General features: G+C 74.7%; 42 protein-coding genes (2 of these 42 cut by a window edge). 16 read left to right on the plus strand and 26 right to left on the minus strand.

Features of this window, described 5'->3' with window-relative positions; translation table 11 throughout:
* Positions 1 to 839, minus strand: partial view of an NsdA family TPR-like regulatory protein gene (locus LG396_RS09905; RefSeq protein WP_225794426.1) — the 5' portion only. Its footprint begins 520 nt before the window's first position; 839 of the gene's 1,359 nt are visible here — the first part of the coding sequence; the start codon lies at positions 837 to 839; the stop codon falls past the left edge of the window.
* 301 nt (positions 840 to 1,140) lie between these two features.
* Between LG396_RS09905 and LG396_RS09910 the strand changes: the two genes are divergently transcribed.
* On the plus strand, positions 1,141 to 1,629 hold the full coding sequence (locus LG396_RS09910) for an ATP-binding protein (protein WP_225794427.1): 489 nt from the start codon (positions 1,141 to 1,143) through the stop codon (positions 1,627 to 1,629).
* Between the two features lie 110 nt (positions 1,630 to 1,739).
* Here LG396_RS09910 and pepN read toward each other — a convergent pair whose 3' ends face one another.
* From pepN to LG396_RS09925, 3 genes are all read right to left on the minus strand, one after another.
* Positions 1,740 to 4,322, minus strand: coding sequence for an aminopeptidase N (gene pepN / locus LG396_RS09915; protein ID WP_225794428.1), 2,583 nt, complete (start codon positions 4,320 to 4,322; stop codon positions 1,740 to 1,742).
* Positions 4,323 to 4,479: 157 nt separating this feature from the next.
* On the minus strand, positions 4,480 to 5,514 hold the full coding sequence (locus tag LG396_RS09920; RefSeq protein ID WP_225794429.1) for an aspartate-semialdehyde dehydrogenase: 1,035 nt from the start codon (positions 5,512 to 5,514) through the stop codon (positions 4,480 to 4,482).
* Between the two features lie 221 nt (positions 5,515 to 5,735).
* A complete protein-coding gene (locus LG396_RS09925) occupies positions 5,736 to 9,053 on the minus strand; it encodes a S8 family serine peptidase (protein WP_225794430.1) in 3,318 nt (1,105 codons plus the stop codon).
* A gap of 367 nt (positions 9,054 to 9,420) precedes the next feature.
* On the opposite strand from LG396_RS09925, the gene LG396_RS09930 reads away from it, so the two are divergent.
* Positions 9,421 to 11,193 (plus strand): TIGR03767 family metallophosphoesterase, encoded by a 1,773-nt coding sequence (locus tag LG396_RS09930; protein ID WP_225794431.1) that lies wholly within the window; start codon positions 9,421 to 9,423, stop codon positions 11,191 to 11,193.
* A gap of 106 nt (positions 11,194 to 11,299) precedes the next feature.
* On the opposite strand, the gene LG396_RS09935 is transcribed toward LG396_RS09930, so the two are convergent.
* Positions 11,300 to 12,082: an SDR family NAD(P)-dependent oxidoreductase gene (locus LG396_RS09935; RefSeq protein WP_225794432.1), complete on the minus strand. Its 783-nt coding sequence runs from the start codon at positions 12,080 to 12,082 to the stop codon at positions 11,300 to 11,302.
* A gap of 170 nt (positions 12,083 to 12,252) precedes the next feature.
* Complete coding sequence (locus LG396_RS09940) at positions 12,253 to 13,683, minus strand: RNA polymerase subunit sigma-70 (protein WP_225794433.1); 1,431 nt, start codon at positions 13,681 to 13,683, stop codon at positions 12,253 to 12,255.
* A gap of 136 nt (positions 13,684 to 13,819) precedes the next feature.
* Here LG396_RS09940 and LG396_RS09945 point away from each other — a divergent pair, with 136 nt between their 5' ends.
* Both LG396_RS09945 and LG396_RS09950 read left to right on the plus strand, forming a co-directional pair.
* Positions 13,820 to 14,347 carry a DUF1203 domain-containing protein gene (locus LG396_RS09945; protein WP_225794434.1) on the plus strand — a complete coding sequence of 176 codons (528 nt, stop codon included), beginning with the start codon at positions 13,820 to 13,822 and terminating at the stop codon, positions 14,345 to 14,347.
* Positions 14,348 to 14,438: 91 nt separating this feature from the next.
* Positions 14,439 to 15,236, plus strand: coding sequence for a VOC family protein (locus LG396_RS09950; protein ID WP_225794435.1), 798 nt, complete (start codon positions 14,439 to 14,441; stop codon positions 15,234 to 15,236).
* A gap of 139 nt (positions 15,237 to 15,375) precedes the next feature.
* Here LG396_RS09950 and LG396_RS09955 read toward each other — a convergent pair whose 3' ends face one another.
* The 11 genes from LG396_RS09955 to LG396_RS10005 all read right to left on the minus strand — a co-directional run bounded on the left by LG396_RS09955 (position 15,376) and on the right by LG396_RS10005 (position 30,707).
* The gene (locus LG396_RS09955; protein WP_018834246.1) at positions 15,376 to 15,600 is read right to left on the minus strand and encodes a hypothetical protein; all 225 of its coding nucleotides are present in this window, start codon (positions 15,598 to 15,600) and stop codon (positions 15,376 to 15,378) included.
* A gap of 47 nt (positions 15,601 to 15,647) precedes the next feature.
* Positions 15,648 to 17,324, minus strand: a complete 1,677-nt coding sequence (locus tag LG396_RS09960) for an alpha-L-fucosidase (protein ID WP_225794436.1) — start codon at positions 17,322 to 17,324, stop codon at positions 15,648 to 15,650.
* Entirely contained in the window at positions 17,317 to 19,518 is a 2,202-nt protein-coding gene (locus LG396_RS09965) for a 4-alpha-glucanotransferase (RefSeq protein WP_225794437.1), read from the minus strand. Before LG396_RS09965 ends, LG396_RS09960 begins: the two co-directional genes overlap by 8 nt.
* Before the next feature lie 136 nt (positions 19,519 to 19,654).
* Positions 19,655 to 19,876, minus strand: a complete 222-nt coding sequence (locus LG396_RS09970; RefSeq protein ID WP_037752677.1) for a hypothetical protein — start codon at positions 19,874 to 19,876, stop codon at positions 19,655 to 19,657.
* A 256-nt stretch (positions 19,877 to 20,132) separates the two neighbouring features.
* Complete coding sequence (locus tag LG396_RS09975; protein ID WP_225794438.1) at positions 20,133 to 22,085, minus strand: sialidase family protein; 1,953 nt, start codon at positions 22,083 to 22,085, stop codon at positions 20,133 to 20,135.
* A 10-nt stretch (positions 22,086 to 22,095) separates the two neighbouring features.
* A complete protein-coding gene (locus tag LG396_RS09980) occupies positions 22,096 to 23,667 on the minus strand; it encodes a sulfatase family protein (RefSeq protein ID WP_225794439.1) in 1,572 nt (523 codons plus the stop codon).
* On the minus strand, positions 23,664 to 24,599 hold the full coding sequence (locus tag LG396_RS09985; protein ID WP_225794440.1) for a dihydrodipicolinate synthase family protein: 936 nt from the start codon (positions 24,597 to 24,599) through the stop codon (positions 23,664 to 23,666). Before LG396_RS09985 ends, LG396_RS09980 begins: the two co-directional genes overlap by 4 nt.
* A 449-nt stretch (positions 24,600 to 25,048) precedes the next feature.
* Entirely contained in the window at positions 25,049 to 26,584 is a 1,536-nt protein-coding gene (locus tag LG396_RS09990) for an ABC transporter substrate-binding protein (RefSeq protein WP_225794441.1), read from the minus strand.
* 86 nt (positions 26,585 to 26,670) lie between these two features.
* Positions 26,671 to 27,618, minus strand: coding sequence for an ABC transporter permease (locus LG396_RS09995; protein WP_037752686.1), 948 nt, complete (start codon positions 27,616 to 27,618; stop codon positions 26,671 to 26,673).
* The gene (locus LG396_RS10000) at positions 27,619 to 28,521 is read right to left on the minus strand and encodes an ABC transporter permease (RefSeq protein ID WP_225794442.1); all 903 of its coding nucleotides are present in this window, start codon (positions 28,519 to 28,521) and stop codon (positions 27,619 to 27,621) included.
* Complete coding sequence (locus LG396_RS10005; RefSeq protein WP_308190082.1) at positions 28,518 to 30,707, minus strand: dipeptide ABC transporter ATP-binding protein; 2,190 nt, start codon at positions 30,705 to 30,707, stop codon at positions 28,518 to 28,520. The genes LG396_RS10000 and LG396_RS10005 overlap by 4 nt, the downstream gene beginning before the upstream one ends.
* Before the next feature lie 148 nt (positions 30,708 to 30,855).
* On the opposite strand from LG396_RS10005, the gene LG396_RS10010 reads away from it, so the two are divergent.
* A complete protein-coding gene (locus LG396_RS10010; protein ID WP_225794444.1) occupies positions 30,856 to 31,581 on the plus strand; it encodes a FadR/GntR family transcriptional regulator in 726 nt (241 codons plus the stop codon).
* Between the two features lie 293 nt (positions 31,582 to 31,874).
* A complete protein-coding gene (locus LG396_RS10015; protein ID WP_225794577.1) occupies positions 31,875 to 35,012 on the plus strand; it encodes a beta-N-acetylglucosaminidase domain-containing protein in 3,138 nt (1,045 codons plus the stop codon).
* Positions 35,013 to 35,063: 51 nt separating this feature from the next.
* Here the strand turns inward: LG396_RS10015 and LG396_RS10020 are convergent, their stop codons facing one another.
* The 7 genes from LG396_RS10020 to LG396_RS10050 form a co-directional block, all read right to left on the minus strand.
* Positions 35,064 to 36,140: an N-acetylglucosamine kinase gene (locus tag LG396_RS10020; protein WP_225794445.1), complete on the minus strand. Its 1,077-nt coding sequence runs from the start codon at positions 36,138 to 36,140 to the stop codon at positions 35,064 to 35,066.
* On the minus strand, positions 36,131 to 37,396 hold the full coding sequence (locus tag LG396_RS10025) for a 6-phospho-beta-glucosidase (RefSeq protein WP_225794446.1): 1,266 nt from the start codon (positions 37,394 to 37,396) through the stop codon (positions 36,131 to 36,133). The genes LG396_RS10020 and LG396_RS10025 overlap by 10 nt, the downstream gene beginning before the upstream one ends.
* Positions 37,393 to 38,316, minus strand: coding sequence for a carbohydrate ABC transporter permease (locus LG396_RS10030; RefSeq protein WP_225794447.1), 924 nt, complete (start codon positions 38,314 to 38,316; stop codon positions 37,393 to 37,395). Before LG396_RS10030 ends, LG396_RS10025 begins: the two co-directional genes overlap by 4 nt.
* Complete coding sequence (locus LG396_RS10035) at positions 38,316 to 39,263, minus strand: carbohydrate ABC transporter permease (RefSeq protein WP_018834230.1); 948 nt, start codon at positions 39,261 to 39,263, stop codon at positions 38,316 to 38,318. Before LG396_RS10035 ends, LG396_RS10030 begins: the two co-directional genes overlap by 1 nt.
* Positions 39,263 to 40,609, minus strand: a complete 1,347-nt coding sequence (locus tag LG396_RS10040) for an ABC transporter substrate-binding protein (RefSeq protein WP_225794448.1) — start codon at positions 40,607 to 40,609, stop codon at positions 39,263 to 39,265. The genes LG396_RS10035 and LG396_RS10040 overlap by 1 nt, the downstream gene beginning before the upstream one ends.
* A 156-nt stretch (positions 40,610 to 40,765) precedes the next feature.
* Positions 40,766 to 41,971 (minus strand): ROK family transcriptional regulator, encoded by a 1,206-nt coding sequence (locus LG396_RS10045; protein WP_225794449.1) that lies wholly within the window; start codon positions 41,969 to 41,971, stop codon positions 40,766 to 40,768.
* A gap of 163 nt (positions 41,972 to 42,134) precedes the next feature.
* The gene (locus LG396_RS10050; protein ID WP_225794450.1) at positions 42,135 to 43,145 is read right to left on the minus strand and encodes a mechanosensitive ion channel family protein; all 1,011 of its coding nucleotides are present in this window, start codon (positions 43,143 to 43,145) and stop codon (positions 42,135 to 42,137) included.
* 335 nt (positions 43,146 to 43,480) lie between these two features.
* Here LG396_RS10050 and LG396_RS10055 point away from each other — a divergent pair, with 335 nt between their 5' ends.
* The 4 genes from LG396_RS10055 to LG396_RS10070 all read left to right on the plus strand — a co-directional run bounded on the left by LG396_RS10055 (position 43,481) and on the right by LG396_RS10070 (position 48,279).
* Positions 43,481 to 44,017, plus strand: a complete 537-nt coding sequence (locus tag LG396_RS10055) for an HNH endonuclease (protein WP_018834226.1) — start codon at positions 43,481 to 43,483, stop codon at positions 44,015 to 44,017.
* Positions 44,018 to 44,362: 345 nt separating this feature from the next.
* Positions 44,363 to 45,868 (plus strand): GlnX family signal transduction membrane protein, encoded by a 1,506-nt coding sequence (locus LG396_RS10060; RefSeq protein ID WP_225794451.1) that lies wholly within the window; start codon positions 44,363 to 44,365, stop codon positions 45,866 to 45,868.
* A 20-nt stretch (positions 45,869 to 45,888) separates the two neighbouring features.
* Entirely contained in the window at positions 45,889 to 46,893 is a 1,005-nt protein-coding gene (locus LG396_RS10065; protein ID WP_504968076.1) for a glutamate ABC transporter substrate-binding protein, read from the plus strand.
* An 84-nt stretch (positions 46,894 to 46,977) separates the two neighbouring features.
* Positions 46,978 to 48,279: a hypothetical protein gene (locus LG396_RS10070; protein ID WP_018834223.1), complete on the plus strand. Its 1,302-nt coding sequence runs from the start codon at positions 46,978 to 46,980 to the stop codon at positions 48,277 to 48,279.
* Between the two features lie 48 nt (positions 48,280 to 48,327).
* Here LG396_RS10070 and LG396_RS40015 read toward each other — a convergent pair whose 3' ends face one another.
* A complete protein-coding gene (locus LG396_RS40015; RefSeq protein ID WP_443729175.1) occupies positions 48,328 to 48,639 on the minus strand; it encodes a hypothetical protein in 312 nt (103 codons plus the stop codon).
* A gap of 7 nt (positions 48,640 to 48,646) precedes the next feature.
* Here LG396_RS40015 and LG396_RS10075 point away from each other — a divergent pair, with 7 nt between their 5' ends.
* From LG396_RS10075 to LG396_RS10090, 4 genes are all read left to right on the plus strand, one after another.
* Positions 48,647 to 50,896: a serine/threonine-protein kinase gene (locus tag LG396_RS10075; protein WP_443729177.1), complete on the plus strand. Its 2,250-nt coding sequence runs from the start codon at positions 48,647 to 48,649 to the stop codon at positions 50,894 to 50,896.
* A gap of 11 nt (positions 50,897 to 50,907) precedes the next feature.
* Positions 50,908 to 52,287: a protein phosphatase 2C domain-containing protein gene (locus LG396_RS10080; RefSeq protein ID WP_225794454.1), complete on the plus strand. Its 1,380-nt coding sequence runs from the start codon at positions 50,908 to 50,910 to the stop codon at positions 52,285 to 52,287.
* 121 nt (positions 52,288 to 52,408) lie between these two features.
* A complete protein-coding gene (locus LG396_RS10085) occupies positions 52,409 to 53,764 on the plus strand; it encodes a vWA domain-containing protein (protein ID WP_225794455.1) in 1,356 nt (451 codons plus the stop codon).
* 28 nt (positions 53,765 to 53,792) lie between these two features.
* Positions 53,793 to 54,800, plus strand: a complete 1,008-nt coding sequence (locus tag LG396_RS10090) for an FHA domain-containing protein (protein ID WP_225794456.1) — start codon at positions 53,793 to 53,795, stop codon at positions 54,798 to 54,800.
* 171 nt (positions 54,801 to 54,971) lie between these two features.
* Here LG396_RS10090 and LG396_RS10095 read toward each other — a convergent pair whose 3' ends face one another.
* Complete coding sequence (locus tag LG396_RS10095) at positions 54,972 to 55,271, minus strand: trypco2 family protein (RefSeq protein WP_225794457.1); 300 nt, start codon at positions 55,269 to 55,271, stop codon at positions 54,972 to 54,974.
* 90 nt (positions 55,272 to 55,361) lie between these two features.
* Here LG396_RS10095 and LG396_RS10100 point away from each other — a divergent pair, with 90 nt between their 5' ends.
* Positions 55,362 to 56,714 carry a trypsin-like peptidase domain-containing protein gene (locus LG396_RS10100; protein WP_225794458.1) on the plus strand — a complete coding sequence of 451 codons (1,353 nt, stop codon included), beginning with the start codon at positions 55,362 to 55,364 and terminating at the stop codon, positions 56,712 to 56,714.
* Positions 56,711 to 57,671: the 5' portion of a tetratricopeptide repeat protein gene (locus tag LG396_RS10105; protein WP_225794459.1), read on the plus strand. 1,619 nt of this gene lie beyond the right edge of the window; only the first 961 of its 2,580 coding nucleotides appear in the window; the start codon lies at positions 56,711 to 56,713; its stop codon lies beyond the right edge, outside the window. Before LG396_RS10100 ends, LG396_RS10105 begins: the two co-directional genes overlap by 4 nt.

Genomic DNA, 57,671 nt, shown 5'->3' on the forward strand with positions numbered 1-57,671 from the left:
GGTGCTGCCGCCGCCGCGGCATCAGCCAGGCGGCGGGCCGCGGGACCGTGCCCCAGGTTCACGGCCTGAACCGACATTCCCCGGAGAATGTGGCAGTAGGTCTTGTGATCAGCGGCGGCACCCGCCAACTCCAGGCCTTTGACGTAGTACCGCTGGGCGAGCCCCTGAAGGCCCTCGTCAACCGCCATCCAGCCGGTCAGGTAGCACAGGAGGGATGAAGCGGAAAGCATGGCCTCGCGGACGTGGCTCGGGCCATCGGCCCGCAAGTAGGGGGCGACCGTGTTGGCGATGAAGGCCGCGGCCATTGGCCGCGCATAGCGCCCACCGAAGTGGTCGTCGAGATCTCCGAGACGGTCGGTCATCATCGTCACGGCTTCGACGTCCCCCATACCGATACGCCGTGCCTGACCGGTCTTGACGGCCTCCATGCGGCCCACGATGTCGGGCCACCCCGGAACGGTCAGAGCGACGGAGTAGAGTCCGGCGCTCAACACCCCTCGACGGGACGGGTCCATGTCGCTCCTCACGAGGTCTACCAGCTCTTCCACGGTACGCGGAAACGTTCGATTCTCCGGGGTGGTGCGGGCGGTGGCGAAGCCCAACTCGGCGGGGGTCACGGGGCGCCCCAGCCTCCGCGCCAGAACTTCCACGATGAACGGCCTCGCGACCTGACGCGGTGTCGTGCCCCCTAACCACTGACTGACCGAGGGTTGGTCATAGTGCAAGGTCACACCGGATTCAGCCGCCAGCCGGTTGACCGCGCGAATGAACTGGGTCTCGCTCAGCCCCGACTCCGCAAGGAGTCTGCCCAGTTGGACGTTCGGCCCACCCTTGCCCACACGTAACTCCGTCCCCGGGCTCTAATGACTCTCATGCTTCGGCCCTCACTCCACGCTACCGGCCGGTGCGCGCTCTGCGTTGTCATTCATGAGCACTCAGTGATGAGGGAGGACTGACCATGGCCGACTCAGAGCCCCGGGCCGGAGAGCTGGCGCGCGACGGTCGTACCGACGGCGTCGGCTTCTACGTGGGCCGGGAAGGGCCGGCCGTAGCGCCGCGCCGCACAGACGGGGAGACCGGGACCGATGGGGCCGAGGATCAGGACGGCAACTCGGCGACGACGGGGACGAGGCGGGATCCATGACCGTCCATACGCGCCAGTTCGTACGCAGCGCCCGTTCCGTCGGTCGGGCGCGCGACTTCGTCGCGGACCGCGTAGGCGATGCTGTCTGTGCCGACCGCGCCGACGACATCCGCCTGTGCGTCTCCGAGTTGGCGACCAACGCCCTGCTGCACGGCACCCCCCGGGGCCGTCAGTTCCGGGTGCACGTCACCATCGAGGACGATGCCGTGCGGATCGAGGTCCATGACGCCAGCGACGCCCCCCCGTACGTGCGCGACCCCGCCGACACCGACGACTACGGCCGCGGCCTGCGACTGGTCGCCGCCCTCGCCGACGAGTGGGGCACGTCCGACCGCACCGGTCCCGGCAAGGCCGTCTGGGCCTCGTTCAAGGCCACCGCCCCCGCGTTCTCCCGCCCGTTCACGACAACGGCGTACCGCGGCGAGGACGCCGGGGTTCCCCATGGCGAGGCGTACCGGCGCGTGTTCGGCGGCGCCGAGGCGTGAGGTGCGTGGGCTTCCGGGGAGCGGAGCGGGGTGCCGGGGGATCCGGCGTCCGTGGGCGGCCGGGCCGGGGCCCGCTCCGGCCGCGGGTGGGCGGCCGGAGCGGGGCCGGGTCAGGACCCGGCCGCTGCCGCGTCGGACTGCTGGGCTCGCAGGGCGCGTTCCACGCCGGCGCGGGATTCCGTCACCATGCGGCGCAGGGCCGGCGGCGGCTGGGCCTCCGCGAGCCAGGCGTCCGTGGCGTCCAGGGTGGCCTGCGAGACCTGGAGGGCCGGGTAGAGGCCGACGACGATCTGCTGGGCGATCTCGTGGCTGCGGGAGTCGAAGACGTCCTTGACCGCGTCGAAGTACTTCGACGTGAACGGAGCCAGCAGGTCGCGCTGGTCGGTCTGGACGAAGCCGCCGATGACCGCCTCCTGGACGGCGTTGGCGAGGTTGCCCTCCTCCACGACCTCCGTCCACGCGCGAGACTTCGCCGCCGCGGTCGGCCGGGCCGCCCGCGCCGAGGCCGCGTGGCGTTCGCCCGCCGCGGTCTTGTCGCGCTCCAGCTCCGCCGCGATGGCGTCGTCGCCGGCGCGGCCGGTGGCGGCCAGGCGGTGCAGCAGGGCCCAGCGCAGCTCGGTGTCGACCTCCAGGCCGTCGATCGTGCGGGAGCCGTCGAGGAGGCCCGCGAGCAGGTCGAGTTGGCCGTCGGTGCGGGCCGTGGCCGCGAAGGCGCGGGCCCAGGCGAGCTGGTGGTCGCCGCCGGGCTCGGCGGCGTGCAGCTGCGTCTCGGTCTCCGCCGACCAGCGGGCCAGGCCGGAATCGCGCCAGTCGGGCGCCGCGTAGAGGTCGAGGGCCAGCTTCACCTGGCGGTGCAGGGACTGCACCACGCCGATGTCGCTCTCCTTGCGGATGCCGGAGAGGACGAGGTCCAGGTAGTCGCGGGTGGCCAGCTCGCCGTCGCGGGTCATGTCCCAGGCCGACGCCCAGCACAGCGCCCGGGGCAGCGTGGTCTCGAAGTCGCCGAGGTGGCGGGTGACCACGTCCAGGGAGACGGGGTCGAGCCGGACCTTGGCGTAGGTGAGGTCGTCGTCGTTGAGCAGGACGACCGCGGGGCGGGGGCGGCCCGCGAGCTGCGGCACGTCGGTCAGCTCGCCGTCGATGTCCAGCTCCAGCCGGTCGGTGCGGACGAGCCGGCCGTCCTTCAGGTCGTACAGCCCGACCGCGACGCGGTGCGGGCGCAGCACCGCCTCGCCCTTGGCGCCGGCGGGCAGTGCGGGGGCCTCCTGGCGGATGGCGAACGACCGGACGACGCCGTCCGAGTCGGTCTCCAGCTCGGGCCGCAGCACGTTGATCCCGGCGGTCTCCAGCCAGGCCTTGGACCAGGCCGCCAGGTCGCGGCCGCTGGTCTCCTCCAGCGCGCCGAGCAGGTCGCTCAGCCGGGTGTTGCCGAAGGCGTGCCGCTTGAAGTACGCCTGCACGCCGCGGAAGAACTCGTCCTCGCCGACGTACGCCACGAGCTGCTTGAGCACCGAGGCGCCCTTGGCGTACGTGATGCCGTCGAAGTTGACCAGGACGTCGTCGAGGTCGGAGATCTCGGCCATGATCGGGTGCGTGGACGGCAGCTGGTCCTGGCGGTAGGCCCAGGTCTTCATCTGGTTCGCGAACGACGTCCACGCGTGCGGCCAGCGCGAGCCGGGCGCCTGGGCGAGGCAGGCGGTGGCGGAGTAGGTGGCGAACGACTCGTTCAGCCAGAGGTCGTTCCACCACTCCATGGTCACCAGGTCGCCGAACCACATGTGGGCCAGCTCGTGCAGGATCGTGTCGGCCCGCATCTCGTACGCCGCGTCGGTGACCTTGGAGCGGAACACGTACTGGTCGCGGAAGGTGACCGCGCCCGCGTTCTCCATCGCGCCGGCGTTGAACTCCGGGACGAAGAGCTGGTCGTACTTCTCGAACGGGTACGGGTAGTCGAAGCGCTTCTGGAACCAGTCGAAGCCCTGCCGCGTGACCTCGAAGATCGCCTCCGCGTCCAGGAACTCCGCGAGCGAGGGACGGCAGTACACGCCCAGCGGCACCGTCCGCCCGTCGCCCTCCCAGGTGCCGTGCACCGACGCGTACGGCCCGGCGATCAGCGCCGTGATGTACGTCGAGATGCGCGGGGTGGGCGCGAAGCGCCACACCCCGCCGGCCGGCTCCGGCGCGGGGGAGTTGGAGATGACCTGCCAGCCCTCCGGCGCGGTCACCGTGAAGGCGAACGTCGCCTTGAGGTCGGGCTGCTCGAAGCTGGCGAACACCCGGCGCGCGTCGGGCACCTCGAACTGCGTGTACAGATACGTCTCGCCGTCCACCGGGTCGACGAAGCGGTGCAGTCCTTCACCCGTATTGGTGTACGCGCAGTCGGCGACGACCCGCAGTTCGTTCTCCCCCGCGCGCAGCCCCGGCAGGGCGATCCGGGAGTCGGCGAAGACCTCGGCGGCGTCGAGCGCGGTGCCGTTCAGCACCACCTCGTGCACCTCGGGCGCGACGAGGTCGACGAAGGACTCCGCGCCCTCCTCGGCGGCCGAGAAGCGCACCGTCGTCACCGACCGGAAGGTGCCCCCCTCCTCTGCCTCCTTGGCGCCGGAGATGTCGAGGTCGATCTCGTACGCGTCCACCTTCAGCAGGCGCGCGCGCTCCCGCGCCTCTTCCCGGGTCAGATTCGTGCCAGGCACCTGGGCTTCTCCTTACCCCTACGACTGACCGCAATCCTCGCACGCGGGGCGCATGCGCGGAGCGGGCTGTGGATGACCGCGGCACCGGGGCCGCAGACCCCGGTGCCGCCTGTGGAAAACCCGGCCGGGCGGGGGCCCGGGCGCCGGTCGTCGCCGGTCAGCGCCGCTCCGCCGCCACCAGCTCCGCGATCTGCACCGCGTTCAGCGCCGCCCCCTTGCGCAGGTTGTCCCCCGAGAGGAACAGCGCCAGCCCGTTCTCCGCCGTCTCGTCCCGCCGGATGCGCCCCACGTACGACACGTCCCGCCCGGCCGCGCCCAGCGGCGTCGGCACGTCCGCGAGCGCCACGCCCTCCGCCCCGGCCAGCACCTCCGCGGCCCGCGCGGGGCTCAGCGGCTCGGCGAAGCGGGCGTTGACCTGGAGCGAGTGGCCCGTGAAGACGGGGACGCGGACGCAGGTGCCGGAGACCTTCAGCTCCGGGATCTCCAGGATCTTGCGCGACTCGTGGCGCAGCTTCTGCTCCTCGTCCGTCTCGTTCAGCCCGTCGTCGACGACGGAGCCGGCCATCGGCAGCACGTTGTACGCGATCGGGGCCACGTACTTCCGCGGCTCGGGGAAGTCGGCCCCGGCGCCGTCCCGGGTCAGCTTCGGCGCCTCCTCGCCGACGGCGCGGACCTGCTCGAACAGCTCCTCCACGCCCGCGAGGCCGGAGCCGGAGACCGCCTGGTAGGTCGCGACGACCATGGAGACCAGGCCCGCCTCGCTGTGCAGCGGCTTGAGCACCGGCATCGCGGCCATCGTGGTGCAGTTCGGGTTGGCGATGATGCCCTTGGGACGGTCGGCGACCGCATGCGGGTTGACCTCGGAGACCACGAGGGGCACCTGGGGGTCGCGGCGCCACGCCGAGGAGTTGTCGATCACGACCGGGCCCTGCGCCGCGACCTTCTCGGCGATCGCCTTGGCAGTGGCGCCGCCGGCGGAGAACAGCACGATGTCGAGCCCGGAGTAGTCGGCGGTGCCGGCGTCCTCCACCGTGACCGCACCGCCCGGAGCGTCCCGCCACGGCAGCGTGCGCCCCGCGGACCGGGCCGAGGCGAACAGGCGCAGCTGGTCCACCGGGAAGGACCGCTCGGCGAGGATGTCGCGCATCACTCCGCCGACCTGGCCGGTGGCTCCGACGATTCCGATCTTCATGGCTCTCCGTTCACGGGTGCGGGTCCGCCCACCATGATGCCGGGCGCCGGGCGGCTGGCTCCACTCGTTTCCCCTGCCCAGCCGCCCGCCCGGGGAGCGTCCGCGCCCCGGACTGAGACACACGCCACAGGGGCGGGACACCGGTGCTCCGGTATCCCGCCCCCGCGGGTTCCATCAGTACGTACGGGACGTGCCGGACGTACGGGACGTGTGCGCCGGTGCTACGGCACGACCGTCCCGATCCGCACGCTGCCCGCGCCCGCCACCGTGCCGCGGGCGTTCTGCAGCTGCACCTCGCCGAAGAACTCGCGTCCCTCGGGCCCGGGCGCCGCCACCGTGACCTCGGCCGCGACCTCGGCGCTCGCGCCGCTGTCCAGCTCCACCGGCTCGTCGCCGACGCTCACCTCGCCCAGCGCCGGGGAGAAGTACACGTCGCGGTAGTCGTACTCCGTCGTGCCCGCCGGTACGTCGTAGGCGAAGACCTCCACGGTGTACGTCCCGGGCTCCGGGTCCAGGAGGGTGACGCCCTCCTCCGAGTCGGCGTCCGCGGACTGCGCCACCGGCTCGCCGTCGCGCAGGACCGTCAGGTCCAGGTCCGCGTTGGCGTCGGAGGTGCCGCCGATCACCGCGTCGAGCCGGGTGACGCCCTCGGTGACCTCGATCGTCGTGGTGCTCGTGTCACCCGCCGCGATGCTCGGGCGCTCCGTGAGGCCGGAGCCCAGCGGCCCGCCGGCGAGCTTGCCGGCGACCGGGGCGAACCCGTTGGCCACCGTCCAGTCCACCGGGCTGGGCGTGCCGACCTTCGCCTCGTCGATCGTCTGCACCTCGGGGTCGAAGGCCGCGCCGAGCACGGTCGCCTCGACCGTGAAGGGGTTGTCCAGCTCCGGCGAGGTGCGCCGCGACTCGACCTCGATCTCCCACACGCCCGGCATCGGGTTGTCGTAGGAGCGCAGGTCGGGGCGGCAGGTGTTGGCCGGGTTGTCGTAGTTGTTGTAGCAGAAGGGCGTCGAGGAGTTGTCGGCCGGAATGCCCCACGGGTCGATCGCGATCCAGCGGGTCTGGCTCTTGCCCGCGAGGCCGCTCATCGCGACCTCCAGGGTCTTGGCGCCCTCGGGGACCTTCACGAAGTACGAACGGGTCGCGTTGCGCTGCGTCTCGTCCGACACCCGGTGCCCGTACGCGGGCGCCGCCAGCTCCTGCGAGGTGACCACCGTCGTCAGCACCCGGTGGTCGATGCCCTCGGTGCGCTTGCCGTCGACCAGCAGCGCGGCGCTGTGCAGCCCCGCCGAGCGCGGCTTGGCCTGCACCTTGACGGTCAGCGGCTGGCCGCGGCGCAGCGTGACGTCGTCGTCGCCGAGCAGCTTGAACGTGCCGTCGTTGCCCTGCCACTCCAGCTCGTGCGGCGTGCCGCCGGCAGGACCGGTGGTGCGGGTGAGGGTGATCTCGTACGTCTCGGACTCGCCGCGCGCCGGGCCGCTCTCGCGGTCGTACACGCCGGTGCCCACGCCCGGGGTGGCGAGGAAGCCGTCGAGCACGGTGTCGACGGGCGCCTTCACCTGGTACTCGTACGCCGTGGCGCCGTCCTCCAGGGAGTCCCAGGCGTCCACGATGTCGACCCGGCCAGCGCCCTCCGCGTAGGTCTGCACGCCGGGGATGTGGTCGGCGGTGGAGGTCAGCGCGGTGCGCAGGGCGTTCGGCGTGACGTCGACGCCCTCCCGCTCGGCGGCGGACAGCAGCAGCGCCGCGGCGCCCGCGGTCTGCGGCGAGGACATCGAGGTGCCCTGCAGCATGCCGTAGCCGGGCGGCAGTTCGTAGCCGGCCTCGGCGACGGGAGAGCCGGGCTGCCAGGTCGGGATGGTGTTGACCGACGCGCCGGGGGCGGTGATCGTCGGGGTGGCGCCGCCGTCCTCGCGCGGACCGCGGGAGGAGAACGGCATCATCGCGTACTTGGTCCTGACCTGGCTGCCGTAGTTCGACGCCCAGGTCTCGCGGGAGACGGCCGCGCCGACGCTGATGACCTTGTCGGCCAGGCCGGGGTCGCCGATGGTGTTGGCGCCGGGGCCGTCGTTGCCCGCGGAGATGATCAGCTGCACGCCGTAGGTGTCGATGAGCCGGTTGTACAGGGCGGCGCGGGCGTTGTTGCCGTCGTTGAGCGGCGGCAGGCCGCCGATCGACATGTTGACGACGTCGACGCCGCGGACGGCGACCAGGTCGATCATGCCCTCGGTGAGCGCGACCGCGGTGCAGCCGCCGCTCCAGGTGCAGGCCCGGGAGGAGACGAGCTTGGCGCCGGGCGCGGCGCCGTTCATCCTGCCGCCGAAGAGGCCGTTGGCGGCGGTGATGCCGGCGACGTGGGTGCCGTGCGCGCCCTCGACGACGCCGATGTTGACGAAGTCCTCCTTCTTGCCGACCCAGTCCCCGCCGTACGGGTCCATCGGGACGTCCTTGCGGATCTCCACGACGAAGGGGATCGCCTCGGCGATCGCCGTGGCCGGGTCGTCGGCGCCGAAGTAGGCGAACTTGTGGTCCTCGCCGTACGGGGCCATCGGCTTGTCGTTCGTGAAGTCGCCGTCGTCGCCGAGGTCGACGCGCACCGTGCCGGCCGCGGCGTCGTACAGCAGCGCCCAGGAGTCGGTGGTGTCGCCGTCGCGGTTCAGGTCGCCCTGCATCTCGCCGCCCAGCGTGGCGTTCTCGCTGAAGAGGCTGACGGAGTAGGCGCCGCGCGGCGCGGTGTACTCGCGCTCGTTGTACGTGAAGGACGGGCCGGAGACGTCGGTGACCATCGGGCGCCAGGTGCGGTCGCCGTCGACGATCGGGTCGGTGGCCGTCACCCAGTCGGTGATCTTGCGCTCGCCGGTGGTGGTCCTGCGCAGCGCCGGGTGGGCCAGGTCGACGCCGGAGTCGAGGATGCCGATGGTGACGCCGCGGCCGTCGGCCTTCGGGTTCTTCTTGACGAAGTCGACGGCGCCGGTCTCGTGGGCCGGCTGGTACGGGTTCTTGGCCGGGGTCGAGCGGTCCGGGGCCGGGTAGAGGCCCCGCGCGCCGCTGCCCTTGTCGCCCTCGGCCCGGTCGGCGCCGGGCCGCGGGTCCGGCAGTTCGATCTCCTCGTTCAGATCGATGCCCTGGACCGCGGACAGCTTCGCGGCCTTGTCGATGGCGGCGTCGGCGCGGCCGGTGGGCACCGTGGCGCGGACGTAGCCGAGTTTGTCGTGCGTACGGCCGACGGAGGCGCCGCGTACGCCGCGGAAGGTGTCGGCGACCCGGGCGGTCTCACCGGGCTCGACGGCGACCAGCAGCGTGACGTTCTTGTCGCCCCCGGCCTTCGCCTCGGCGAGCAGTTCGGCGTCCTTCGCGCCGAGTTTGTCCGCCGCGGCCTTGGGCCGGTCGGGCTCCGGTGCCCCCTCCGCCGCCTGGCCGGCTGCCGAGCCGGTCGCGGTGAGCGCGGCGGCCAGGCCGGCCGCGAGTGCTATCCGGGCGGCGGTGCGTGACCGGCCGCCCCCCGGTATGCGCCCGGGTGTGCGTCTGGGAGAGATCGTCATCTCTTGTTCAACCCCCACCTGTGTGGAAACCGGCATCCGGTGCCGACTGCCCGCATATCTATCAGCAAGGCACGCGCGCGCGGGGGGAGTTGAGTGTGGCGGATTGCGGCGTTGGCGCATAGCCGCCAAAGGGGCGTGCGCGGCGCGTTCCCGCCGCGATGAACCCACGGTGACCGTGGCCACTCGAACGGTCGAGGATCGCGTGTCCATTGCGCGGTGGTTTCGGCCGGTGAAGGTATTTGTGGGCTTCCCGGCCGCCGTCGTTCCGGTTGCGTTAAGTAGCAGGTCACCCGGCGTGCCAAGGCTCCGAGTGTACGGGTGACCCACCCGCGTCGAAGCCTCCCGCTCATCCCCCTCAGGAGCGCCGATGCACCGCGAAAGCACGTCCACCAGGCCCCCCGGCCCCGGCCGGCGCGCCGTCCTCCTGGGCGCCGCCGGGGCCGCGGGCGCGGCCGCCGGGCTCGGACCGGCCCTCGGCCCCGGCCAGCCGCAGGCGACCGCGCGGTCCGCCGGGCCGCCGGCGCTCGCCTCGCGGGCCGGTGCCCGGGGGCTGGCGCCCGGCGGCCCGCCCGCGCCGTCGTCGGCGGGCACCACGCTCCGTACGACGGCGACGGCCATGGGCTCCGGCGGCTACCGGCAGCTCGCGGAGGGCGCGGGCTGGCCCCGGGTCGTCCGCGCCGAACTGGGCGCCCCCGGCGCGCGCCGCCAGGACACGCGGACCGCGCTCGCCGCCTTCGTCCAGCTCACCGACCTGCACATCGTGGACGTCCAGACGCCGCTGCGCTCCGAGTACTTCCGCGAGCGCGAGGGCGACGGCTGGCGCCCGCAGGAGGCGCTGAGCGTGCCGGGCGCCGTCGCGCTCATCGAGCGCGTCAACTCGCTGACCGCGGGGCCCGCCACCGGCCTCGCGCTCGGCTGCGCCGTGACCACCGGCGACAACACGGACAACAACAACGGCCTGGAGCTGGAGTGGTACCTCACCGCGACGAGCGGCGGGCGGATCGTGCCCAACAGCGGTGACCCGAGGTCGTACGAGGGCGTGCAGAACAGCGGCGTCGACCGCTACTGGCACCCGGAGAGCCGGCTGCGCGACGCCGACAAGGCACTCGGCTTCCCGCTCGTGGACGGCTTCCTCGAAGCGGCGATCCGGGAGGTCGCCAGCCCCGGGCTGCACCTGCCCTGGTACTCCACCGTCGGCAACCACGACCTGCTGCCCGGCGGCTGCTACGCGGCCCGCCAGCCGTACTTCGCCGAGTACGCGGCCGGCGACCGGAAGCTGATGACGCTGCCGGAGTCCGTCGCCGGGCCGCTGTTCGACTCCCTGCGCGCGGGCACCGACCCGCGGGGCGAGGCGTTCGCCGAGATGCTGCGCACGCAGCGGCACCTGATGCGTACGGTCACGGCCGACGAGCGGCGCGTGCCGTTCACGTCGCAGGAGTACGTGGCCGCACACCTCCAGGAGCGGTTCACCGGGGCGGGGCCCGTGGGCCACGGCTACACGGACGCCCACCGCGCCTCCGGCGAGCTGCACTACGACTTCGTGCTCGGCGAGGCCGGCCCCGGCGTCGTCGGCATCAGCCTGGACACCACCGACCAGGGCGGCGACTACCGCGGCTCGCTGGGCACGGCGCAACTGCGCTGGCTGGAGCGGAAGCTGACGCAGCACGCGGGCTCGTACGTCGTCGTCTTCAGCCACCACACCAGCAAGTCGATGAACAACACGACGCCCGACCCCTTCCGGCCGGACGACGAGCGGCACACGGGGGCGGAGCTGCTGGAGGTGCTGCTCGCCCACCGCAACGTGGTCGCGTGGGTGAACGGGCACAGCCACCGCAACGAGATCACCCCGCACGGGGACACCGCGGGCGGGCTGTGGGAGATCACCACGGCCTCGCACGTGGACTTCCCCCAGCTGGCCCGCGTGGTGGAGCTGGCCGACAACGGCGACGGGACGCTGTCGCTGTTCACGACGCTGATCGAGTCGTCGGCCCCGTACCGCGCGGACGGCGCGGAACTGGACCAGGCGGGCCTGGCGTCGCTCTACCGCGAACTGGCCCTGAACGCCCCGCACTCCCCCCGCCGCCGCGCCCTGTCGGGCCTGGAGACGGACCGCAACACGGAGTTGCTCCGCACCCGTTGACCCCGGCCGCCCGCCCGCCGGGAGGCCCGGGGGCCCGGGGGCCGGTGGATGTGCCCCCGGCCCCGGGCCGCCGTCGCGGCTCCGCGCCGCGCTCCCGGCCGGCCGGTCAGCTGGGGAACATGGCCGTGGCGTTGACCCAGGTGCCGGTGATCGCGCCCGCCCGGTCGGAGGCGAGGAACGCGGCCAGGTCGGCGATCTCCTTCAGGCGCGGGGAGGCCGGGAGCATGCGGAGGTTGTCGAGGGTTTCGAGGATGCCGCTGAGCGCTTCCGGGGTGGCCATCGCGGGGTTGACCGCGCCGAGCTTCTGCGGGGTGAGGGTCTCCGGGACGCCGGCGGCCCACAGGCCGGCGGTGCGGACGCCGCGGGGGCCGAGCTCCTGGGCGAGGGAGCGGACGAGGGTGTCGATCGCCGCGTCCGCGGGGCAGGTGCCGCCCATCATCGGGCTGGTGTGGGACGAGCCGCTGTTGAGCGCCAGGATGACGCCGGAGCCCTGCTCCGCCATGCGCCTGCCCGCGGCGCGGGCGGTGAGGAAGTTGGTCGTCAGGCCGCGGGTGACGCAGGAGACGTAGTCCGCGGGGGACATGTCGATGAGCGGGGTGCCCTGGACGTCGTCGCGGGTGATCAGGTTGATGCTCACGTCGATGGAGCCCGCCTCCGCCGCCACCCGGGCCGCGTGCTCCTCCACGGCCTCCTCGTCCAGCGCGTCCACGACGGCGGCGTGGGCGGTGCCGCCGGACTCGGTGATGTCCCTCGCCACCAGCTCGACGTTCGCCGCGTGCCGGCCGGTGAGGTGGACGCGGGCGCCCTCGCGGGCGAAGGTGCGGGCGACCGCGGAGCCGATGGAGCCGCCGGCTCCGTAGACGATCGCGTTCTTGTTCTGCAGCAGCATGGTCTCTCCTGGCTGTCGTCATCGTGCGGTGTCGGCCATTGAGACGCACGCCGGCCGCGGCAGTCATCGCTCCCCGCCCGGCACCGGCCGGTGTTCCCCCGAATGCACCCCGGTGGTGGCAGGCGGACGCCCACGGCCCGCAGAGCGGCACTCCCTGCCGGACCCGGTGCTCAGAGCGTCATCGGCAGCCCGAACGCCGGCAGCAGGTGCGGCTCGAACGTCGTGATCTCGGCTATCCGCCCGGCTCCGGCGGTGCCCCCGGTCACCCGCAAAACCTCCAGCGTCTGCGCCCGGTACACCGTCGTCCCCGGACGGCGCACGTAACCGGCGACCGCCGGGCGGCCGTTGGCGCGCGTCCGCACATGCCGCCAGTCCCCGAAGAAGGCCGGCAGGGCCGGGTCGAGCGACTGGGAGACGAAGTCCACGATCGCCTGCCGCCCGACGAACCAGAACGGGTTCGGCGGCATCGTCAGCTTCGCGTCCTGGGTGAGCAGAGCCGCCATCGCCGCCATGTCGAGCCGCTCCGCCGCCTCCCGGTACCGCTCGACGGTCTCCAGCTCCGCGCGCGTCGGCGGCGTGACCGGGGCCCACTCGGCGCGCTCGCCGGCGGGCAGGTGCGCGCGGAGCGCGGGCCGGGCGCGCTGCAGGGCGCTGTTCACCGCGGCGGTGCTCAGGTCGAGGAGGCCGGCGGTCTGCGCGGCGGGCAGGCCGACGACGTCGCGGAGGACGAGCGCCGCCCGCTGGCGGGGCGGCAGGTGCTGGAGTGCGGCGAGGAAGACCAGGTCGACGGTCTCGCGGGCGACGGCCTGGGCCTCCGGGCCGGCGTCGGCCGCGGGCACGTCGGCCAGCAGCTCGTCGGGGTAGGGCTGGAGCCAGGTGATGCGGGTGGGCGGCTCGGCGTCGCCGTGGGCCATGCCGGGCAGGCGCTCGTAGCGGGCGGGGGTGCGGGAGTGGCGGCGGAGGTGGTCGAGGCAGGTGTTGGTGGCGATGCGGTACAGCCACGCGCGCAGGGCGGCGCGGCCCTCGTAGGTCTCGCGGCGGCGCCACGCCTTGAGGAACGTCTCCTGTACGAGGTCCTCCGACTCGTCGTACGAACCGGTCATCCGGTAGCAGTGGACCTGCAGCTCGCGGCGGTACGCCTCCAGCAGGCCGGCGAAGTCGGCCTCGTCCGCCTCGTCGGGGGCGACGGGGGCGGCGGGAGGCGGCTCCTCATTCGTCACGGGCCGCGGCGTGACGTTTTCCGCGGGGACGCCCTCCGCCGTAACGGCCCCCGGCGTGACGTTTTCCCGGGCGCCGTCCTCCGGGGTCCCCACCGCGTCCCGCGCCGTGCGGGCGATGCGCCGCAGCCGCCCCACCGACGACGACAGCTCCGTCACCTCCGCGTAGAACGCCTCCGGCGGCTGCGGCGAGAGCCGCCCGGCGCGCTCGGCGACGTCCGAGATCAGCTCGCGCACGGAGCCGGCCGCCTCGGGGGCGCGGCGTCCGCGGTACGCGCGCTGGCGGCAGGCGGCGGAGCAGTAGACGGTCGTGCGGCCCCGGCGGCCGGCGCGGGGCGGCAGGGGCCCGCCGCAGGCCGCGCACGTGTCGTCCCGTACGGACACGGTCCCTCCCCGGGTCGGCGCCGGCGTCGGCGTCACGCGGTGCGCGTGTGACGCAATTCTGCCAGCGGCCGCCGACACCGGACCTGACGTCGGATTCCCGCCAGCATCCGCGGCCCGCGGCGCACAGCCTTGGGGCATGACGACGACACCGGAAGCCCTCGCCGCCCACCCCGCCGCCCCCATCCCCCCGGCCGTCCTGGCCCGGCTCCGCGAAGCCGACGACGCCGGCCGGCCCGCGCGGCCGGTCACCGACGGCGAGGGCGGGGCCCCGCTGCGTTGCTGCCTGCGGCGCAGCCGGGCCGGGGAGCGGATCGCCCTCGTGTCGTACGCGCCGCTGCGGCGGTGGGCCGCCGGGGCCGGGGTGGATCCCGGGGCGTACGACGAGCAGGGGCCGGTCTTCGTGCACGCCGGGCCCTGCGGCGGCCCCGGGCCCGGCGGCGGGTACCCGTTCACCGAGACCGCCGGCCTGCGGGCGTTCCGGCGCTACGACGCCGAGGGCCGGATCAGCGGCGGCGCCGCGGTGCGGCTGCCGGCGGACCCGGCCCAGGCCCAGGCCGCGGTGGGGCAGGCGCTCGCGGAGGCGTTCGCGGACCCCGGGGTGGCGCTGGTGCACGTGCGGGCCGTGGAGTACGGCTGCTTCCTGTACGAGGTACGGCGCCCCTGAGCCGTCCGCGCGCGAGCGGCGCGCCGCGGGGCTAGCGTGAGAAGTGCACAAATCCACGCAATAACCCCCAGCCCAGAGGAGGCGACCGATCATGACCGTACGACCCGAAGGCGCACCCACGTGGGCGGACGCGACCTTCCCCGACCTCGAGGCCGCGAAGAGCTTCTACGCCGACGTCTTCGGCTGGACCTTCGAGGACGGCGGCGAGGCCTCCGGGCACTACACCCAGGCCAAGGCGGACAGCGGCGTGGCCGCCGGGCTCGCGCCGCCGATGCCGGGTGCGGAGAAGGCCCCGGCCGGCTGGACGCTGTACTTCGCCACCCCCGACGCCGAGGCCACCGCCGGGCACGTCGGCGAGCACGGCGGGCGGGTCGTCACGGGCCCGATGGAGGTCGGCCCGTACGGCACGATGGCCATCGCCGAGGACCCGGACGGGATCCGGTTCGGGCTGTGGGAGCCGGGCAGCCACGAGGGCTTCGCCGCGATCGGCGAGCCCGGCACGTTCTGCTGGGCCGAGGTCGACACCAACAACCCCGAGCACGCCGACGCCTTCTTCCCCGAGGTCTTCGGCTACCGGGTGCGCAAGATGCAGGACGACAACATGGACTACGCCGTGTGGAGCGCCGGCGACGGCGACCCGCTCATCGGCCGGGCGGAGATGAGCAGCGACGTCTTCCCCGCCGGGACGCCTCCGCACGTGGGCGTCTGCTTCGCCGTGGACGACTGCGACCGGGCCGTGGAGACGACGCGGCGGCGCGGCGGCAGCGTGACGTTCGGGCCGCAGGACTCGCCGTTCGGGCGGATGGCGACCCTGGAGGACCCGCAGGGCGCGTCGTTCACCGTGATCGACGTCAACCGCACGGTCGGCGACATGCCGGACTTCGCCTGAGGCGGGCGGCGGAGACCGGGGCCCGGGTGCCGAGGCGCCCGGACCCGGCCCGCCGGGCTCCGTACCCCCGGCGCGCGCAAAAGCGCCCGCTCCGGGTACGGAGCAGGCGCCTGCGCGCGGCGCGGCGGACGCGCCGGCGTCAGCTCTTCTTCTTCTCCGCGGCGACCACCAGTCCGGCGATCACCGCGAAGGCGACCAGCGGGGTGAGCACGAAGAGACCGAGGGTCTCCGCGACGCTCAGCCCGGGGCCCGGGTCGTCGCCGTCGTCGCGGTTGAGCGCGGAGGCGGCGGGGGACGACATCAGCATGATCAGCGCCGTCCCGGCGGCGAGTGCACCGGCGCGCAGGGTCTTCTTCCTGTCCACGTGCAAACCGTAGCGAACACCGCCGCGGACCGCGCGCCCGGGGTCGCCTAACGTGCGGCGTCCGCCACGGGCGGCTCCCCGGCCGTGCTCAGATGCGCCGTCACCGCCAGCAGCCGCGGCGTGCCGCGCGCCTCGTCCACCCGTACCCGCAGCTTGTCCGCCGTCACCGGCTCGGCCAGCGGCAGGATGCGGTACGCGCCGATCGTGGTGCCGTCCGCTACCTGCGTCCACTCCCCCGTCGCCGGGTCCCGCGCCTCCACCGCGAAGCGCTCGACGCGCTGGCCGTGCCGGATGTCCTCCGCCACCCGGACCCGGTCGAACGCCTGCGGTCCGCGCCGGTCCAGCACGTCCCCGCCGTAGACCGCGCGCACCCGGTCCCCGAAGGCCCGCAGCTCGCGTACGTCCTCGGGGGCGATCCGGCCGTCGCGCGCGGGCGGCACGTTGAGCAGCAGCGGGGCGTTGCGGCCCACGCTCTGCTCGTACAGCGCGAACAGCTCGTCGGCGGTCTTCGGCCGCTCGCCGGGGTGGTGGAACCAGCCGGGGCGGTTGGAGACGTCCGCCTCCGCCGGGTACCACTGGAGGTACCGCACGCCGTCGGCGAGGAGCCTGGCGCGCGAGCCGATGTCGGGGTCGGTGGAGTCGTTGGGCAGCGCGCCGTGGGTGGACCAGGGGTCGACGGTGTGCGGGGTGACACTCCACTCCGTCTCGCGGGCGGTGCCGCGCTCGTTGCCGACCCAGCGGACGCCCTGCGGGCCCTGGAAGACGACGGTGTCCGGGGAGAGCGCGTGGATCAGCTCGTACCACTGCCGGAAGTCGTACTCCTGCGTGATGCCCGCGTCCCGCCACGGGTTGGCGCCGTCGAGCCACAGCTCGTCGATGGGGCCGTACTCGGTGAACAGCTCGTAGACCTGGTTCAGGTAGAACGCGTCGTAGTCGTTCGCGCGCACCGTGAACGTGGGCAGCCGCCCGGCCGCGACGTCGTCGGCGCGGTCGTCGCCGTCGGTGAGGGTGGGGATGGTGTGGGTGCGCACGGGGCTGCCGTTGCCGTAGCGGCCGTGGCCCGAGGGCGGGCCGCCGTCCGCGAGCGCGGTGCGCTCGACGCCGGTCAGCGGCTCGCCCGCCTCCTGCTTCTCCCGCAGCCGCTCCAGCCAGCCGGCGTGCCAGGCGTGCGGCAGTTCGGCGCCGTCGGACGGGGAGAGGTAGACGCCGACGCCGAGGCCCGCCTTGCGGGCTTCCCTGACATACGTGCCGAGGAGGTCGCGGCTGTGCGGGCTCGCGGCCACGGAGTGGTCGGAGTAGCGCGTCGGGTAGAGGTTGAAGCCGTCGTGGTGCTTGGCGGTGAGCATGGCCATCTCGGCGCCCATCGCCCGGTACGTGCGCATCCACTGCGCGACGTCGACGCGCCCCGGGTCGAAGAGCGCCGGGTCCTCCGCGCCCGAACCCCACTCGCGGTCGGTGAGGGTGTTCATGCCGAAGTGGGTGAAGGCGGTCACCTCGCGGCCCTGCCAGGCGAGTTGGCCGCGGGTCGGCACGATGTGGGCGGCCTTGGCGAGGATGCGCTCGGGGGTGTCGCAGTCCTCGACCGTCATCTGGGAGGCGGGCTCGATCGGCCGGGTGCACTCGTCGGCCGCGGCGGCCTGCTCGCGGGTCGCCGGCAGCAGCGCGGTCGCCGTGAGGGCGACGGCCGCGGCTCCGGTGCCGACGGACCGGGCGGCTCTATGCACGGGGCTCCACCTCGTTCGTACGCCCGCACTCCGCGCCGGCCCCTCCGCCGGAGTCCGCACCGGCCTCCGCACCGGATTCCCCGCCGGGCCCTTGTCCGGGCTCCTCGCCCGGGTCCGCGCCGTTCCCGCCGCCGAGTTCGCGCACCACCTCCGCCAGCAGCCGGTGCGTCCGCGGCGCGTCCGCCAGTTCCTCCAGGAGCAGCGTGCGGCCGTCCGGGTCGGCCACCGGCAGCCGCCAGTCCGGGTACTCCCCGGCCGCGCCCGGCACGTGCTGCGGGCGGCGGTCGCCGGCCGCGTCGGGCAGCCAGACGGCGACGAGCCGCGCGGGGGTGCGGGCGAGCAGGCGGTACAGGCCGGTGATGACGGACGCCTCGTCGGCCCGGCCGCCGGGCAGCAGCCGGAGCCGGTCGAGCAGGTCGAGCCACGTGCCGACCTCGACGGCGTCGGCGGCGCGGGCCGCGGGCAGCGGGGCGTCGACCAGGCCCAGTTCGTGGCGGAGCGCCAGGTGCGCGCCGCTGAGCCGGGCGGCGGTGGGCGGCAGGTCGTGGCCGGTGACGGTGGCGAGCGCGTCGGCCCGCCAGCGCTCCGGGGGCAGCGGGCACGGTATGCCCGCGGCGGTCTCCGGCGCCGGCTCGCGCTGGGTCCACAGCACGGACGTGCCCAGCACGCCGCGGGCCGCCAGCGCGTCCCGTACGCCGTCGTCCGCGGGGCCGCCCTGGTCCTCGGCGATCACCGGCGTACCCGCCCGGTGCGCCTCCAGCGCCAGCACGCCGAGCATCGCCGCCGCGTCGTACGAGACGTACGTACCCTCCGCCGGCGGCCGGCCCGCCGGCACCCACCACTGCCGGAACAGCCCGCCCGCGTCCCCGACGCGCAGCGCCCCCGCCCGCCGCAGCGCGGCGCGCAGCACCGAGCGGTACGGGCCGTAGCCCGCGGCGGCCAGCCGGTCGGGCCGCCACACCGGCACGCCGCGGTCGGTGCCGCGGGCGTCGGGGGCGTCCGGCGGGGCGCCCGCCGTGCAGCCGGCGGCCATGACGGACTGCTCCGCCCAGGCGTCGGCGCCCGAGGGGTGCACGCCGGCCGCGAGGTCGTGGACGACGCCGACGGCCATGCCCGCGTCGCGGGCGATGCGCTGGGCGCGCCAGAGCTGGTTGTCGGTGAGCCAGGCCAGCCGGCAGTGGAAGTCGATGCGGTGCAGCAGGTCGTGCCGGGCGCGGGTGGTGGCGGTGGAGCGCGGGTCGGCGAGCCCGCCGGGCCAGGAGCGCCAGTGGGGGCCGTGGATCTCGGCCAGCGCGCACCAGGCGGCGTAGTCGTCGAGGGGCTGGCCCTGCTCGGCGAGGAAGTGGTGGTACGCGACGCGCCGGCCGGGCGTCAGCTCGACGCGCAGCAGCAGTTCCAGCGCGGCGCGCTTGAGCCGCCACACCTCGTCGCGGTCGATGAGCCCGCCCTTGGCGCGTACCGACTCGCGCAGCGCGGCGGCGCGGCCGGCCAGTTCCGCGGCCTGCGCGCGGTCGTCGGGGGCGAGGTAGCGGTACTCGGGTATGTCCTCGATCCGCAGGTGCACGGGGTCGGCGAAGCGCCGGGACGAGGGCCGGTACGGGGACGGGTCCGCGGGCCGGTCCGCGGCGCCGGGCACGGCGGCGTGCAGCGGGCCGAGTTGGACGAAGTCCATGCCGTGGGTGCGCGCCGACCAGGCGGCCAGCTCGGCGAGGTCGCCGAGGTCGCCCATGCCCCAGGAGCGGGCGGACAGCAGCGCGGGCAGCCGGAGCGCGAGCCCGGCGCCGCGCCGGCGCGGCTGCGGCAGGCGCGCGGGGGCGGCGATGACGGTGGCGGTGGCGGTGCGCCCGTCGGGGGCGGTGGCGGCGAGGGTGTGCACGCCGAGGGGGATCGGGGCGCGCGGGTCGAGTGCGGCGCCGTCCTCGCCGGCCAGGGCGGTCTCGGTGCCGGGCGGCAGCGGCCCGGGGTCGAGGCGGGTGCCGGGCGGGGGCGTGAGGGTCGCGGGCAGGAGGCGGTCCCGCTCGGCCTTCTCGTACGCCGCGAGCGCCGCGGCGACGGCGGCGGGCCCGGAGGCGTCCACGCCGAGCGCGGCGAGGACCGCGACGAGGGTCTCCTCGGGCACCTTCAGGGCACGGCCCGGGGTGCGTTCATACGAGACCGCGACTCCGTGCAGCGCAGCTAACCGCGCCAGAGACATGCCACCCCCAGGTGGTATGCGACGTCATCGGCTCCGGACTCACCCGCAAAAACCGGTCGGGGGCCCCGGAGGGTCGCCGCCGGGGTGAGCCGGCAGGCTGATCGTACTGCGGCGGCCGCGCGCCGTCAGCAGGCCGTCACGTGAAGTGAACGGGCGGCAGCGGCTCGCTGATGAGGTTGTCGTCGGCGGCGAGCGGCGGCTCGCTGGTGAGCGGGGTGCCCGCGGCCAGCGGGGGTTCGCTGGTCAGCGGCAGCTCGGCGCAGGAGCAGGCGCCGGCCAGGCCGTAGTCGGGGTCGGCGCCCTCGACGGGTTTGAGGTGATGGTCGTGGCTGACTTCGTACGGAGCGGGAGCGGCCACCGCGGGTCCTCCTCGATCGACGGCTGGTCACGTCCGCCGCTACCCGATCAAGGGCCCGGCAGTCGTGGCGACACGCGTTCGTGCCATACGTCACAGTACCCGGAACGGGCGATTTCACTGTAACGGGCCCCACAGAACGCAAGAGCTGGGGCACGTGCGCCCCCGGGACCCGACTTTTTCCGCCGGCACCGGGAGGACGGAAGACGGGTGCCGCGGCCGGCCGCGGCACCCGTCCCGCGCGGGTAGGGCACAGGCCCTAGCCGCGGCGGACCTGCTCCAGCGGCAGGTGCAGCACCGTCCCGCCGCGGGGGGCGCGGTTGTCGGCGGCGAGCCGCGCGACCTGCCCGGCGTCGAGGGCACGGTCCAGCAGCCACACCTCGTCCACGGCGCCGACGAGCGGGTTGTTGATCCCGCCCGTGCGGGCACCTGCCCGGATGCCGGTACGGGCGTTCGCGGAGACCGAGCCCGCGACCGGCCCCGAGGCGGCGGCGGGGGCCCCGTCCACGTAGAGGGTGACTCCCGCCTCGTCGCGGGTGAGCGCGACGTGGTGCCACCGGCCGTCGGCGAAGTCGCCGGGGGCGGAGACGAAGGTGTTCTCGGATCCGGTGTTCACGTGGCCCCGGATGCGGTTCTGGTCCGGCTCCAGCCGGATCCACCACTTGGCGTCCGCGCCCTCCTCGGAGTGCGCCCAGAGCACGGCCTGCTGCTGCTCCCCCTCCGTGCTGCGGAACCAGGCGGCGGCGGTGAACGGGCCGGTGCCGAACGCCAGCTCGTCGGCCGCCGGCGTCTCGACGTAGTCGCCGGCCAGCCCCAGGCCGCGGCCGAAGGGCCCGCCGACGCGCTCGGGGGTGCCGCTGACGACGGCGTCGCGGCGGTGGCCGGAGGCGTCGGGCGTGGTGGCGGGCCGCGGCGGCGGGGTGTTCAGCAGCGGGGCGGGCACGTGCGCGTACGTGATCCGCCGGTGGTACGGCTGCAGGCCGTCGCCGACGGGCGTGCGGTCGCCGTTCTCGTAGAGCACGCCGACGCCGTCGGCGGCCGGTACGAGGTCGGAGTAGCCGGCCGGGCCGTCGTGGACCTGCGGTCCTTCCCGCCAGGTGGCGCCTTCGTCGCGGCTGGTGCGCAGGGTGAGGTTCTCGCGCGCGGTGGCGTGCCGGGGCGCGGAGAACACCAGCCGCCGGGCCGGGTCGGAGGCGGCCGGGAGCGTGGCAACGGCGCCCTGGACGACGGGCGCGAGGAGGTCGGGCACCTCGCGGTACGGGGTGTCGAAGGTGGCGCCGCCGTCGCTGCTGAGGGTGGCGGCGCGGGACCCGGGGCTGCTGCCGTGCTGGTCGCGGGTGTTGAAGTAGACGGTGCCGTCGGACAGTTCGGTGGCGGAGGTCTCGTTGGGGATGACGGTGCCGTCGGTCACCTCGTCGACACCGCCGAGGTGCCAGGTGGCCCCGCCGTCGTCGCTGTAGAGGGCGTGGCCGCCGAAGAGGTGCTTGTCGGGGCAGGCGCCGCCGGGCTCGGGGGCGCGGGAGTGGTTGCCGGGGATGACGAGCCGCCCGGCGTGCGCCCCGCGGGTGAGCTGGGTGCCGTGGCCCGGGCCGCCGACGAAGTGCCGCCACTCCGGCCGCTTGACGTCGGCGGTGATCTCCCGCGGCTCTGACCAGGTGGCGCCGTTGTCGTCGCTGTGCTGCACGAAGGAGCGCCGGGTCTCCTCGGCCGTCGCCCGGCCGCAGATGACGTCCTCGCCGGAGACGCCGCCGCCGGTGCGGGTGGTGTTGAGCAGGACGCGGCCGGTGGCGCGGTCCACGACCGGCACGGGGTTGCCGAACTTGTTGCCGCCGTCGTCGGCGACGACGGACAGCCCGCCCCAGGTGCGGCCGCCGTCCCGGGACCGCTTGAGCACGAGGTCGATGTCGCCGTCGTCGCCCGGACCGTCCACCCGGCCCTCGGCGAACGCGAGGAGCGTGCCGTCGGCGGCCTCGGCGACGGCGGGGATGCGGAAGGAGTGGTAGCCGTCCTCGCCGCGCTCGAAGACGGTGGCGTAGGCGATGCGCGGACCGGGCCCCGGCGCGGCCGGCCTGTCCGGCGCCGCGGCCGCGGGCGCGGCGGCGGCCGGTACCGCGCCGGCCAGCAGCAGCCCGCAGGCGGCGAGGCCGGCGGCTCTCAACGGCCCTCTGCGGCGGGCGGACGGGCGGGTGGACGGGGGAACGGGTGCGGACATGGTGCTCCCTTCAGGGATGGGTGTCACCGGAGGAGGTCCAGGCGGCGGGGCCGCCGGCATCGAGGGCGCGGCGGACGGCCGCCGCGTCGTGCGCGCGGGGGGCGGCGCGCGGATCGCCGCCGGGAGCCGCGGCGGCGGGGCCGCGGCCGGGGACGCGCGGGGCGTTCTCGTCGAGGCGCGGCGGCACCGGGGTGTCGAAGACCGCCCACCGCCACAGCGCCCCGCGCAGCTCCGCGGTGGCGTCCGCGCAGGCGGGGTCGGCGAGCCGGTCGGTCAGCTCGTACGGGTCGGACGCCAGGTCGTACAGGGCGTCCTCGGCCGGGTCCGCGGCAAGCAGCAGCTTGTGCGTACGGGAGCGGGCCATGAGCACCCGGCCGCGCCGGCGGTCCTCGGCGAAGACGTACCGGTCCCCGGCGGCCGGCCCCGCGAGGTCGCGCCCCGGCAGTGCGCCGGACGCGGCGGCGCCGCAGGCGGCGAGCACCGTGGGGGCCACGTCGACCAGCGAGGCCGGGATGTCGCTCACCTCCCCGCGGCGGTCGCCGCCGCGGGCCCCGGCCGGGTACTTGACCAGCAGCGGCACCCGCACCAGCGGGTCGTACATCGGGCCGTCCTTGAGCAGCAGGTGGTGGAAGCCCAGGTACTCGCCGTGGTCGGAGGTGAACAGCACGAGGGTGTCGTCGTAGAGCCCGCGCCCGCGCAGCGCGTCCAGCAGCCGGCCGACGTGGTGGTCGAGCTGGGCGATGGAGCCGTAGTAGTGGGCGAGGACGGTGCGCAGCACCGGCTCGGTCAGCGGACCGTAGTCGAAGTACGCGCGGGCGTACGGCAGGTCGGCGTCGGGGATGGCGGGCGTCCAGCCCGGCGGGAGCGCGAGCGCGGCCGGGTCGTGGAGCGCGTCCCAGGGGGCGGGCGGATCGAAGGGGTGGTGGGGTTTGACGAACGAGACGTGCAGGAGCTGCCCGCCGCCGCCGTCCCACGCGTCCAGCTCCCGCAGGGCGCGCTCGGCGATCCAGGTGGTGGAGTGCCACTCCTCGGGCAGGTCGGAGCGGCCGGTGCCGTACGTGTCCCGGTAGCCCGGCGGCGCCTGGGGGCGCAGGGCGAGTTCCTGGTCGAGCAGGTCGACGACGTCGGCGAGGCCGGCGGCGCGCAGTTCGCGGTGGTAGTCGTCGTCGTACCGGCCGGGGCCGTGCTGTTCGGCGAGCTGGAGGCGGTCGTAGCCGACGTCCAGGTAGGTCGGGGTGAAGTGCATCTTGCCGACGGCGGCGGTCCGGTAGCCGGCGCGGCGCAGGGCGCGGGGGAAGGTGTCGAGGGCGGGGTCGAGGGTGCTGTGGTTCGTCCAGCCGCCGTGCTGGTGGGCGTAGAGGCCGCTGAGCATGGCGTAGCGGGAGGGGGTGCAGACGGGGTACGGGCAGTACGCCTCGGTGTGCCGGACCCCGTCGGCGGCGAGCCGGTCGAGGGCGGGGGTGCGGACGTCGGGGTGGCCGGCGGCGCCGAGGCAGTCCCAGCGGTACTGGTCCGCCTGGATGACCAGCACGTTGGGGCGGGCGCGGGACGGGCCCGGCGGCGCGGGGTGCGGCCCGGTCACGCGGACGGCCCGTCCGGGAAGCCGATGCGGTCGAAGTCGGCGCTCAGGGCGGCGAGCTGGGCGTCGTCGAGCGTGCCCAGCGGCTCCCGGCACGGGCCGCAGTCCACGCCCGCGAGCCGGGTCGCGGCCTTGAAGCCGGGCAGCTCGCCGGCGTGCCGGGAGGCGGCGTCGATGGCGGCTTGGGCGAGGAGTTGGCAGGCACGCGCCCGGTCGGTCTCGCCGCGTTCGAGATGGCGGACGAGCCGCAGGTAGACGGGGGCGGCGAAGTTGTAGGCGGAGCCGATCGCGGCGCGCGCCCCGACCCCGGCGGCGGCGAGCAGCAGCCGGGCGCTGCCGAAGTACATCTCGTGGGTGTCCCCGGCCCGTTCCAGACATCGCTGGAAGTCGGCCAGGTCGTTGTCGGCGTACTTGATGCCGGCGAAGGTGGGGATGCGCCGGGCGGCCTCCGTGAGGAGTTCGCTGGCCGGCACCTGCACCCCGGTGACGGACGGTATGTGGTAGTAGATGAACGGCAGCCGGGGGGCCGCGGCGGCCAGCGGGGCGAGGAAGTCCGTGAGCGCGGCGGCGTCCCGGGGCCGGTGGAAGTAGGGCGGGACGGCGGAGACCGCGCGGGCGCCGCTCGCCTCGGCGTGGGCGGCGAGGGCCTGCGCCTCGGCGAGGCTGGTGTGGCCGACGTGCGCGATGACGTCCATCCGCCCCTCCGCCACCGCGCACCACCGCTCCAGCAGCGCCATCCGCTCGGCGACGGTGAGGGAGGCCCCCTCGCCGGCGGTGCCGCCGACGTACACCGCCGGGCAGCCCCAGGCCGCCACCGCGTCCGCCTGCTCGCCGACGGTCTCCAGATCGAGGCCGCCGTCGGGGCGGAAGGGGGTGAACACCGCGGTGAGCAGGCTCATCACCGGGCTGCCTGTGGCGTAGTCGAGCGCTTTCATACGAGACCTTTCTCGGAGGACGGGGGTGGCTGGGCACGGGCACGGCCGCGGGGGCCGGCGGGCGTCCCGGCGGTGGGCCGGGCGGACGGGCGGGTCAGGCGGAGGGGAGGACGGAGCGCGGCGGGCAGGCGGGTGGGCGGACGGACAGGACGGACGGCCGGACGCGCGAGGAGGACCGGCGAGGCGGACGGAGAGCGGACGGCCGTGACCGGACGTGCCGAGCGGCGGGCGGGCCGGGCGGCGGCGGGGCCGCGGGCAGCGAGGCGCCCGCCGGCGGCGCCCGGGCGAGGCGTCCCTCGCCCGGCGCCCCACCGCCGGCCGCCCGGCGACCAGCGTGCGACGGCGACCGCCGGCTGCCCGGCGGCCCTCACCACGGGGACCACCGCCCTACCACCGGGCCGACTACCGCCGCGCGATGCCCCCCCGGCGACCACCCCCGGCCGCCCCCGCTACGCGGTATCGGTGCGGGTGAGGTCGAGGAAGTCGCGCTTGTCGACGGCGTAGCCGCTGACGTTCCGCTCCAGCGCGGCCAGCGAGGGCCTGGTGGCGATGCCGACGGCCCACGCCTCGTCGACCAGGACCTCGTTCAGCTCCGCGTACGCCGTGGCCTGCGCGTCGGGCGTGAGCGCGGTGCGGCTCGCCTCGACGGCGGCGGCGTAGCGGGCGGGGACGCGGGCGCCCATCATCACGTTGTCCTCGGTGGGCAGCATCTGCCGCCCGCGGGAGATCAGCGACGGACTCTGCAGGTTGTTCGGCTGCGCCGCGATGCAGCAGTCCAGCTCGCCCGCGAACAGCGCGTCGAGGAACGCCGTCTCCTCCATCGGCTTGAGCGTCAGCTCGAAGCCGATCTTCTCGAAGTCCGCCTGGATCGCCTGCACGATGTCCTTGGCACCCGGCTCGGGACCGAACGCCGCGGTCGCCTTGCGCGGCCCGCCGGCGGCGTCGAGCATCTTCCTCGCCGCGTCGAGGTCGAAGCCGTGGGAGTCGAGGTAGCCGGCGTCGAAGGCCGGGGACTCCGGCATGAACGCGGTGTAGACGGGCTTGCCGAGCCCGAAGCGCACCTGGTCGATGATCCGTTCGCGGTCGATCGCGCGGGCGAGGGCCTGGCGCACCTTCTTGTCGGCGAACGGCGGCCGGGCGCCGTTCATGAAGAACAGGTCCATCCGGCCCGCGCCCTGGACCAGCTCGTAGCGGTCGCGCAGCCGGTCGGCGTTGCGCAGTGACAGGTACAGCGCGCCGTCGAGGTCGCCCGACTCCAGCGCGCTGACGAGGGACTCCTCGTCGCGGAAGAAGCGGAACTCGACCTCGTCGAGCCGCGGTTCGCCGCTCTTCCAGAAGTCGGGGTTCTTCTTCAGCCGCAGCAGCCGGTCCCGCCGGAAGTCCTCCATCAGGAACGGGCCGGAGCCCGCCGGCTCCTTCTCCAGCACGGCGACGTCGTTCCGCTTCGCCGGCACCAGTGGGAAGGCGAACATCCAGTCCAGGACCAGCTCGTCGGGCACCGCCTCGGCGAAGTCCAGCCGCACCGTGCGGTCGTCCTCGGCGGTGGCCCGGTCGATGAACGCGGTCGTCGCGGCCAGCGTGAACCCCGCCTCCGGGTCCTTGGCGCGCTCGACGCCCGCGACGACGTCGGCGGCGGTGACCGCCTGACCGGACTGGAACTCGCTCTTGCGGAGGGTCACGGTCACGGACTTCTTGTCGCCGGCGAACTCCCACTTCGAGGCGGCGGCGGGCGTGGCCGTGTAGTCGTCGGTGTAGTCGAGGAGGTAGGCGTAGAAGGTGTGGATGTGCAGGGCGGTGTTCGTCTGGTACGGGTCGAACTGCATGATCTGCGTGGTGCCGAGGGTCAGCCGGCCGGACGCGTCGCCGGACCGGCTGCCCTCGCCGCAGGCGGTCAGCAGCGGTACCCCGGCCAGCGAGCCGGCTCCGGTCAGACCGGCGGCCTTGAGCAGGGAACGCCGGCTGAGCCGTGGCGCGGGTCGTGCCATGACAGGACTCCTTTGACGTAGTGCGAGCGCGGGTGTCGGGGGGAGCAGGGTGCGGAGGAGTCGGTGCGGAGGAGTCGGTGCGGCGGTCAGGCGAGCCGGATCCGCGGGTCGAGGTAGGCGTAGAGGACGTCGACCAGCAGGTTGAGGCAGAGGAAGGCGGCCACGACGAAGAGCACGCCGCCCTGCACGACCGCGTAGTCGCGTTCGCCGATCGAGGTGTAGAGGAGCCGGCCGAGGCCCGGGTAGTTGAAGACGGCCTCGATGACGACGGTGCCGCCCAGGAAGCCGCCGAGCTGGATGCCGACGACGGTGACCGTCGGCAGCGCGGCGTTGCGCAGCGCGTGCCGGCGTACGACGTACCGCTCCGGCACACCCTTGGCGCGCGCGGTGCGGATGTAGTCCCGGCCCATCACCTCGTGCAGCGAGGCGGCCAGGAAGCGTGCGAGGACGCTGGAGGCGTGCACGGCGACCGCGAGCGCGGGCAGGATCGTGGCGCGTACCGCGCCCGCCGGGTCGCTGAACAGCGGCACGTAGTCGCTGGCCGCGGGGAGCGCGCCGAGCTGCACGGCGAAGACGATGATGAGCAGCAGGCCGAGCCAGAAGGCGGGGATCGCGAGCCCGGCGGTGAGGTACGCGTCGGCGGCGCGGCCGGCCCAGGAGCGGGGGCGCAGCGCGACGACGGTGCCGACGGGGATGCCGATGAGCAGGGTGAGCGCCATGGCGAAGGCGGCGAGCTGCCCGGTGGCGGGGACGGTGTCGAGGAGCGTGGAGCGGACGGTCTCGGCGGAGAAGTACGAGTCGCCGAGGTCGCCGGTGACGGCGTTGCCGAGCCAGGTGACGTACTGCTGGACCACCGAGTCGTCCAGGCCGAGCCGCTCGCGGGTGGCGGCCAGTTCGGCCGGGGCGGCGTCGGGGCCGGTGAGGACCGTCGCCGGGTCGCCGGGCAGCGCGAAGACGAACGCCCAGACCGCGAGGGAGCCGAGGAACAGCACGAGGGCGAACTGCAGCAGCCGCCGGATGACGTACGCGTACATTCAGATCGTCCCTTCCCGCGCCCCGCCGGCCACGGCCGTGCCGAAGGCGCGTTGCAGCCCGCGCCCCACCCGGTCGAGGCAGAAGACGGTGAACGCGAGGCAGAGCCCGGGGAAGACGCCGTACCAGGGGCTCTGGTGCAGGTACGAGCGGGCCTCCTGGAGCATCCCGCCCCAGGAGGGCGCCGGCGGCGGGGTGCCGAGGCCGAGCAGGCTGAGACCGGACTCGACGACGACCGCGAGCGAGGCGGTGACGACGAGCTGGACGAGGATGGGGCCGAGGACGTTCGGCAGCACCGTGCGCACCATGGTGTCGGCGGCCGGTGCGCCCATCCCGCGGGAGGCGACGACGAAGTCGCGCTCCCTGATGGAGAGCGTGGCCGCGCGGGTGAGCCGGGCGAACTCCGGTACGGCGCCGATGCCGATGGCGAGGACCAGGTTCAGCCGGCCGGGGCCGAGGACGGCGATGATGACGAGCGCGAGCAGGATGCCGGGCACGGCGAGCAGCAGGTCGGTCAGCCGCATGGCGACGGCGTCGGCCCAGCGGCCGACGTAGCCGGCGACGAGGCCTAGCGGCACGCCGACGAGCGCGCCGAGGGCGGCGGCACCGAAGCCGACGAGCAGCGAGGCGCGGGTGCCATGGATGACCCGGGAGGCGATGTCGCGGCCGAGTTCGTCGGTGCCGAGGAGGTGGGTGGCGGAGGGGCCGAGCAGGTTGTCGGCGCCCTGTTCGTTGGGGTCGAAGGGGGCCGCCCAGGGGGCGAGGAGGGCCAGGAGTACGAGCAGCAGCAGCCCGGCGGCGCCGACGAGCGCGGAGCGGGAGCGGGCGAAGCGGCGGGCGGCGGCGAACCGGGGCGCTCCCGCGGGCGGGCCGGCGGGGGTCTTGGCGAGGGCGGCGTCCGTCACGAGTGCACCTCGTCGCGTACGGGGCCGGCCGCGCGGGCGGCGGCACCGCGCAGCGTCTCGGCGAAGTGGCAGGCGGTCAGGCCGCCGTCGACGTCGCGCAGCACCGGCTCCTCGGCGGCGCAGCGCTCCTCCGCGAACGGGCAGCGGGTGCGGAACCGGCAGCCCGACGGCGGGTCGGCCGGGCTCGGCACGTCGCCCCCGAGCGGCGCCCGGCGGCGGGTCCCGCGGCCGGCGGGGTCGGGGGCGGGCACGGAGTCGAGCAGCGCGCGGGTGTACGGGTGGCGGGGGTTGCCGTAGATGCGCTCGGCGGGGCCGGCCTCGACGATCCGGCCGAGGTACATGACGGCGACCTCGTCGGCGACCTGCCGGACGACGGACAGGTCGTGGCTGACGAAGAGGTACGCCATGCCGGACTCGTGCTGGAGGTCGGCGAGGAGGTTGAGGACCTGCGCCTGGACGGAGACGTCGAGTGCGGAGACCGGTTCGTCCAGGAGCAGCAGCCGCGGCCGCAGCGCCAGGGCGCGGGCGATGGCGACGCGCTGGCGCTGCCCGCCGGAGAACTCGGCGGGGTAGCGGTCGGTGTGCTCGGGGCGCAGGCCGACGCGGTCGAAGAGGTCGAGCACGCGCGTGCGCCGCTGGGGGCGGCTGAAGCCGCCCGCGAGGCGCAGGGGTTCTGCGACGTTGTCGCCGACGCTGAGCCGGGGGTTCAGGGAGGCGAAGGGGTCCTGGTAGACCATCTGCACGCGCTGCCGGATGCGCCGCAGTTCGCCGCGGTTCGCGCGGACGAGGTCGTGCCCGGCGACGGTCAGTTCCCCGCCGCTGGGCTGGACGAGCCGCAGCAGCATCCGCGCCAGCGTCGACTTCCCGCACCCGGACTCCCCCACGAGCCCGAGCGTCCGCCCGGCGGGTATCCGCATGGACACCCCGTCGACGGCGTGCACGTACCCGGAGGTGCGGGCGAAGACCCCGGTACGGACGGGAAAGAGCTTGCGCGCGTCCCGCACGTCGAGGGCGACCCCGCCGTCCGGCGGTGCGCCACGCGGTGCGGCGGCGCCGGACCCGGCAGCCGACCGGCCGTCCGGGTCCGGCGCACGACTGCCGTCCGGCCGCGGGCCGGACTTCTCCGGCTCACCGTGCCGCGACGGAGTCATGCCCTGCACCCCGGCGCCGCCGTCCGCCGCGCCCGCGGCGGCCGCCGCGGCGTCCCGACCGGGTCCCGCCGCCCTCGGGGGCGGGCCGGCCTCGTCCGGGTAGTGGCACGCGCTCAGGCCCGCTCCGGTCACGACCGGCTCCGGGCGCTCCTGCGCGCACCGCGCGCGGTCGTGGCCCACCGGGCAGCGCGGGGCGAACGGGCAGCCCGGGACGGCCTCGATCAGGTCCGGGGGCCGGCCCGGTATGGGCGTGAGGCGGTCGGCGCGCACGTCGAGGCGCGGCAGCGACGCCAGCAGGGCCGCGGTGTACGGGTGCCGGGGCCGGGCGAAGACGTCGTACACCGTGCCCGACTCGACCACCCGCCCGCCGTACATCACGCACAGCCGGTCGGCGGTCTCCGCCACCACCCCCAGGTCGTGGGTGATCAGCACGGTCGCCGCCCCGGTCTCCCGCGCCGCCCGCCGCAGCACGTCGAGGATCTGCGCCTGGACGCTGACGTCGAGCGCCGTGGTCGGCTCGTCCGCGATCAGGACCCGCGGCCGGTTGGCCATCGCCATCGCGATGACCGCGCGCTGGCACATCCCGCCGGAGAACTGGTGGGGGTACGCGTCGTACCGCCCGGCGGGGTTCGGCACGCCGACCTCGTCGAGCAGCTCCACGGTCCGGGCCCGCGCGGCGGGCGCCGTCAGCGCCCGGTCGTGCACCCGCAGCGCCTCCGCGATCTGGTCGCCGACGCGCTGCACCGGGTTGAGGGCCGTGCCGGGGTCCTGGAAGATCATCGCCACGTCGCGGCCGAGCACCGCGCGCAGTTCGGCCGGCGGCAGCGCGAGCAGGTCCGTACCGCCCAGCAGCGCCTGCCCGGTCACCCGCCGCACGTTCCCGGCGGAGAGCAGCCCCAGCGCGGCCAGGGCCGTGACGCTCTTGCCGGAGCCGGTCTCGCCGACGACGCCGAGGGTCTCGCCGGCGGCGACGTCGTAGCTCACGCCGTCCGCCGCGCGCACCACGCCGGCCGGGGTGTCGAACTCAACGGTCAAGTCCCTGATGCTCAGGGCCGACCCTGTGTCTGGTGCCACCGGCTCCCCCTATGGGAACGTTCAGAGCCTGCAAGATATCCTACAAGTTCGGGACCGTAGGTTCACGGTGCGCCGCTGTCAAGAGCCGTGGTAGGACGGGGATTCGAGAGTGGACGAGAGAAGTCGGGAGTCGTCGGTGCAACCAGCGTTCAAGCGGGTGGGGACCGTACCCCCGCTGCACAAGACGGTGCAGGACGAGATCAGGCACTACATCATCAAGCGCGGGCTGCGGCCCGGCGACCCGCTCAAGCCGGAGGCCGAGCTGGCCCGGCTCTTCGGCGTCAGCCGCAACTCCGTCCGGGAGGCGGTGAAGGCCCTGGAGTCCACGGGCGTGCTCGAAACCCGCCGGGGCAGCGGCGTGTTCGTCCGCGACTTCTCCTTCACCCCCCTTCTCGACAACCTGCCGTACGGGCTGATGCAGGGCCCGCGTGCGCTGGGCGAGCTGGTCGCGCTGCGCAAGGCGCTGGAGTCCGGGATGATCGCCGACGCGATGCGGTCGCTGACGCCGCGGAGCGTGGACTCGCTGCGCGAGGTGCTGGCCGGCATGCGGGCGGCGGCGGACCGGCACGAGGAGATCGCCGAGCTGGACCGGGAGTTCCACCGGCTGCTCTTCGCCGACCTCGGCAACTCGATGCTGCTCCAGCTCTTCGACCTGTTCTGGGTCGCGTACCACCGGGCCGCGCCGACCGCCCCGCACCGCGACCCGGAGGTGATCCACGAGCTGCACGCCCGTATTCTCGACGCGGTGCTCAGCGGCGATCCCGAGCGGGCCAGGGAGGCCGTGCGGCAGCACTACGTCGGCATCGAGGAGCGGGTCGCCGGGTCCGCGCCCTGACGGCGCGGGCGGCCCGGCTCGCTCCCCCGGCAGATAGGGACCGACCGGCCGTTGACAGCGGCGGTGCCGCGGTGGTGGGCTCTCGGCCTGCGCCCCGCGTGGGGCGGGCGGCCCTGGCGTTCGCCGGTGTTGGTGTACGGCACACGTACGGGCATCCTTAACCGCGCCGAAACGCGCGGTCGATGAGCGGCCGACAGCGTCGGCGTATGGTCGAGGAGACGGCCGGGGGCCGGTGCACGGCACCGGAGACGGACGGAGGGCAGGCGGAGTTGGGCGGATCTGCCAGGCGGCGGGTGGCCACGGCGACGGCGCTGTCCGCCGCCGTGATCGGCGGGCTGCTCGGCGGCCGGGCGCCGGACGCCGCAGCGGAGCCCCGGCAGCCGGACACCGGCGGCGCGGGGTCGGCCGAGGCCCCGGCCGGCCAGGAGGCGCTGCGCGACGCGGTGTGGCCGCGCCCGCAGCAGCTGCGCGCCCGCGACGGCGAGGTGCACGCGGGCGGGCAGGCGGTGCTCGTCACCCCCGAGGGCGCGGACGCGCGGGCGCTCGCGGAGCTGCGCGAGGTGCTGCGGTCCTTCGGAGTGCGGGAGTTCACGCAGGTGCGCCCCGGCGCCGCGCTGCCCGCGACCGGTCTCGTGGTCCACGCCGACCAGGCGCCGGCCGGCACCGCGGGCGTCGCGGGCCCGCCGCCGCGCCGTTCCCCCGCCGACGCGGTGCTGCGCGCGCTGGGCGCCGGCGAGCAGGCCGACCTGCCGGCCGGGGGCTACCGGCTGGCCGCCGGGCAGTACGAGGGCCGCGACGTGGTCGCGCTGGCCGGCACCGACGCGGCCGGCCTCTTCCACGGCGTGCAGACGCTGCGCGAACTGGGCCGCGCGGCCCGTACGGAGAACACCCTGCCCGCCGTGTCCGTACGCGACTGGCCGGGCACCGCCGTCCGCGGCATCGCCGAGAACCACTACGGCCGCCCCTGGAGCCACGAACAGCGCCTGGCGCAGCTCGACTTCATGGGCCGCACGAAGCTCAACCGCTACCTCTACTCCCCCGGCGACGACCCGTACCGCCAGGCCGGCTGGCGCGAGGCGTACCCGGCGGAGCAGCGCGCCCGGTTCCGCGAGCTGGCCGAGCGGGCGCGCGCCAACCACGTGACGCTCGCCTGGGCGGTGGCGCCGGGCCAGAACTTCTGCTTCTCCTCGGGACGCGACCGCAAGGACCTGCTGGCCAAGGCGGACGCGATGTGGGCGCTGGGCGTACGGGCGTTCCAGCTCCAGTTCCAGGACGTCAGCTACAGCGAGTGGGCCTGCGGCGAGGACGCCGACGAGTACGGCTCGGGCCCGGAGGCCGCCGCCCGCGCGCAGGCCGAGACCGCCAACGCGCTGGCCGCGCACCTGTCCCGGCGGCACCCGGACGCGGCGCCGCTGTCGCTGCTGCCGACCGAGTACTACCAGGACGGCACCACCGACTACCGCTCCGCGCTCGCCGGGGAGCTGGACGAGCGGGTCGAGGTCGCCTGGTCGGGCGTCGGCGCGGTGCCCAAGGAGATCAGCGGCGCGCAACTGCGCGACGCGCAGGCCGCGTTCGGCGGCCACCCGCTGGTGACGCAGGACAACTACCCCGTCAACGACTACGCCCGCGACCGCATCTTCCTCGGCCCGTACGACGGCCGCGACCCGGCGGTGGCCGCCGGCTCCGCGGGTGTGCTGGCCGGCGCGATGGAGCAGCCCGCCGCCTCCCGCGTGCCGCTGTTCACCGTCGCCGACTACGCCTGGAACCCCCGCGCGTACGACCCGGACGCCGCCTGGCGGGCCGCCGTGCGCGACCTCGCCGCGGACGCCCCCGACCCCGAGAGCGCGGGCGCCGCGCTCGCCGCACTGGCCGGCAACTCGGCGTCGTCGGAGCTGGGTGCGCAGGAGTCCGCGTACCTGCGGCCGCTGATCGCGGACTTCTGGCGCGAGCGGGAGCGCGCGTCGGGCGGCCGGCGGGACGCCGAGAAGGCGGCGCAGCGGCTGCGGGACGCGTTCACCGTGATGCGCCGCGCGCCGGAGGAGCTGGCGCCGCTGGCGGACGGCACGTTCGACGACGAGGTGCGGCCGTGGCTCGCGCGGCTGTCGCGGTACGGCGCGGCCGGCGAGCGGGCGGTGGACATGGTCACCGCGCAGGCCGCGGGCCGCAACGAGGAGGCGTGGCAGGCGCGGCTGGAGCTGCAGCGCCTGGCCCGCGAGGCGGGCAGCGGCGGCGGGGTGGTGGGCGCGGGCGTGCTCGACGCCTTCCTCAGCCGGGCGCTGACGGACTCCGACTCGTGGCTGGGCGCGGGCGGCGGCGCGGGGCGCGCCGCCGGCGCCGGGGCGTCCGCCGCCGGCGGCGCGGAGCCGCTGGAGGGCTCGTCGGTGAAGTCGGCGGCCGACGGCAGGCCGGCCACGGCGTACGAGGCCGCCCGCCCGCCGTCGCCCGGCACGCACGAGGCGCTGGTGGTGGAGTTCGACCGGCAGCCGCTGCGGGCGGTGACGGTGCTGACCCAGCCGGGCACGGGCACCAGGGCGGAAGTGCAGATCCGGGTACGCGACGGCGGCCGGACCGCATGGCGGCCGCTCGGCGAACTCGACGGCGGCGGCTGGACGGAGCTGCCCGCGAAGCGCGCCGGGGCCGACGCGGTACGGCTCGTCTGGGCGGCCGACACCACGGCACCGGTGGTGCACGAGGTGGTGCCGTGGTTCGCCGACGAGCCCGGCGCCCGGCTGTCGCTCTCCCGCGACGAGGCCGACGTGACGATCGGCGGCGACCCGGTGGTCGTGGACGCGGAGCTGTCCGCGGCGCGGCCGGGCGACGCGGGCGGCACGCTGACCGCGAAGGCGCCGAAGGGGCTGGAGGCGGAGTCCCCCGGCGAGGTGCGGATAGCCCGCGGCACGACTGCCAGGGCCCCGGTCGAGATCCGCGCGACCGAGGACGTTGCGCCCGGGACGTACGAGGTCCCGGTGCGGCTGGAGGACCGGGACGGCACCCAGGTCCGCACCGTCACCGTGCACGCCTACCCCGCGGTGGGCGGCCCCGACCTGGCGCGCGCCGGACGGGCGTCGTCGTCGGCGGACGAGACGCCGGACTTCCCGGCGGCGGCGGTCGCGGACGGCGACCCGGAGACGCGGTGGTCCTCGCCGGTCGAGGACGGCGCCTGGGTGCAGGTGCGGCTGGCGGAGCCGGCGCGGGTCGGCGAGGTGGCCCTGACGTGGGAGAGCGCGTACGCGAAGCGCTACCGCGTGCAGGTCTCCGCCGACGGCCGCCGCTGGCGCACGGCGGCGGCCGTGGACGACGGCGGCGGCGGGCGCGAGTCGGTGCGGATGGACGAGCGCGACGTGCGGTACGTCCGCGTCCAGGGGGTGGAGCGGGCCACGGAGTTCGGCTATTCGCTGTACGCCCTGGAGGTCCGGTCCGTCCGCGACTGACGACCGGGCCGGCTCCGCAACCGGCGGGGCCCGCCCCCGGCCGCCCGCCCCTCAGCCGTAGTGGGCGCGGGTGCGGGACCTGGCTTCCTCCGGGGCGGCCGCGCGGTCCAGGCCCAGGAGTGCCGCGCCCAGCACCGGCGGGGCCGTGACCACCCGGGGCACCGCCTTCGGCGCCCGGGCCGTGAGCAGCGTACGCACCCGGTCGTCCAACTGCGCGTGGCCCGCGGCCAGGACGCTGCCGCCGAGCACCACCGGCACCTCCTCGTCCAGCAGCTCCAGCCGCTCCAGCGCCACCGTCGCCAGGGCCACCACCTCGTCCGCCTGCCGGTCCACGATGGCCCGCGCCACCGCGTCGCCGCCGGCCGCCACCGCGAAGAGCAGCGGCGCCAGCCGCTGGGTGCGCGCCACCGGGACGGTGCCCAGGTGGACGCCCTCGATCAGCTCGGACATCGTGCCGAGGCCGAAGTGCTCCGGCACCGCCGCCGCCAGGGCGGTCGCCTCGCCGCGGCCGTCCTCCGCCCGCGCCGCGTACCAGACCGCCTCCGCCGCGAGGCCCGCGCCGCCGCCCCAGTCGCCGGACAGCTTGCCGAGAGCGAGGAACCGGTGGGTGCGGCCGTCGGGGAGCAGCCCGGCGCAGTTGATGCCGGCGCCGCAGACGACGGCGACGCCGCGCGGCTCGGCGCCCGGCGGGAGGCCGGCGCGCAGCAGGGCGAACGTGTCGTTGTGGACGGCGACCGTGCGGCCCCACCCGCGCGCCTGGAGCGCCGCGCCGATGGTGCGCTCCTCGACGGGCAGGTCCACGTTGGCCAGGCACGCGGACACGTGCTCGGCGACGAGCCCGGTGCCGGAGCCGGGTCCGGCACCGAAGGCACGTGGGCCGTCCGGTCCGTCCGGTCCGTCCGGTCCGTCCGGTCCGTCCGGTTCGCCGGAGGCGCTCCGTGCCGCCGCGGCCACCGCTTCCGCCAGCACGTCGACCGCCGCCGCCACCCCGGCCGTCGGCGGCCGGAAGCCCCCGCTGCGCCCCTCCCCCAGCACCGTGCCGTCCGCCGCGACCAGCGCCGCGTCCGTCTTGCTGTTCCCGGCGTCGATCGCCAGTACGGCGGCTGTCCGCCCCGGGCTCAGGCCCACGGCAGGTGGTCCCGGTTGTGCGCGATCAGCGCGTCCGTCAGCCTCCCGGCGCGGTCGTACTGCCCGACCAGCGGGTGTGCCAGCAGCGCGCGGAAGACGCGCTCGCGCCCGCCGTGCAGCGCCGCCTCCAGGGCCAGCCGCTCGTACGCCGTGGTGTGCGCGACGAGGCCGGCGAAGAGCGGGTCCAGCTCCGGGACGGCGAGCGGCCGGGCGCCCTCGGCGGTGACCTCGGCCTGCACCTCGACGACCGCGTCGTCGGGGAGGAACGGCAGCGTGCCGCGGTTGGCGGTGTTGACGACCTGGACGGCGCCGGCCGCTCCGCCCAGCAGGGACGCGGCGAGCGCGACGGCGGCCTCGGAGTAGTACGCGCCGCCGCGCTTGGACAGCAGCTCCGGCTTGGTGTCGAGCGCCGGGTCGGCGTACATGCGCAGCAGCTCGGCCTCCATGCCGGCGACCTGCGCGCCCCGCGTGGGGCCCTCGCGCTGTTCGCGTACGACCTGGTCGTGGGCGTAGAAGTAGCGCAGATAGTACGAGGGCACGACGCCGAGCCGGGTCAGCAGGTCCGGCGGCAGGTGCAGGTCCGCGGCGATCCGGGTGCCGTGCTCGCCGATCAGCTTGGGCATCACGTCGACGCCGCCGGGGCCGCCGAGGCGTACGGCCAGCTCCCAGGTGAGGTGGTTGAGGCCGACGTGCTCCAGGTGGAGGTCCTCGGGAGCGGCGTCCAGCAGGGCCGCGAACTTGCGTTGCAGGTGGATGGCCACGTTGCACAGGCCGACCGCGCGGTGCCCGGCCTTCAGCAGCGCGCGGGTGACGATGCCGACGGGGTTGGTGAAGTCGATGATCCAGGCGTCCGGGGCGGCCTGGCGGACCCGTTCGGCGATGTCGAGTACCACGGGCACGGTGCGCAGCGCCTTGGCGAGTCCGCCCGCGCCGGTCGTCTCCTGCCCGACGCAGCCGCAGTCCAGCGGCCACGTCTCGTCCTGCTGCCGCGCCGCCTGCCCGCCGACGCGCAGTTGGACGAGGACGGCGTCGGCGCCCTCGACGCCTTCTTCGAGACGGGCGGTGGTGACGACCCGCCCGTCGTGGCCCTGCCGGGTGAACATGCGCCGCGCCAGGGCGCCGATCAGGTCCAGCCGCTCGGCGGCGGGGTCGATGAGCACCAGCTCGTCGACGGGCAGCGTCTCGCGCAGCCGCGCGAACCCGTCGACCAGCTCGGGCGTGTAGGTCGAGCCGCCGCCTACCACTGCGAGTTTCACCCTTTGACTCCTGTCAGCGTGACGCCCTCGATGAAGGCTTTCTGGGCGAAGAAGAACACCACGATCACCGGGGCCATGACCAGGACCGTGGCCGCCATGGTGAGGTTCCAGTCGGTCTGGTGGGCCCCCTTGAACGACTCCAGGCCGTAGCTCAGCGTCCACCAGCCCGGGTTCTCCGAGGCGTAGATCTGCGGCCCGAAGTAGTCGTTCCAGCAGTAGAAGAAGTGGAACAGGGCGACGGCGGCGATGGCGGGCTTGGCCATGGGCACCACGATGCGCAGCAGCGTGCGCAGTTCGCCGCAGCCGTCGATGCGCGCGGCCTCGGTGTACTCGCGCGGGATGGTCAGCAGGAACTGCCGCAGCAGGAAGACGCTGAAGGGGTTGGCGAAGGCGAACGGGATGATCAGCGGCCACAGGGTGCCGGTCATGTCCATCTGCCGGGACCAGAACAGGTACATGGGCACGATGACGACCTGCGGGGGCAGCATCATCGCGGCGATGACCATCATCATCGCCAGGTTCCGGCCGCGGAAGCGGAACTTGGCCAGCGCGTACGCCACCGGGAGGCTGGAGCCGACGGCGAGCACGGTGCCCAGGCCCGCGTAGAGGAGCGTGTTGCGCCACCAGGTGAGGAAGCCCGGGGTCTCCCACACGGTGCCGAAGTTGCCCCACTCCCAGGTACGCGGCCACAGCGCCCGCGTCAGCGCCTGGTCGTCGCTCATCACGGCGGTCAGGAGGACGAAGAGGAACGGCAGCACGAAGAAGAGCGCGGCGGCGATCGCCAGGGCGTGCACCGCGACCCAGTTCAGCACCTGCCTGCGGCGCGCCTGCGCGCCGGCCGACGGGCCGCGCGGGCGCCGGTTCCGGGCCGCGGGCCACGCCGCCGGCCGCTTCCGCTCGACCGGATGTGCCGCCGCCATCAGTCGTCCTCCTTCAGGAAGCCGCTGCCGCGGCGCATGAGCGTGTACGTGAAGGCCATCGCGAGGACGAAGAGCACCAGGGCGACGACGCACGCGGCACCGGTGTCGAACCGCTGGAAGCCCAGGTGGTAGACGCTCTGCGGGACGGTGAGGGTCGACTTCTCCGGGTAGCCGGGCTCGAAGTGCTGCCCCGAGCCGCCGATGACGCCGCTGGCGACCTTCGCGGCCACGATGGGCTCGGTGTAGTACTGCATCGTGGCGATCACGCCGGTGACGACGGCGAAGAGCACGACGGGCCGGATGTTCGGCAGCGTGACGTACCGGAACCGGGACCATGCGCCCGCGCCGTCCAGCTCGGCGGCCTCGTACTGCTCCTTGGGCACGTCCAGCAGCGAGGCCATGAAGATGACCATGAGGTCGCCGACGCACCACAGCGCGAGGACCGTGAGCGCCGGTTTGGACCACTGGGCGTCGTTGAACCAGCCGGGCTCGCCCAGGCCGAGGCGGCCGAGGATGGTGTTGACCGGTCCGGTGCCGGGGTTCATCAGGAAGACGAACGACATGGTGGCGGCGACCGGCGGCGCCAGGTACGGCAGGTAGAACAGGGTGCGGAAGAGGCCGGCGCCGGTCTTGACCTTGGTGATGAGCAGGCCGATGCCGAGCCCGAAGACCGTGCGCAGGGTGACCATCACGGCCACCAGCCACAGGGTGTTGGCCAGGGCGGGCCAGAAGAAGGGGTAGTCGAAGAGGACGTAGCGCCAGTTCTTCAGCCCCACCCAGACGGGGTCGGTGAACCCGTCGTACTTCATGAAGGAGAAGTAGACGGTGGCCCCGAGCGGGTAGGCGAAGAAGACGCCGAAGCCGACGAGCCAGGGCGAGAGGAACCCGAGGGTGCGCAGCGTCGCGCGGCGGCGCCGCGCACCCAGGGTGTGGACGGCGGCGGCCATCAGCCGGCCTGCGCGTTGTCCTTGTCGATCTGCTCGTCGGCCTGCTCCAGCAGGGACGGCAGATCGTCCTCCTCGCCCTTTTCGTACTTCAGCCCGTAGTCCTGGAGGGTGAGCAGGAAGGCGCCGCCGTTCTTGGAGGGCGGGGCGTGGCTGGACTCCGGGTGCTGGGCGATGTCGACGAACGTGCGGTAGACCGGGTCGTCGTTGAGCTTCGGGGACTTCAGCGCGGCCAGTGTGGAGGGCACGTTGTGGATGGCGTTGGCGAAGTCCACGACGGCGTCGGTGTCGGTGGTCAGGTACTTCACCAGCTCCCAGGCGGCGTTCTTCTTCTCGCTGGTGGTGGCGATGCCGGTGATGGTGCCGGAGAGGTAGCCCTTGCCGTACGAGTCCGCCTGGTCGTCGGGGACGGGGAAGGGCGCCGCGCCTATCTCGAAGCCGACGCCGGCGTCGGCGGCCATCTTGCCGCGCCACTCGCCGTCCATCTGCATGGCGACCTGCCCGGTGTGGAACGGGTGCTTGGGGCCCCACTCGTCGCCGAAGGTGTTGCGGTACTTGCGCAGCTTCTCGAAGCCGCCGAGGGCGTCGACCATGCCCTTCTGCCACTCGAACAGCTCGGCCATCCTCGGGTCGGCGGCGGCGTTGGAGTTGCCCTCGTCGTCGAAGTAGGTGAGGCCGAACTGCCCGCCGTAGTGTTCGACGGTGGTCTCGTAGCCCTGGAAGTTGGGCATGAAGCCGAGCTGTTCGTAGCCGTCGCCGTCGGGCTTGGTGAGCTTCTCGGCGACCTCCTCCAGCTCGGAGAGGGTCTTCGGCGGGGCGTCGATGCCGGCTTCGGCGAAGGCGTCCTTGTTGTAGTAGAGGCCGTACGCGTCGCCGAGCAGGGGCAGGGCGCAGCGCTTGCCCTCGTACTGGGTGTAGTCGAGCATCGGGCCCGGGAAGGTCTCCTCCGGGTCGATGCCGGACTCCTTCAGGAAGGGGGCGAGGTCGGCGAGGACGTGGGAGGAGCAGAAGCGGCCGACGTTGTCGGTGGTGAACGAGGAGACGACGTCGGGGCCGTTGGAGCCGCCGGCGCGCAGGCCCTGGTTGAGCTTGTCGTCGTTGACGCCCTTGACGGTCTTGACGGTGATGTTGGGGAACTCGTCCTCGAAGGCGTCGATGTTCGCCTCGATCGCCTCGACCTCGGACGGCGCGCTCCAGCCGTGCCAGAAGGTGAGCGTGACGTCGGCGTCGGGGTCGTCGTTCGCGGAGCCGGAGTCGTTGCCGCCGGTGCAGGCGGCGGCGAGGAGCGACAGCGCGGCCGCGGCGGCGACCGCGGCGACGGCGCGGGCGCGTGGGCGGGTTGCGGGCATGGTCGTGGTACCTCCTGGCGGGTGCAGGGGATTTCTCGGGCGGGTGGGGCGGGAGCAGGCGGCGCGGGTGGGGTGGGAGCAGGCAGCGCGGGTGGAGCGGGAGCAGGCAGCGCGGGTGGGGCGGGAGCAGGCCGGGTGGGTGCCGGGCGGGCGGGGTCAGCGGGCGGTGGTGTCGAAGACCTCGTCGCGGGTGGCGGCGAGCGCGGTCTCCAGCGCGCCGGTGAGGACGGGGTGCCGCTCGACCTCGCCGGTCACCAGGCGCGGCCGGGGTGCGGCCAGTTCGGCCAGCTCGGACTGGACGAGTGCGCGCAGCCGGTCGCCGCCGGCGGCGAGCACGGCGCCGGAGAGCACGATGAGCTGCGGGTCGAGGACGGCGACGACGGAGGCGAGGCCGACGGCCAGGCGCTGTGCGAAGCGGTCGAGGAGTTCTGCGTGGCGGGGTTCTTCGGGTTCGGCGGCGGCGCCGGCGACGAGTTCTGCGGCGACCTCGGCGTAGTGCCCGCGCCCGGGCGTGAGGCCCAGTTCGCGGGCGAGCGGGGCGAGGGCCTGGGCGCCGGCCAGCTCCTGGAAGCCGCCGCTGTTGGCGCGGGTGACCTGGCGGACGAGGGTGGCGCCGGGCACCGGCAGGAAGCCGACCTCGCCGGCGCCGCCGGTGCTGCCGCGGTGCAGCCGGCCGCCGATGACGACGGCGGCGCCGAGGCCCTCCTCGTTCCACAGCAGCACGAAGTCGTCGTGGCCGCGGGCGGCGCCGCGGCGCTGCTCGGCGACGGCGGCGAGGTTCACGTCGTTGTCGTACGCGAGGGGCATCGGCAGGGCGGCGGCCAGCTCCTCCAGGAGCGTCGGGGAGTGCCAGCCGGGCAGGTGGGAGGCGTAGCGCAGGCGGCCGGTGCCGGGGTCGAAGGCACCGGGGGTGCCGATGACGGCCCGGTGCAGCTCGGCGCGGGTGAGCCCGGCGTCCTTGGCGGCGCCGTCGACGGCGCGGACGACGCGGTGCACGGTGCCCTCCGCGGCGCCGCCGCCGGTGCGCTTGGCGGTGGCCAGTTCGTACGAGCCGACCGTGCGGCCGGTGGCGTCGGCGACGGCCGCGCGGATCCGGGCGGCGGTGACGTCGAGCCCGACGACGTGGGCGACGGCGGGGTTGAGGGCGTAGAGCTGGGCGTTGGGTCCGGGGCTGCCCTCGCTGGTGCCGGTGGCGATCACCAGGCCGGCCGCCTCCAGCCGGGCCAGCAGCTGCGAGGCGGTCGGCTTCGACAGGCCGGTGAGCTTGCCGAGCCGGGTGCGCGAGAGCGTGCCGTGGTCGAGCAGCAGTTCCAGCGCGGCGCGGTCGTTCATCGCGCGCAGCGTCCCCGGGCCACCGGCCATGGGCGTCACCTCTCACCGTTCACCCCGAATGGTTAGGAAACTTTCCTATCGGAGTGCGGCGAAACTAGTGCCACCGGCGAAGCGCGTCAAGAGGAGGGACGAAACGCGAAGGGGCCGCGCGCGGCGGCCCGGGGCCGGGCCACTCCCCGCCCGGGGGCCGGGGCTACTCCCCGCCGCCACCGCCCGAGGGCGCCGCCTGCTGCGGCACCGCCACCTGCTCCGACCGGGGCGGCACCATGGCGCCCGGCGGTACGTCCGACATGACGACGCCGGCCCCGAGCAGCGCCTCCCGGAGCCGCCAGCGCAGCTCGCGCTCGACCCCGATGGACTTCCCGGGCATCGTCCTGACCTGGACCTGGAGGATCGCCGTGCCCTGCGTGACGGCCGTCAGGCCGAGCACGTCGACCTCGCCCCACAGCTGCTCGCTCCACGGCTCCGTCTGCCCGAACTCCTCCCCGGCGGCGGTGATCACATCGCGCACCCGCTCCAGATCCTCGCCCGCCGCCACGGGCACGTCGACGACGGCCGTGGCCCAGCCCTGGCTGAGGTTGCCGATCCGCTTGACCTCGCCGTTGCGCATGTACCAGATCGCCCCGTTGTCGCCGCGCAGCTTGGTCACCCGCAGCCCGACCTCGATCACCTCGCCGGTGACCTCGCCGACGTCGATGGTGTCCCCGACCCCGTACTGGTCCTCGATGAGCATGAAGACGCCGGAGAGGAAGTCCATCACCAGGTTGCGGGCGCCGAAGCCGAGCGCGACGCCCGCGACGCCGGCGCTGGCCAGCAGCGGCGCCAGGTCGATCTCGAGCGCGGACAGGACGGTCAGTGCGGCTGTGCCGAGAATCACGAAGGAGGCGCTGCTGCGCAGGATGGATCCGAGGGCTTCGGACCGCTGTCTGCGTCTCTCGTGGTTGACGAGGAGCCCGCCGAGGGCGGTGCCGTCCACGGCGTCGGCGGTGCGCGTCATCCGCGCTATCAGCTTGGTGATCATGCGCTGGACGACGCGGCGCAGCACGTACGCGATCACCACGACGAGCAGGATCCGCAGGCCCACGCCCAGCCAGGACGCCCAGTTCTCCTGGATCCACCCGGCGGTCTCCTCCGCGCTCCTGCGGGAGTCCTCGAGGGGCGTCGGGGAGGGGCTCTCGGCAGCCGGGCGGGCGGTGGCGAACACGGCGTGGAACCTTCCGTTCAGTGGTGGGCCGGACTCACCATACCCGCCGCTCCCGCCTGCCTCTTTGCCGTCGCTTTACCGCAGCGGCGGTCACCCGGCGGGCGTCCCGGGGCGGCCCCTTCGCGGTCCGTGTTGCGGTCCGGTCACCGCCCCGCGCGGGCAGGCGTAGGGCGGCGCGGAAAGGGGGATCAACATCACGGGGACGGCCGTGGAACCTTGCCGGGCGGTTGGCCCGTTTACCTGATCGTGGTGGCGCGGAGGCGGGAGTGCAGGACACACTGTTGACCAGATCGTCCCGGCGCAAGCCACGCGCCGCCGGCGTACAAGGAGGCACCGTGCCGCACGTCCTCGTCCTGAATGCTTCATACGAGCCGCTCGGCGTCGTGCCACTGCGCCGTGCCCTCGTGCTGGTGCTGAACGGCAAGGCGGTGAGCCTGGAGGAATCCGGTGCCTTCCTCCACAGCGCCACGCGGGTGATAGCGGCGCCAAGCGTCGTGCGGCTGCAGAGGTTCGTACGGGTCCCCGTCAGGGGGCCCGTTCCGCTCACGCGCCGGGCGCTCTTCGCCCGCGACGGGGGGCGCTGCGCGTACTGCGGCGCGGTGGCCACGAGCGTCGACCACGTGATCCCGCGCAGCCGCGGCGGCCAGCACCGCTGGGACAACGTCGTGGCGGCCTGCCGCCGCTGCAACCACGTGAAGGCCGACCGGCCCATCCACGAGTTGGGCTGGCGGTTGCGCCACCAGCCCGCGCCGCCGTCCGGACTGGCCTGGCGGATCATCGGGACAGGGCATAGGGACCCGCGCTGGTTGCCCTACTTGCAGCCATACGGCGCGGACGAGGCCCTGGCCCGGATCGACGGCATCTCTGCCTAGAACCGGGCCTTTGTTATGCCCGGAGCCGTGCCGGCGGCCGCAGCCGCTGTCATGCCCACTCTCACGCCCGCCGTCACACCCGCCGCCCTCCCCCCGCCCCGGCCCTCCCCCCGGGGCGCGCGAGCCGGTCGGAACAGGAACCGAACGGATGCTCTGCGCGTGGTGAAGGGCAGGATGGGAGCCTGACGCCCGCTCTGGCCGCGCGCTACGGTACCGATCCGAACAAGATCCCGGGAATCGCGGTGTGACGGCCTGTACGGGCCGCCATACTTGCCGACGTGCCCGGGGTGGACTGGACCCGCCCACGCAACCGGGCGAACAGCCAGCGACCCAGGGGGAGGTCACGTGACGTACCCGCCGCCGGCCGGCAGCGCCGCGCCGCCGGAGCATCAGACCGCGCCTGCGTTTCCCGCGCAGGCCGGACCGGACGGCCCACTCGTACCGCAGGCGGGCTCCCCCGCGGGCGGCGCGGGCGCACCGCCGCCGCCCGCCGCGCCACCGGGGCGGCGCTCCGCGTTCGCCGAGGGCGTCGAGCGGCTGCGCGCCGCCGCGACCACCGAACCGGGCCGGCTGCGGATCATCGGGGCCGTACTGGCGGTACTGGTCGTGCTCTTCGGGGCGCTCACCGCATGGCAGGTGTCCGACCGGTCGGCGGCGGCCGACGACGTCATCAACCGCAGCCAGCCGCTGAGCGCCGACGCCGCCGACATCTACGGCTCGCTGGCCCGCGCCAACACCACGGCGGCCACCGGCTTCCTGGAGGGCGGGCAGGAGCCGCCCCAGGTGCGCGAGCGCTACGACGCCGACATCGAGCAGGCGTCGAAGCTGCTGGTGAAGGCCGCGGCCAACTCGCAGGGCGCCGCGGAGTCGCAGAAGCAGATCGAGCGGCTGAACCAGGCGCTGCCGGTCTACACCTCGCTGGTCGAGACCGCCCGCGCCAACAACCGCCAGGGCCTGCCGCTCGGCGGTGCGTACCTGCGCTACGCGGACGAGCAGATGCGCGAGACGCTGCTGCCCGCCGCCGAGCAGCTCTACCTGTCCGAGACCCGGCAGCTGGACGAGGACTACTCCGACGCCAAGTCGTGGCCGTGGGCCGCGCTGGCCAGCGGGCTGCTCGCGCTCGGGGTCCTGTTCTGGGCGCAGCGCCGCCACTACCGCCGTACGAACCGGGTGTTCAACCACGGCATGCTGGCGGCCTCCGCGGCGGCCGTGATCGTGCTGCTGTGGCTGGCCGTCGGGCACACCTTCGCGCGCTCCGGCCTCAGCGACTCCGACGAGCACGGCGCCCAGTCGCTGCACGCGCTCAACGAGGCGCGGATCAACACCCTCAGGGCCCGCGCCGACGAGAACCTCACCTACGTCAACCGCGGCTCCGTCACCACCGAGGAGGGCCTCGACAAGTACGAGGACAGCTACCTCAAGGGCATGAAGGAGCTGGCCGGCAAGAAGCCGGACGCCGAGGAGGCGCCGGCGGACAGCATGCTCGGCCGCGCCCTGGAGCTGGCCGACGACGACGACGGCCGCAAGCCCATCGCCGAGGCCGTCGACAACGTACGCGAGTGGCGCGAGCTGCACGGCGACGCGCAGGCGAAGAACGTCGCGGGCGAGTACGAGGCCGCGAAGGACATGGTCATCGGCGGCGAGGGGGAGAAGTCGACCAGCGAGTTCTTCGACCAGGTCGACGACAGTCTCAAAGAGGCCCTGGAGCACGAGCGCGGGGAGTTCAAGTCGGCGGCCGAGGACGGCCGCGGCGCGCTCTCCGGGCTGTGGATCGGCGCCGCGGTGCTCGCCGTGCTCGGCGCGGCAGGCGCGGTGTTCGGCATCGGCCGCAGGCTCTCGGAGTACCGATGACGGCGAAGGGGGACGCAGCGATGCGGACGGCGAAGGCACCGAGGACGAGGCGGAACGTGCGCGGCTGGGGCGGCGTGGCCGGGACGGCGGCCGCCGTCGCGCTGACCGCCGCGCTGCTGCCCGGGCTCGCGGGCGACGACCGGCAGGACGGCACGGCGGACGACCGCGCCGCCGGCGGCGGCGCCGTCGCGGCGCAGCCGGCCGCGGCGGCGAAGCCGAGCCAGGAGGAGTGCGAGACGCCGGAGGCGAGCCTGCGGCCGGACGCGGGTGCCTCCGGGGACGGCGTCGCGCGGATCCAGAAGCGCAAGTACCTGATCGCGGGTATCGACCAGAACAGCTACCAGTGGGGCTACCGCAATCCGCTCACCGGGGACCTGGAGGGCTTCGACATCGACCTGGCGCGGGCCATCGCCGAGGAGATCCTCGGCGACGAGACGAAGGTCGTCTTCCGCTCCATCCCCACCAGCCAGCGCATCCCGGCGCTGCAGGACAAGGACGTGGACGTGGTGGTCCGCACGATGACCATCAACTGCGAGCGCATCCAGGACGTGGCGTTCTCCACCGAGTACTTCACCGGCGACCAGGCGGTGCTGGCGCCCGCCGACTCGGACATCACCGGCTTCGACGAGAGCCTGGACGGCAAGCGCGTCTGCACCGCCGACGGCTCCACGGGCCAGGGCGCCCTGGAGGAGGAGTCGTACGGCGCCGAGGTCATGCTCGTGCCGAACCAGCTCGACTGCCTGGTGCGGGTGCAGCTCGGCGAGGCGGACGCGGTCGTCACCGACAACGCGCTCGCGGCCGGCCAGGCCGCGCAGGACCCGTCGATGAAGCTCTTCGGCACGCTGGACCGGCCCGAGCCGTACGGCGTGGCGATGAACAAGGGCGACGAGGACCTGGTGCGCCGCGTCAACAGCATGCTGGAGGACTACCGCAAGGACGGACGCTGGGAGGATTCCTACAAGGAGTGGCTGGCCGACGCCATGCCGGGGATCGACCAGGCGCCGGCCCCCACGTACAAGAACTGAGCGGGCACACGCAGGAACAGCACGGCAACGGGCAGAGTACGGCAGCACGGAGGGAAACAGATGCCGCTCCCGCCACGGGGTTCGATGGACCGCGAGGAGGTCGATCGTGCGCTCGCGCGGCTGGGAGCCGAGCACGAGGCGATCGAGACCTCGCTGCTCGCGCTCCAGGACCACGCGGGGCGCCGGCTGCTGGAGGGCGCCGAGCTGTCCGGTACGACCAAGGAGCGCTGGGCCGCCGCCGAGCAGGCGATCTCACTGCTGTGGGCGCACTTCGACGCGTACACCGGCGCGCTCGGCTCGGCCCGTGAGATCCGGGCCCGCCGCCGCTCGCCGGGCGCCGCGGAGCTGGCGGAGCTGACGGCGCTGCTGCGCGACCACGGCGTCACCATCGCGCCGGGCGCCGCCGCCCTGCCCCGTACCCTCGCCGGCGGCTATCCGGCGTCGCTGACGGGTCCCGCCCGGCTGTCGGAGTCGCTGAAGCTGGACGAGCTGGTGGAGCGGATGAACCGGTGGTACGCGGAGGTGATCGACGTCGTCGCGGCGGCGGACTCCGTGTGGTCGGCGCTGCCCGCGCGCATCGACCTGCTCGCCGCCGAGCTGCAGCGCACCCGTTCGCTGGCCCAGTCCGTCGGCGTACGTTCCGGGGAGCACCCGGCGGGCGACGACCTGGAGCGGATCACCGCGGAGCTGACCGCGCTGCGGGACGAAGTGGTGCGCGACCCGCTGGCGTTCTGGTCGAGGCCGGCCGGGCGCAGCCCCGGCGCGGCGCCGGGCGGCGGCACGCCGGACACCGCGCGCTACGACGCGGCGGCCCGGGGTCTGGAGGACGTGCGCCGGGAGATCGACGCCGTGCTGCACGTCCGGCAGGACGCGGAGGAACGGCTGATCAGGGTGCGTGACGTGCTGTCGCGCGCGGACCGTACGCTGGGCGAGGCCCGGCGGGCCCGCGGCGAGGTGCTGGCGAAGATAGCGGCGTCCGAGGTGCCGGCGGTCAGCGGCCCGCCGACCGCGTTGAACGAGCAGTTGGCCAACGCGGTCGAGTTCCGCAGGCGCGCCCAGTGGCACCGGCTCTCGCCGCTGCTGGAGAGCCTGGAGCAGCGGGCCGAGGAGGAGTTGCTACGGGCGCGGGAGTCGCTGACCGCGGTGACCGCGCCGCTGGCCGTGCGCGCGGAGCTGCGCGGGCGGCTGGACGCGTACAAGGCGAAGGTGGCCCGGCACGGCTTCGCCGAGGACCGCATCCTGGTGGAGCGGTACGACGCGGCGCGCCGGCTGCTGTGGTCGGCGCCCTGCGACCTGATCGCGGCGGAGCAGGCGGTGCTGCGCTACCAGCGGGCCACGGCGGAGGTGCTCGCGGGCCCGGTGGACCGCCCCGGGGGCATGGCGTGAGGCTGGACGGAACGGAGTTGGGGGAGTCATGAGCAACGCGCAGGCATGTCAGCGGCCGGGCTGCGGAGGCACGTACGAGGACGTCGGCGGCGGCGAGCTGTACTGCGACACCTGCGGGCTCGCCCCCGTCGTCTCGCCGGACGGCGTGGTCGGCTCGGCGCCCACCGGGGTGACCGGGCACCGCCGCGGCAGCCGGGGCAGCAGGAGCAGCTCGTCGAGCAGCTCCAGCGCGTCGAGCCGGTCGAGCAGCACGTCGCGGAGCAGTTCGCGGGCGTCGCGCCGGTCGGTCTCCGGGCGGCTGTCGCGCGCGCTGACCGGGGCGTCGACGGGCCGCTCGGTGTCGGTGAAGAGTTCCCGCACCTCCGCGGTGGCCTCCCGCGGCAAGCTGGGCGCGGGCCTGGTCACGGTGCCGGAGGTGCCGCGGCCCGACCCGCGCACCGCGGTGCTGGCCAACCCCGAGGTGCCCGAGCGCAAGCGGTACTGCAGCCGCAGCGAGTGCGGGGCGCCGGTGGGCCGTTCGCGGGGCGGGCGGGCGGGGCGTACGGAGGGCTTCTGCACCAAGTGCGGGCAGCCGTACTCCTTCGTGCCCAAGCTCCAGGAGGGCGACATCGTCCACGGGCAGTACCAGGTCGCGGGCTGCCTCGCGCACGGCGGCCTGGGCTGGATCTACCTGGCGATCGACCGCGCGGTCGCCGACCGCTGGGTGGTCCTCAAGGGCCTGCTGAACACCGGCGACGAGGACGCCATCGCCGCGGCCGTCTCCGAGCGCCGCTTCCTCGCGGAGATCGAGCACGCCGGCATCGTGCGCATCTACAACTTCGTCGAGCACCTCGACCAGCGCACCGGCAGCCTCGACGGCTACATCGTCATGGAGTACGTCGGCGGCAAGTCGATGAAGGAGATCGCCAACGAGCGGCGCACGCCGGACGGCAAGCGCGACCCGCTGCCGGTCGAGGTGGCGTGCGCGTACGGGATCGAGGCGCTGGAGGCGCTCGGCCACCTGCACAGCCGCAACCTGCTGTACTGCGACTTCAAGGTCGACAACGCCATCCAGCAGGGCGACCAGCTCAAGCTGATCGACATGGGCGCGGTGCGCCGCATGGACGACGACGAGTCCGCGATCTTCGGCACCGTCGGCTACCAGGCCCCGGAGGTCGCCGACGTCGGCCCGTCCATCGCCTCCGACCTGTACACGGTGGCCCGCACGCTGGCCGTGCTGACCTTCGACTTCCAGGGCTACACCAACGTCTTCGTCGACACCCTGCCCGACCCCGACTCGATCGACGTCTTCAACCGGTACGAGTCCTTCTACCGCCTGCTGGTCCGCGCCACCGACCCCGACCCGGCCCGCAGGTTCGCCTCGGCCGCGGAGATGTCCGAGCAGCTCACAGGGGTGCTGCGGGAGGTCGTGGCGCTCCAGACGGGCAAGCCGCAGCCGGCGCTGTCCACGCTCTTCGGCGCGGAGCTGCGGGTGGTGGACAGCGAGCTGTTCCCGCCGGCGACCGGCGAGACCTCGCAGCTCGGCGCGCGGGCGGTCAGCAAGCGCGAGCGCGCGGAGCGGGCCGCCGGCAACGGCGCCCCCGCGCTGCCGGCCGCGCAGGGCGTACCGCCGCAGCTGCCGGGCGGCGGGCAGGGGATGGGCACGCAGGTGGCGCTGCCCGCGCAGATCGCGGACACGCTGCCGCTGAACTCCCCCGCGGCGGCGCTGGCGCTGCCGGTGCCGCGGGTGAACCCCAGCGACCCCAACGCCGGCTTCCTCGCCGGCCTGATGGCGTCCGCGCCGGCGGAGCTGACCGCAGCGCTGTCCAACGCGCCGACCGACTCCGTCGAGCTGCAGCTGCGCCGGGTGCGCGCCCACCTGGAGCTGGGCGACCTGGCCGCGACCGGGTCCGCGCTGGCCGAGCTGGGCGAGCAGCACCCCGACGACTGGCGGATCGTCTGGTACCGCGGTCTGCAGGCCCTGGCCACCCGGGACTTCGAGACCGCCGCGCTGTCCTTCGACGCGATCTACGACGCCTTCCCCGGCGAGCCGGCGCCGAAGCTGGCGCTCGGCATCTGCGCGGAGGTGCTGGGCCAGCTCGACAACGCCACCGAGTACTACCGGCTGGTGTGGACGACCGACCCGGCGTACGTCAGCGCCGCGTTCGGGCTCGCCCGGGTGCGGCTCGCCGCCGCCGACAGGTCCGGTGCGGTACGGGCGCTGGAGTCCGTACCGGAGGCGTCGATCCACTACACCGCCGCGCGCGTCGCGGCGATCAGAGCCAGGCTGCGCCAGCGCGCCCCGCAGGAGCCGCTGCTGACCGATCTGCAGGCGGCCGGTACGCAGGTGGAGCGGCTGCAGGACGTGGGCCTGGACGCGGGCCGCAGGGCCCGGCTGTCCACCGAGGTGCTGGGCAGTGCGCTGGACTGGGTGCTGACCGGCCGCACCGGCGCAGGTGCGGGCCAGGCGCCCGCTGGTCCGCCGCAGCCGCTGCTGGGCTGCGCGCTGGACGAGGACGGGCTGCGGCTCGGTCTGGAAAACTCCTTCCGGGTGCTGGCCCGTCTCGCACCGCACGGCCACGAGCGGATCGACATGGTCGAACGGGCCAACCGCTACCGGCCGAAGACCTGGGTATGAGAGGAAAGCCCATGGCGAACACACCTCCCGTATCCCAACTGAGCACGTGCCCCTCCTGCGAGGAGCCACTGGAGGCGGGTGACCTGTTCTGCGGGGCGTGCGGGGCGGATCTCGCCGCGCCCGCGCCCGCGGCGGCAGCTCCGCCCGCGCCCGCCGCGCCCGCGCCGGCGGCCGCGGAGCCCGCGGCCGGCCCCAACGGCGCCGCGCCCGCCGCCGCCCCGGCGGCCGGCCGGGCCGCCGCACCGGACAGCCTGCCGTCGGAGGGCCAGCGCACCGGCAGTTACCGCATCGCCGGGCCCGGGGCCGGGCCGGAGGCCGGCGGGGACTCCGGCGAGTTCCTGCTCGACGCGCCAGACGAGGACCCGGAGCACTACCGCATCGCCGAGCCGGTCGCGCCGCAGGGCGCCGACCCGCGCGCGGCGCTCGGCACCGCCGCGCCGGACGCGCCCGCGGCCGCCGGGCCGCCGGCGGCCGGTCCGGTGCCGACCGGGCGCCGCTGCATCGCGTGCCGTACGGGCGCGATCGACACCGACGGCTACTGCGAGCGCTGCGGGCACGCTCAGCCGCGCGAACGCGACCACATGGAGCACGAGGTGGAGGGCGTCGCCGCGGTCAGCGACCGGGGCCTGCGCCACCACCGCAACGAGGACTTCTTCGCCATCGCCGACGCGACCCTGCCCAACGGCGCGCCCGCCACGGTCGCCGTCGTCTGCGACGGCGTGTCCTCCGCCAGCCGCCCGGACGAGGCGTCCGCCGCCGCCAGCGCTGCCGCGGGGGCGTCGTTGCAGGCCACGCTGGGCCGCGGGCTGCACCCGCAGCAGGCGATGCACGAGGCGCTGCTCGCCGCCGCCGGCGCGGTCAACGAACTGGCCGCGCAGCACTCGCCGCTGAGCCACCAGAACGCGCCGGCCTGCACGATCGTCAGTTCGGTGATCGCCGCGGGCATCCTGACCGTCGGCTGGATCGGCGACTCGCGCGCGTACTGGGTGCCGGACGACCGCGCCGCGCCGTCGGCCCGGCTCACCGAGGACGACTCGTGGGCGGCGCAGATGGTCGCCGCCGGGCTGATGTCCGAGGCGGACGCGTACGCGGACGAGCGCGCGCACGCGATCACCGGCTGGCTGGGCGCGGACGCGCACGAACTCGACCCGCACACCGCCTCGTTCAAGCCGGACGGGCCGGGCGTGGTGATCGTGTGCACCGACGGCCTGTGGAACTACGCGGAGGCGGCGGCGGAACTTGCCGCCGCGGTGCCGCCCGACGCCGCGGTCCGGCCGCTGCACGCGGCCCAGGTGCTCGTCGGCCACGCGCTGGACGGCGGCGGCCACGACAACGTAACAGTGGCGGTGCTCCCGTTCCCCGGCCCGGCGGGCGGGGCAGGCCCTTCGTGATGGAGGGGGGACGCGAGGGGGTGTGATCCGCCACGGGGGGCGGCGCGCGTAACGTGGTCAGCCTCTCTTGCCCGGTGAATTGTCTACATAGTTCTAAAGAGCATCAGTGGGAGGGGACGAGATGGCCAACTTCTCGAAGTCGAACGCACCGGAGTTCTCGGTCGAGGTCTACCAGAACGAGTACCTGCCCGAGGGCGGCCGGGAAGTGAGCGCGATCGTGACCGTCGCCTCGACGGGCGGCGGCACGACGGGCGGCATGCCGCTGCCCGCCGCCACCCCGGCGGGTGCGCAGTTCGGCTCCGGGAGCCCGGACGCGGGCGTGGTGATCATGGTCGACTGCTCCGGCTCGATGGACTATCCCCCCACCAAGATGCGCAACGCCCGCGACGCCACCGCCGCCGCGATCGAGACGGTGCGCGACGGCGTCGCCTTCGCCGTCGTCGCCGGCACCCACGTGGCGCGCGAGGTCTATCCCGGCGGCGGCCGGCTCGCGGTCGCCGACGCCACGACCCGTACCGAGGCCAAGGAGGCGCTGCGCAAGCTGAGCGCCGGGGGCGGCACGGCCATCGGCACCTGGCTGCGGCTCGCGGACAAGCTCCTCGGCTCCGCCGAGGTGGCGATCCGGCACGGCATCCTGCTCACCGACGGCCGCAACGAGCACGAGTCGCCGGAGGACCTGCGGGCCGCCCTCGACGCCTGCGCCGGCCGCTTCACCTGCGACGCCCGCGGCGTCGGCACGGACTGGGAGGTCAAGGAGGTCACCGGTATCGCCTCCGCGCTGCTCGGCACCGCCGACATCGTCGCCGACCCGGCCGGTCTCGCCGCGGACTTCACGCAGATGATGGAGACCGCGATGGGCAAGGAGGTCGCGGACGTGGCGCTGCGGCTGTGGACGCCGCAGGGCTCGACCATAAAGTTCGTCAAGCAGGTCGCCCCCACCGTCGAGGAGCTGACCGAGCGCCGCTCGGAGGCCGGCCCGCGCGCCGGCGACTACCCCACCGGCTCCTGGGGCGACGAGTCCCGCGACTACCACGTCTGCGTCGAGGTGCCCCCCGCCTCCGTGGGCCAGGAGATGCTCGCGGCCCGCGTCTCGCTGATCCTGCCGCGGTCCGACGGCAGCGCGCAGACCCTCTCCCAGGGCCTCATCCGGGCGGTGTGGACGGACGACATGGCGGCCTCCACCCGGATCAACGCGCAGGTCGCGCACTACACGGGGCAGGCCGAACTGGCCCAGGTCATCCAGCAGGGCCTGGAGGACCGCAAGGCCGGCGACATGGACGGCGCCACGGCCAAACTGGGGCGCGCGGTCCAGCTCGCGAGCGCCTCCGGAAACGCGGACACCGCAAAGCTACTGTCGAAGGTGGTGGACGTGGTCGACGCGGCGAGCGGTACTGTGCGTCTGAAGGCCAAGGTCGCGGAGGCCGACGAGATGACACTGGAGACACGGTCGACGAAGACCGTCCGCGTCAAGAAGTGACGAGAGTGAGACAGGGGGATCCACCGAGATGGCGACCTGCCCGAACGGTCACCCGTCAGGAGCCGAGGACTGGTGCGAGGTGTGCGGCATCCGCATGCCCGGCGCCGTCCCGCCGCCGGCCGCCCAGGTCCCGCCGCCGGGCCCGGGGGGCTACGGCTACCCCGGTCCCCCCGTCGGCGAGCCCACCCAGGCCGCGGAGCCCTGCCCGTCGTGCGGCACGCCCCGCGAGGGACAGGCCCAGTTCTGCGAGGAGTGCCGGTACAACTTCGTCACCCAGAGCGCCCAGCCGTACGTGCCGCCGACGATGGCCTCCGGCTTCTCGCAGGGCTTCCACCCGCAGCACCCGCAGGGGCTGACGTACCAGCCCTCCGGCCCCTCGCAGGTCCACCGCGGCCCCGAGCCGCTCGGCCCGGACACGGGCGCGGCGCAGGCACCACCGCCACCGCCGCCGCCCCCGCCGCCTGGCCCGGGGCACGGGGTGCCGCCGCAGGCGCCGCCGGCGCAGCCGGCGCAGCCGGCGCAGCCGGACCCGCGGATGGGCGGCGACTTCGTGATCACGCCGCCCAGCACGGCGCAGCCGCCGCCGCAGCACGGGCAGCAGTTCCCCGGCCAGGGGCCGCCGCCGCAGCCGGTGGGCTGGGTGGCGGTCGTGGTGCCGGACCGGGAGTACTTCGCGGCGATGATGTCGCGCAGCGGGCCCGACGCGCAGGGGCTGAACCTGCCGGCGTACTCGCCGGAGCAGAAGGTGCCGCTCATCGGCCCGCAGATCGCGATCGGCCGCAAGCGCCAGTCGACGGGTGAGGTGCCGGACATCGATCTCGCCAGACCGCCGGAGGACCCGGGCGTCTCCCACAAGCACGCGGTGCTCGTGGAGCAGCCGGAGGGCGGCTGGGCGGTCGTCGACCAGAACAGCACCAACGGCACGACGGTCAACGGCGCGGCCGACCCGATCCAGCCCTTCGTCCCGGTGCCGCTCAGGGAGGGCGACCGGGTGCACGTCGGCGCGTGGACGACGATCCGCATCGAGCGGGGCTAGCCGCCCGCCGCCTGTACGACCGCACCACCCGCAGGACCGCACCACCCCGCACCACCCGGCCGACCCGGTGCCGAAACGTTCCGAGCCGGCCCGCCGCAGCGATGTCGTACGGACCCCATCCCGTACGCCACCGCCGCCCCCGCGCCACCCCGCCTCGACGACGAGGCGCCCTCAGCGGCTGATCGCCCGGTCGCTGGCCGCGCCGTGCGGTACGAGGTCGAGCTGCACCCGGTGCGTACCCACCCGGGTCGCGGAGCCCCCGGCGCCCGCCTCCACCACCCCGAGCCGCAGCGAGAGCCGTCCCTCCCCCGTGCGGTGCAGCTCCACGGCGAACTCCAGGCTCACCTTGTCCACCCGGAACCGCCAGTCGCTCCGCTCCCCCTCCCGCTCCGCCCTGGCCAACTCCCGCCGCACCTCGGCGATCGCGTCCGCCAGCCCGACCAACTCGCCGTCCTGCGCCTCGCGTGCCATCAGCGAACCCCCTTCACCCCATGACTATGCGTCATTAAGCCGTCCCAGAGTGTAGAGGGGGACCCGCCGGGAGCGTTATCGTCAGCCGGCATGGGGGATCGGGCTGCCGCGGAGGGCAACGGCTGGCGGCTGCGGCTGCGGGCCGGCGCGAGGATCCTGGGCGCGGGCATCCTCGTCGCCCGGGACCGGGCCCTGACCTCGGCACACGCCCTGGACCGCACCGACGGCGAGCTGACCGTCGACTACGTCGACTACCGGGGCACCGTCGAGCCCAGCCGCGCCCGCCCGCTGCCGGGTTGCGTCAAGCCGTGCGGCACCGAGCCCGCCGACGGCGACGTCGCGCTGCTGTCCCTCGACCCGCCCCGCGCGGGGGTGCGGCCGGCACCGCTGCGCCGCAACCTCCACTACACGGGCGCGAAGGTGCGCATCGGCGGCTTCCCCGCCAGGGGCGACGAGGGGTTATGGGTACGGGCCGAGGTCGACGGCCCGTACGGCGCCTGGTGGCAGCTCACCCCGGAGAACCCGGCGATGGTCCTCGAAGCGGGCTTCAGCGGCGCGGGGGTCGCGAGCGCCCAGCTGGACCAGGTCTCGCCGGAGCCGCCGCCGGAGGTCCTCGGCATGGTCGTCAGCCGGTTCTACGACGACGGGCAGGTGCCGCGGTTCGAGAAGCGGCACGGGCACATGATCCCGCTGGACCGGATCGCGGAGCTGCTGCCTGAGGTCGACCGGCTCATCGGCGGACCCGCACCGCGCGACGCCGCGCTGTCAGCCGTCGTACCGGCCCGCCCCGGCACGACGGTGGACGCCGGGCTCGCCGCGCGGCTGGCCGGCTGGGCCGCGGGCGCCGGCCCGCCGGTGCTGCTCGTCACCGCCCCCGAGGGCTCCGCGCACGACCTCGCGTTCACCGCCGCCCTCGGCCGCGTCGACATCGCCCTGGACGCCGCCGGGAGCACCGCCGCGGACCTCGCGTACGCGCTGGGCGAGCGGCTGCGGCTGCCCGAGCCGTACGGCAGCGCCTGCACGGCCTGGCTGCGCGGCAGCGGCCCGCGGCCCGCCCTGCGCGACTCCGGCCGCCGGCTCGACCTGCCGGTCAGGGCCGCGGTGGCCGGCGTCGACCGGTCGGCGGAGCCGGCGGCGGCGCTGGACGTGCTGGCGCAACTCGTCGCGCTGGGCGTCCGGCCGCTGATCGTGCTGCGCGAGCCCGGGGGGCCGGTCCTGCGGGCCGCGGAGCGGCGGGTGGAGTGCCCGGCGCTGCGCACGTACGCCCGCGGGCTGGTCCGCAGGGTGATCGCCCTGGAGCGCGGCCGGCCCGGCCCGCGGGTGGCCAACGGCCGCAACGCCGCGCTGACCGCGCACGACTGCGCCCGCGACCCGGTCGAGGCGCTGCGCGGCCTGGCCGACCGGCTGCACGCGGACATCGCCCGTCTGGAGGGCCCCTCATGAGCGACGCGGACCCGGCCGGCGTACGGCCCCGCTGCCCGCACCGGCTGTTCTCCGGCGCCGACTGCGCCGGCGAACTGCTGCCCGCCGGCTACTGCACGGGCTGCGGCCGGCACCGCGACGCACCGCCGCTGCCCGAGCCGGACGGCGGCCCGGCGCAGCCGCTGGTGCTGCCGGAGCTGCCCGCGGAGGACGCGTACGACTCCGTGATCCCGGAGAGCGCACCGCTGGCGTACGGCAAGCACTGCGGCAACAAGGCGTGCGGCGCGCTGCTCGCGCCGCCGCTGGTGGAGCCGCCCGTGCCCAACGAGGGCCACTGCCCGGCCTGCGGGCACCGCTACTCGTTCGTGCCGCGGCTGCGCGACGGCGACATGCTCGGCCAGTACCGGGTGCTGGGCTGCCTGGCCCACGGCGGCCAGGGCTGGGTCCACCTCGCCGAGAACACCCGCCTCGAAGACACCCAGGTCGCGGTGAAGGAGCTGCTGAACCGGCACGACAAGCGGCTGGCCGAGCTGGCCGAGAGCGAGCGCCGCTACCTCATCGCGCTCGACCACCCCGACATCGTGCGGATCCTCGACTACCTGCGCGAGGAGCGGGGCGGCACCGAGCAGCCGATGAACTACATCGTCATGGAGTACGTCGGCAGCAACACCCTGGAGAAGATCGTCACGGAGGTGCGGCGCGGCCGGCGCGGGCTCGACATAGAGGAGGTCATCACCTACGGCTGCCGGATCCTCGACGCGCTCGGCCACCTGCACCGGCGTACGGAGCCGATCGGGCCGCTGGCGTACTGCGACATGAAGCCGTCCAACGTCGTCCACCACCGGGACGGCCTGAAGGTCATCGACCTCGGCGGCGTCCGCCGCATCGGCGAGCGCACCGCGCCCGCGCTCACCGAGGGCTTCGCCGCCCCCGAGATCGACCGCACCGGGCCGACCGTCGCGCACGACCTGCACACCG

The organism is Streptomyces aculeolatus, assembly GCF_020400605.1.
Lineage (GTDB): Bacteria > Actinomycetota > Actinomycetes > Streptomycetales > Streptomycetaceae > Streptomyces > Streptomyces aculeolatus.

Coding starts and splice junctions, on each gene's coding strand:
- LG396_RS09910 (WP_225794427.1), top strand. CDS start 1,141: ATGACCGTCCATACGCGCCAGTTCGTACGCAGCGCCCGTTCCGTCGGT.
- LG396_RS09920 (WP_225794429.1), bottom strand. CDS start 5,514: ATGAAGATCGGAATCGTCGGAGCCACCGGCCAGGTCGGCGGAGTGATG.
- LG396_RS09925 (WP_225794430.1), bottom strand. CDS start 9,053: ATGACGATCTCTCCCAGACGCACACCCGGGCGCATACCGGGGGGCGGC.
- LG396_RS09930 (WP_225794431.1), top strand. CDS start 9,421: ATGCACCGCGAAAGCACGTCCACCAGGCCCCCCGGCCCCGGCCGGCGC.
- LG396_RS09935 (WP_225794432.1), bottom strand. CDS start 12,082: ATGCTGCTGCAGAACAAGAACGCGATCGTCTACGGAGCCGGCGGCTCC.
- LG396_RS09945 (WP_225794434.1), top strand. CDS start 13,820: ATGACGACGACACCGGAAGCCCTCGCCGCCCACCCCGCCGCCCCCATC.
- LG396_RS09950 (WP_225794435.1), top strand. CDS start 14,439: ATGACCGTACGACCCGAAGGCGCACCCACGTGGGCGGACGCGACCTTC.
- LG396_RS09965 (WP_225794437.1), bottom strand. CDS start 19,518: ATGTCTCTGGCGCGGTTAGCTGCGCTGCACGGAGTCGCGGTCTCGTAT.
- LG396_RS09975 (WP_225794438.1), bottom strand. CDS start 22,085: ATGTCCGCACCCGTTCCCCCGTCCACCCGCCCGTCCGCCCGCCGCAGA.
- LG396_RS09985 (WP_225794440.1), bottom strand. CDS start 24,599: ATGAAAGCGCTCGACTACGCCACAGGCAGCCCGGTGATGAGCCTGCTC.
- LG396_RS09990 (WP_225794441.1), bottom strand. CDS start 26,584: ATGGCACGACCCGCGCCACGGCTCAGCCGGCGTTCCCTGCTCAAGGCC.
- LG396_RS09995 (WP_037752686.1), bottom strand. CDS start 27,618: ATGTACGCGTACGTCATCCGGCGGCTGCTGCAGTTCGCCCTCGTGCTG.
- LG396_RS10030 (WP_225794447.1), bottom strand. CDS start 38,316: ATGGCGGCGGCACATCCGGTCGAGCGGAAGCGGCCGGCGGCGTGGCCC.
- LG396_RS10035 (WP_018834230.1), bottom strand. CDS start 39,263: ATGGCCGCCGCCGTCCACACCCTGGGTGCGCGGCGCCGCCGCGCGACG.
- LG396_RS10040 (WP_225794448.1), bottom strand. CDS start 40,609: ATGCCCGCAACCCGCCCACGCGCCCGCGCCGTCGCCGCGGTCGCCGCC.
- LG396_RS10045 (WP_225794449.1), bottom strand. CDS start 41,971: ATGGCCGGTGGCCCGGGGACGCTGCGCGCGATGAACGACCGCGCCGCG.
- LG396_RS10065 (WP_504968076.1), top strand. CDS start 45,889: ATGCGGACGGCGAAGGCACCGAGGACGAGGCGGAACGTGCGCGGCTGG.
- LG396_RS10070 (WP_018834223.1), top strand. CDS start 46,978: ATGGACCGCGAGGAGGTCGATCGTGCGCTCGCGCGGCTGGGAGCCGAG.
- LG396_RS10080 (WP_225794454.1), top strand. CDS start 50,908: ATGGCGAACACACCTCCCGTATCCCAACTGAGCACGTGCCCCTCCTGC.
- LG396_RS10085 (WP_225794455.1), top strand. CDS start 52,409: ATGGCCAACTTCTCGAAGTCGAACGCACCGGAGTTCTCGGTCGAGGTC.
- LG396_RS10090 (WP_225794456.1), top strand. CDS start 53,793: ATGGCGACCTGCCCGAACGGTCACCCGTCAGGAGCCGAGGACTGGTGC.
- LG396_RS10095 (WP_225794457.1), bottom strand. CDS start 55,271: ATGGCACGCGAGGCGCAGGACGGCGAGTTGGTCGGGCTGGCGGACGCG.
- LG396_RS10100 (WP_225794458.1), top strand. CDS start 55,362: ATGGGGGATCGGGCTGCCGCGGAGGGCAACGGCTGGCGGCTGCGGCTG.